Raw genomic sequence first — 56693 nt, 5'->3', positions numbered from 1 at the left:
TCCAGAATCTGTTCGTCTCGATTTTGTCGTCCTACATGACGACCGAGCAGGAGATGGATTTCGTCAAGGGCTACAATTTCCTCGTCATCGCGATGATGTGGCTGGTCACGCTGGCACTCTATGCGCTGCGCGAGCGCAAGCATTCGCTGGAGATCGACCGGATCATGAAATGGGGGTTAGTTACCCTCGCGGTCGTGACGGCGTATTTCCTGCTCGGCGCCGTGCAGGACTCGCATGCGGCACTGGTCTATCTGCGCAACATCGCGCTGCCGCTGTTTCTGTTTCAGCTGTCGCTGCTCACGGCAGCAACGTTCGAGATCCGCATCACGCCGTTCCTGGTGACTGTCGCCACGCTGCTGATCGCCTGCGGATATGTCGAACTGCTGTTCCGCGACTTCTGGCTCCATATCACCAACGGCTACACGTTCTGGCACTTCGACGAGTTGAAGGCGAGCCGCTCCGGATCCTGGGAAGCCCAGATGCGCGCAACCGGCAATGTCCCGGTGGATCTGATCGACCGCTTCCGCTTCAGCTTTCTCAACAGTCCGCTGTTCGAGGATCTCGGGCTCTCATCGTTGCTGCGCATCTTCGGGCCGAACATGAGCCCGATCAGCTTCGGCTACGGGATCGCCTTCTCCATCCTGTTCCTGTTCGCAGTAGGATATCGCTGGCTGGCGCTGGCCGCGATCCCGCTGCTGATCTGCTGCAGCGTGAAGGGCGCGCTCATCCTGGTCATCTTCGTAGGCCTGGCCTGGACGGCAACCTGGCTGCTCGGCGCCGCCATCACCCTGGCCGTCGCGCTCGTTGGGCTCGTGCTGTACGCCATCGCGGCCATCCGTATTGGGCTCGAGATCGGCGATTTCCACGTGATCGGCTTCATGGGCGGATGGGATGGTTTTCTGCAGAACCCGATCGGCCGCGGGCTTGGCGTCGGCGGCAATCTCTCCGAGGGTTACTTCTCGATCGACTGGAACGCCGCGCAGGCGGCCGGCACGATGGACGGCGCGGTGGAGAGCGCCGTCGGCGTGCTGCTTTACCAGATGGGCATCGGCGCCGTGGTGCCGCTCGGCTTCTTCTTCGCGATGGCGCTGAAGGCCTGGCGCCTCTACGCGTCCTCCGGAATTCTCATCCAGGGGCTCGCCGCGTTCGGCACGATGGTCGTGCTGGTCAACAGCATCTTCCAGGAAGAAGCCCTGTTTGCGCCGCCGGCGCTCGGGCTGTTGCTGTGCCTGACCGGGCTCGTGCTCGGCCATCATTTGCGCACGCAAGGCGAGGCCGGGAACGCCTCCGCGCGATAGCGCACGGCACGCAAGCAAAAGCCCGGCCGCACGGCGGCCGGGCTTCTCTCGACTTTTGCGCCGTCAGAGCGCCTTGATCTGCACCTTGCGGAACTTGACCACGCCCGAACCATATTGGAGCGCGACATAGCCGTTGGCGTGCTTGGCGTCCTGGGCGTCGACAGTCTTCTGGCCGTTCAGCGTCACCACGAAATGCGGCCCGTGTGCCGTGATCTCGTAGACGTTCCACTTGCCCGCCGCCTTCGGCATCGGATCGACCTTGCCGACATCGACGATCGCGCCGGTGCCGTAGGTCGGGTCCGGCCGTTTGTCGAAGATGTTGACCTCGTAGCAGACCTTGGAATCGATCACCTTGTTGCCTTCGCAGCGGATGAAGATGCCGCTGTTGGCGTCCTCGTCGGTCCAGAACTCGGCCCGGATCTGGAAGTCCTTGTACTGCGTCTTGCTGACGAGATAGGAGAGATCCTTGCCGTCGAGCTTGTCGGCGACCAGCGCGCCGTCCTTCATTTCCCAATTGGCCTTGCCGACCTCGTCCCAATCGCCCTTCCTGGAGCTGTCGAGCAGCGTGACCCAGCCGTCATCGCCCGATGCGGTGGTGGAAAATTGCAGTGCGGCCGCACCGATCACAAGTCCCGCCGCAAGTATCGACAGATGCTTCTTCAAGGTCATCCTCCCGTTTTGGTCGGCGCGCAACCTATCATCGTCTGCAGCGGCGTAAATGGCGTTTTTCATGTTGCAGCTGCGTTGTGTCACGGCCCGATGTCGCAATCTTGAGATCAGACATGCGCGGACGCGTCTTGTCCGGCGCAAGTGAGAGCGACTAGCATCGTGCGATATACGGGCACGGTAGTTGCCCGACGGGCGAGAGAAACTGATCTGGGAGAATGCAATGACGGCGTCGAACCGGGCCTGGCGATACCTGATGATGCCGCTGGCTCTTGTAGTCCCGCTGGCGCTTGCCGGCACGCTGAGCGTCAGCTCCGCGGCCGAGCTCAATCCGGCCGCCGTCACCTACAAGCTGCCGGACCAGATTCCCTGGAGCCCGACCGATGCGCGCGGCGCGCAGAATGCCGTCGTGGTCGGCGATCCCTCGAAGCCCGGTTTCTACATGGTCTACACCAAATGGACCAAGGGCAATCATTTCAGCCATCCGCATTTCCATCCCAACGATCGCTACATCGTCGTGCTCAAGGGCACCTGGTGGGTGGGCTCGGGCCCGAAATTCGATCCCGATCACGGCACCGTGGCGATGCCGGCCGGAAGCTTCGTCACCCATTTCGGCAAGCAGGTGCATTGGGACGGCGCCAAGGACGAGGACGCCGTGCTGCTGATCATGGGCGAAGGCCCGGCCACCTCGACCGAGGTGGAACAGAAGTAGCCGCGTTGCGCGCGGTGGCGGCGGTGCTATCATCGCGGCCCGAGGAAGGGCTTTTGATGCATCCCGCCGCCAAGCTGCAATTCGCCCGCATTGTCGACGAGTTCGCGCGCTGGCGGGCGATTCCCGAACCGGACCGGCCACCGGCGCCGGCTTGGTGGTGGGGGCCGGCGTTCGAGATGCGCGATGCCGCCGAACCGCTGCCGGACGCGTGGTGCCGCCGGTTCCGCCTGGCGGACGGTGCGAGCTTTGCGGAGGCCTCAGTGGCACTGCGCCAGACGCTGGCCGGTCAGGCGACGCCGTCCTGGCCGTATGATTTCTCGCGCATGATCGCTTCGACCGATTCCGACGTCCGCGACCTGCCGGTGCAGCCGTCAGACGACAGCGCGTTTCCGCCCTAGATCCGGCTCGGCCTCGCTCATCGCCGCGTCGTCCAATGCGGGCTGCAACGGCGGCGATACCAGCGCCGGCGACGTCTTCAAGAGCTCGGCGAGATCGCGCGGCGGCAGCGGCCGGCTGAACAGGAAGCCCTGCATCTCGTCGCAGGCGTGCGCGCGCAGAAACTCCTGCTGCTCGGAGGTCTCGACGCCCTCGGCGACGATGGTCATGCCGAGCGCCTTGCCCATGCTGATGATCGCCTGCGCGATCGCGACGTCCTCGGAGTCATTGGGCAGATCGCGCACGAAGGAACGGTCGATCTTGATGGTGTCGATCGGGAACTGCTTCATCAACGACATCGACGAATAGCCGGTGCCGAAATCGTCGATCGCCAGCCGGATGCCGCGATTCTGGATCGCGTCGAGCACGCGCACCGCGCGCGTCACGTTGCGCATCACCATGCTCTCGGTGACCTCGAGCTGGAGCAGCGACGGCGGCATGCCGCTCGCCGCCAATGCCTGGTCGATGTCGTCGAGCAGATGCGGGTCGCCGAACTGCCGCGGCGAGAGGTTGACCGCCATGGTCACCGCCTTGAGACCGCGGTGCTGCCACGCCATGTTCTGCGCGCAGGCCTCCTTCAGCACCCAGCGGCCGATCGGCACGATCAGCCCGACTTCCTCGGCGAGCGGAATGAATTGCCCCGGCGAGACCTTGCCGAGCTCGGGATGGGTCCAGCGCAGCAGCGCCTCGACGCCGCTGATCTGCCCGCTCGCCATGTCGATCTTCGGCTGATATTCGAGCGAGAACTGGTCGCGCTCCAGCGCGCGGCGCAGCGCGCTCTCCATCGTGAGGCGTTCGATCGACTGCGCCCTGACCTCGTTGGAGAAGAAGCGGAAGCCGTTCTTGCCGTCCTCCTTGGCGAGATACATCGCCATGTCGGCATTCTTGGTCAGCGTCTGCACGTCGGAGCCGTCGGCGGGATACATCGCGATCCCGATCGAGGCCGTGGTGTGGCACTCATGCCCGCTGAGCTGCAGCGGCTGGCTGAGCGAGACCAGGAGATCGCCGGCAACGCGCTCGACGTCGCCGCGTTCGGTGGTCTCCTCGAGGATGACCACGAACTCGTCACCGCCGAGCCGCGCCACCACGTCGCTCGTCCGAAGCGATTCACGCAGCCGCTCGGCGATTGCGACCAGCAGCATGTCGCCGGCGTCATGACCGAGCGAATCGTTGATGATCTTGAAGCGGTCGAGATCGATGAACAGCACCGCAAGCTGCCGGCGATGACGGTCCGCCGCCGAGATCGCGTGACGCAGCATCTCGTTGAACGTCTCGCGGTTCGGCAGATTGGTCAGGCTGTCGTGCGAGGCGAGATATTCGATGCGCTCGTCGGCCTTGTGCTTCTCGTCGGCGCGATCGAAGCTTTCGAGCGCGAACGCCAGATTGTCGGCGAGGCGCTGCAGCAGTTCGGCGAACTCCGGCGTGAACGTGTCCTTCTCGATCGCGACGAAGATCATGACGCCGACCACCCGCCCGCTGACGATCAGCGGGAACGAGGCGCCGGACTGCGTTCCGTCGAGGCGAGCCCGCTCATGGAAAGCGGCGGTCTCGCTATCGGCAAAATAATCGTTGATGATGCAGGCCTTGCCGGAGCGGAACGCCCGGCCGCAGGCGCCGCGCCCCTCGGGATGTGCCTCGCTGGTCGAGAGCGTCACCTGGCGCGCGCCTTCCGCCGCAGGCCCTGCGATCGCGACCATCCGGAGATAGTCGCTTCCGGGCTGCGCCAGCACGATGGTGGTCGAGGTGAACTTGCCGCCGGTCGCCGCCGCCTCGCAGACCAGCTGATAGAGCTCGGCGCGGGACTTCGCCCGCATGATCGCTTCATTGGTCGCGCTCAGCGCCGCGAACATCCGCGACAGCCGTTCCTTCTGCTCGTCGGCCCGCGCCTTCTCGTCGGCGCGGTCGAAATTGGCCAGCGCAAACGACACGTTTTCGGCGAGCCGCTGCAACAGCGCCATCATCTCGGGGCTGAACGTGCCGAATTCGCTCGACAGGAACACCAGCGCGCCGATCGCCTCGCCGTTCTTGAGCAGCGGCAACGCCGCGCCGGACTTGCTGCCGCTGTCGCGGACGACGGGATAGACGTGCGATTCAGGGCCGAAGTCGCTGAGATAATCGTTGCTGATGCAGGGCCTGCGGGTCCGGATCGGAACGCCGGTCAGCGTCTGTCCTTCCGGACGGGTCGCGTCCGCCGACAGCAGAACCTCGCGCGCTCGCACCCGGTCGGGGCCGGAGGCCGCCACATTGTCCAGGAAGGCTTCGCCCGGGCGCACCAGCCTGATGGTGGCCGAGATGAATTGTCCGCCGACCGCCGCAGCATCGCAGACCAGATCGAACAGCTCGCTGCGGGATTTCGCCCGCATGATCGCTTCGTTGGTCGCGCTCAGCGCCGCGAACATCCGCCGCAGCCGCTCCTTCTGCTCCTCGGTTCGCGCCTTCTCGTCGGCGCGCTCGAAACTGCCCAGCGCATAGGAGACGTTGTCGGCGAGCCGCTGCAACAGCTCGCCGAATTCGGAACTGAAGGTGTTGCGCTTGGCGGAGATGAACAGCATCACGCCGACCGGCTCATCGTCGACGATTAACGGAAATGCCGCGCCGGATCGCGCATCCTCGCGGTCGATGACGTCGCGGAACGGGTTGTTGGCGACGTCGCCCAGGAAATCATTGTTGATGCAGGCGCGCCGGGAACGGTACGCCCTGCCGCAGACGCCGCGCCCTTCGGGCTGCGCCTCGCTGCGCGAGACGTTGAGGCGACGCGCATTCTCCGCGGTCGGTCCCGCGACCGCCATCATCTCCAGGTAATCGTCGCCGGGTTTCGCGATCAGGATGCTGGTGGAATTGAACCCGCCGCCATGCGCCGCCGCCGCGCAGACCAGCTCGAACATCTCGAGTCGCGACCTCGCACGCATGATCGCCTCGTTGGTCGCGCTCAGCGCCGCGAACATCCGCGACAGCCGCTCGCGCTCGGCATCGGCCCTGGCCTTCTCGGTGGCGCGGCCGAAATTGTCGAGCGCGACCGAGACGTTCTCGGCGATCCCGGCCAGCAGCGTGATGATCTCCGGGTCGCGCGCCCAGGAATTGCCGGTAAAGAAGATCAGGACGCCGACGCTCTTGCCGAACCGGGTGAGCGGCAGCGCGACGCAGGCCATCAGGCCGCTGCCGCGGGTTGGCGGCGCGCTCGCCGAGATCGGAATGTCGTGCTCGACGCACGGCCGGTGGGTGCGGAACGCCTCGCCACAGATGCCTTTGCCGTAGACATTGTCGGGATCGGACGAAAAGCGCGTCTGCGTGATCAGCTCGAGCGCCTCGCCGGTGCCGGCGACGGGCTCGAGCCAGTGCGTGTCGGGTTCGGCCAGCAGCACCACCGTGGCGAAGGATTTTCCGCTGAACACCGCGGCATCGCAGACCCGCTGATAGAGATCGTGCTCGGTCTTGGCGCGAAGGATGGCCTCGTTGGTCGCGCTGATGGCGCCGAACATGCGGTTCAGCCGGCGCATCGCCCGCTCGCCGCTCTTGCGCGAGGCCTCATGGTCGAAATTGTCGAGCGCGTAGGACACGTTCGCGGCCATGCGCTCCAGCAGCGAGACGATCTCCTCGCTGAGCGAATTGATCTCCCGCCGCGTCACCATGAAGACGCCGACGCTGCGTCCATTGCAGACCAGCGGCATTGCCGCCGCCGCCCCGACGCCGGCCGCCGCGGCGCCGCTGCGCCAGGCCACTGAGCGGGCATCGTTGACATAGTCGTTGCTGACGCAGGCGCTCTGATCGCGGAATGCCCGCCCGGCGACGCCTTCCCCTTCCGGCGCGTTGGCGAGCGTGGAAATCGTGATGCTGCGCAGACGCGCGACATCGTCGCCGTAGCCCGCCGCGAAGCTCAGCAGGCCGGTATCCGGCTCCAGCAAAAACACGGTCGCAGCCAGGAAGCCCCCGCTCGTGAACGCGGCTTCGCAGACCTGTCCGTACAATTGTTCTGGTGATTTCGCGTACAGGATCGCTTCGTTGGTGGCGCTCAACGCCGCGAATGTACGCCCGATGCTCGACTGCACGTTCCCTGAAGGCCCCGGGGCCAACCCCTCCAATCCGGCGAGGAACATTGCCCGCGAGAGGCCTAAGTGGTGGTTAGCGTATCCGGCAAGTTGCGCGACAAAGTAAACGGCTGACGAACGCGCCAAGCCGTTTTCAGGGATAATACGGACCTCTGTGTACCAGGCTGAGGCGGAGGGCCGCGAGGCGCGGATGGCTGCCCGGCCCGGGCCGTCGGAGCCGTCAAATTCCGCATCGCGACCGCGCCCGTTCCATTCGGTGAAATCACGCCTGCGAGCACCCTGCTCCCGGTATGGCGGACCGGATTTTCTGGCCTTGCTCGGTAAGCCGCGCTTTGACAGCATGACGGCGACAACAGCAAGCAAGACCCGCGCATCACGCGGGCAGACCGCGAGGAAAGCCCCATGCCGATCGTCCAGGCCGACCGTCTCACGCGCATCGGCGCGGCGCTGCTCAGGGGCGCCGGCGCATCGGAGGAGGAGGCCAGCGCGGTCGCCTCCGGCTGCGTCAACGCCAATCTGGCCGGCCACGATTCCCACGGCGTGATCGCGATCCCGACCTATATCGACCGCATCAAGGCCGGCCACATCGTCCCCGGCGCCAAATGGACCGTCGTGCAGGAGACGCCGACCACGACCGTGATCGACGGCCATTGGGGGTTCGGCTTCCACGTCAACGCCAAGGCGATGGAGATGACCATCAACAAGGCGAAGACCGCCAATGTCGCGGCCTGCACCGTGTTCCGGCAGAGCCATGTCGGACGGCTCGCGCATTATCCGCTGATGGCGATGCGCGAAGGCATGATCGGGATCGCCGCCGCCGATTCCGGCCGCTCGCCGAAGCATGTCGCCCCGTTCGGCGGCCGCGAGGCCCGGCTCGGCACCAACCCGCTGTCGATCGCGGTGCCGTCCGATCTCGAGGCGCCGTTCTATCTGGATATGGCGACCTCGGCGGTCGCCGCCGGCAAGATCCAGCTCGCGGTGGCGCGCGGCGAGACCATCCCGAAGGGGTGGATTATCGACGCCGACGGCCGCGACACCACTGATCCCAAGGATTACCGCAAGGGCGGCGCGCTGCTGCCGCTCGGCGGCACCGAGGGCTACAAGGGCTCGGGCCTCGCCGCGATGGTCGAGGTGCTGTGCGGCCTGCTGACCGGCCTCGGCTTCGGCGTCGAACCGACCGGCCGGCACAATGACGGCTGCTTCATGGCGGTGTTCAACGTCGCCGCGTTCCGCCCGCTCAAGGACTTCAGGAAAGAAGTCGCCGACTTCGCCCGCTATCTGAAATCGACCCCGCCGTCGGAAGGAAGCCGCGGCGTGTTCTATCCGGGCGAGATCGAGCACCTGCGCGAATTGGAGCGGCGCAAGAACGGCATCGAGATCGAGGACGCGACCTGGGAGAAGCTGAAGGCGCTCGCCACCGATTACAAACTCACCGAAGAACTCGACCTGCGCTGACACGTCGGGCCACAGGAGAACGACATGACACGGCAAATGGCGCTGGTTGGCTTCCTGCAGGCGCAGAACTGCACCAATCTGCCGGGCTCCTGGCGCCACCCGGAGTCGCGCGACGATTCGATGTCGGCGGATTACTATCAGGAGATCGCGCGCATCCTGGAGCGCGGCAAGTTCCACATGGCGTTCTTCGACGATCGCCTGGCGATGCCCGACCGCTACAACAATGATCACGCCCACACCGTCGAATACGGCATCCGCTGCGTGAAGATGGACCCGATCGTGGTGCTGACCACGATGGGCATGGTCACGACCAAGCTCGGCCTCGCCTCGACCGCCTCCACCACCTATTTCGAGCCGTTCGACGTCGCCCGCCGCTTCGCCACGCTCGATCTGATGACGAACGGCCGCGCTGCCTGGAACGTGGTGACCTCGGTCAATGACGGCGAAGCGCTCAACATGGGCAAGGCGCAGCATCTCGAGCACGATCACCGCTACGATCGCGCCGACGAATTCATGGAGGTGGTGCTCGGCCACTGGGATTCCTGGGAAGACGGTGCGCTGGTCATCGACAAGACAAGCGGCCGCTTTGCCGATCCGACCAAGGTGAAGCGGCTCGACCACAAGGGCGCGTTCTTCGCCTCGCGCGGTCCGTTCACGGTGCCGCGCTCGCCGCAGGGCCACCCCGTCGTGATCCAGGCGGGCGCCTCCGGCCGCGGCCAGCGCTTTGCCGGGCGCTGGGGCGAGGTGATCTTCACCGCATCGCGCAACCTCGCCAGCGCCAAGCAGGGCTACGATGCAATCAGGGGCGAGGCCGTCAAGGCCGGGCGCGATCCGGACCAGATGTTCCTCTGCAATTTGATCACGCCGATCGCCGGCGCCACCAAGGCCGAAGCCGAGGATCGCATGGCCGTGATCCAGAAGCTGCCGCTCGAGATCGACGCGCTGTCGCTGCTCGCCGAAGCGCTCAATTTCGATTTTGGCGCCAAGCCGATCGACGAGCCGCTGACGACAGAAGAGCTGCAGGGCATGCAAGGCATGATCGGCATGCGCGACGGCGTGCTGCGCGCCTCCGGCAAGAGCAATCCCTCAACCCGCGACTTCATCACCTTCTCCGGCCGCGCCCAGGTGCAGGATGCCATCGTCGGCGGTCCGAAGGAGATCGCCGACCGGCTGGAAGAAATGTTCGTCGGCCGCGGCTGCGACGGCTTCGTGGTCGCGGCGAGCTATGTGCCGGGCTCCTATGCCGACTTCGTCGACCACGTTGTGCCCGAGCTGCAGAAGCGCGGCCTGTTCCACAAGGATTACGCCGGCACGACGCTGCGCGAGAATCTCGGGCTCAAGCGCCCCGCCGCCGGCGCCTGGAAGATGCGCGCGCAAGCCGCCGCAGAATAGAAGGACATCATCATGCGTTGGCTGAAGTTCACCGCCGCAGGCACCACCCCGGGTACTACGTCTTGGGGCCTCGTCGAAGGCGACACCGTCATCACCGTCAACGGCGATCCGTTCGGTGAATGGAGCAGGACGTCGAAGACCCACGCTTTGAAGGACGTCAAGATCGAGCTGCCGCTGATCCCGCGCACCTTCTACTGCGTCGGGCTGAACTATCTGAAGCACCTCAAGGAAGCCGCCGACAAGGCCGGCACGGTGCCGAACGTGCCTGATCGTCCCGAGATCGGCTATCGCGCGCAGAACGCGCTGATCGCCCATGACGAGAATGTCGTGATCCCCGCAAGTGCGACCGAGAAGATCCACTACGAGGGCGAGCTCGTGGTCGTGATCGGTAAGAAAGCCAAGCATCTGACCGAAGCCAATGCGATGGACTGCGTGTTCGGCTACACCATCGGCAACGACGTCTCCGAGCGCAGCTGGCAGAAGGCCGATCGCGGGCTGTGGCGGTCCAAGAACGCCGACACCTTCAAGCCGATGGGCCCTTGGATCGAGACCGACGTCGATCTCGACCGCATGGAGACCATAATCCGCGTCAACGGCAAGGAGACCGGCCGCTTCCACACCAACGACATGATCTTCGGCATCGTCCCCTTCCTGGTCGAACTGACGAAATACTTTACGCTGTCGCCCGGCGACGTGATCTGGATGGGCACCGACGGCGCCTCGCCGGACCTCAGGGACGGTGACGTGGTCGAGATCGACATCACCGGGATCGGGACATTGCGCAACAGGTTCGTGAAGGAGAAGGTGTGAGGCACCGGCCTTGCTCTCAAGCACCGTCGTTGCGCAGCTATCAGTCCCGTCATCCTGAGGTGCTCGCGAAGCGAGCCTCGAAGGATGCACGGCCCCGCTGGTGGCCGTCGACCCTTCGAGACGGCCGCTTCGCGGCCTCCTCAGGGTGACGGTGGTAGAGCCCAAGTGCGCGCCTCCCTCCATCTCGTCGTCCCGGCGAAAGCCGGGACCCATAACCACAGGGTCGCGTTGTTGAAGCGAGCTGCGGCCCCAGCATCGCGCAACGATGACCATCGGTGGTTATGGGTCCCGGGTCGCGCTTCGCTTGCCCGGGACGACACTGTGTGTGGTCGCTTGTGAGTCACACGTCCACATTCTCGACAGCCTTTGCCGAGTTGCCCGTCGGGCCATCGTGACGTAGTCACATAGCCGCTTTTCGTGATGTGACAGACGCAGGACAACCGCAATACGGTGCGGCCACCCGTTCTCTGCACAGGACAGGCAACCATGCCACTTTCACGCCGAACGTTGCTTCAGGGCTCGTTACTCTCCGCCGCGGGGATCGCGTACGGCCCGTCGCCGGCGCTTGCCGAGCAGCCCGCCGAACTTCCGACATCGGAGCAGCGCCAGCAGATGGCTGGCCTGGCCACCGGCTTCATGAAGGAGTACGACGTCCCCGGTCTTTCCATCGCTGTCGCAATCAAGGGAAAGCCCGTCTATGTGGAGGCGTTCGGCGTTGCGAATCGGGAGACCGGTGAAGCATTGACGCCGCAACACCGCTTCCGGATCGCGAGCATCTCGAAGCCGGTGACCTCGACCGGGATCTTCACCCTGGTCGAAGCCGGCAAATTGCGGCTCGGCGATTTTGTGTTCGGCGCAGACTCCATTCTCGGCAAGGACTACCCGACGACGCCCACCCTGCAAAGCTTGATGCCGTCAGGCTCGTCTCGCTCGCTTGTCGAGCAGATCACGATCGAGCATCTCTTGACCCACACCACCGGGACCTGGGGAAACCAGTTTCGCGACCCGATGTTCATGAACCAGGACATGAAACATCGCGAGCTGATCAACTGGACGCTGGAGCATATGCCGCTCACCAACCCTCCAGGCGAGTCCTATGCCTATTCGAACTTCGGCTATTGCATCCTCGGACGCGTGATCGAGAAGCTGAGCGACCAGAGCTACGAGCAATACATCAAGGACTCCGTGCTGAAGCGATGCGGCATCGCCGAGATGCAGATTGCCGGCAATACGCTGAGTGAGCGGGCAAGCAACGAGGTCAGATATTACAGCCAGACCGGCGGCGATCCCTACCGGATGAACGTCGCCCGGATGGATTCTCACGGTGGCTGGATTGCGACGCCGGGCGATTTGACGACTCTGTTCGTCCATATCGACGGCTTCAAGGACACCGAGCAGTTGCTGACCGACGACAGCCTCCGCGTCATGAGCACCCCCAGCGCCATCAACCCGCGCTATGCCAAGGGCCTGTTCATCACAGCGAACAACAATTGGTGGCACAGTGGCCTGCTGGACGGAACGACGACGATCTCGGTGCGAACCAGCGGCGATTTCTGCTGGTCGGCGTTCACCAACACCAGGTCGCGAGAGGGCATGACCCGCGCTCTCGACCTGCTGGTCTGGCACATGATCAAGACGGTGCCCGACTGGCATCCTCAGAAGCGCGCGTAGGCTTGTCGCCATTCCAGCGGCGTAGGACGGGTCGAGCGACTTGTCCGCCGTAGCTCGAAGAACGAAGGCGGAAGCGAACCCATCAATTTCGAATCCGCGGCACGATGATGGGTATCGCTGCGCTCCACCCTTCCTACATTTGGGCTAGCGCGTAGCCCTTGGCCGGCTCTTCACGTGATCGATAAAGGCCCGCAGCTTCGGCATGATCTGGCGGTGGCCGGGATAGTAGAGGAACACGCCCGGCGTTGTCGGCGCGAACGGCTCCAGCACGCGGACCAGCTTCTTCGCCTTGACGGCGGCGGTGACCAGCGGTGCCGGCACTTGCGCCAGCCCCACACCTTCGATGGCTGCGCCGACCAGCGTCGGGAAATCATGGCCGATGAAGGATCCCGATACGGCCAGCTCGATCGAACGCCCCTGGTCGTTCAGCGACCATGGCGCCAGCCCGCCGTTCGATCGCCGCAGCCGCAGGCAGGTGTGCTCGCGCAAATCGTCCGGACGCCTGGGCCGGCCGCGGCGCGCGAGATAGTCCGGACTGCCGACGATGGCAAAAGGGAACGGCTTGGTCAGCCGCACCGCGACCATGTCCGGGTTGATGAACTGGCCCATCCGGATGCCGGCATCGAACCCTCCGGCGGCGAGATCGACCAGTTCCTCGCTGGCGGCGAGCTCGACCTCGATTTCGGGATACGCCTTGCAGAATGAGGCGATCAGCGGCTCCAGCAGGATTGGCACCACCGAGCGCGGCACGGTGAGACGCAACAGCCCGGCCGGCTTCTGCCCAAGCTCACGCGCGGCCCCGCTCGCGGCGACCAGCTCCTCGAAGGCAGGCCGCGCGCGCGTCAGAAATCGTTCGCCGGCTTCGGTCAGGCCGACGCTGCGGGTGGTGCGGATGAAGAGCACGGCGCCGACCCGCGCCTCGAGCGCGCGCACCGCCTGACTGATCGCCGACGGCGTCACCCCGAGCTCGGCGGCGGCGCGACGAAAGCTGCGGTGCTGCGCGACGGCCAGGAACGCCTCGACCCCGTCGAGAGCACCGTGCCGGACTGTGAAGTTCTGCTTCATGGCCCGTCAACATTATCGCGAATAGTCGCACACGGAAAGCGGTCGTACATCGGAGCCACAAGCAGCCGCACCGCGACGCGCGCTGCTCCATTCCACATCACGACTCCGTCGTGAACGGAGACATGCGACCGATGAAAGCATTCCGTCACACCCTCCTCGCCCTCACCCTCACTTTGACAGGCTTAACCTCCATGACCGCTCCTTCCCTTGCCCAGGCACAGGCCACCTCCACCATCACCACCGGCGTGATGGTCATCCTCACCGTCAAGCCGGGCGTCACCCGCGAACAGGTGATGGCCGTGATGCCCGACGAAATCCGCCAGACCGTGCAGCTCTATCTCAATGGCAAGGTCCGCGAATGGTATGCGAAATCCGACGGGCGCGGCGTCGTCTTCTTGCTCGATGCCAAGGATGCCGCCGAGGCGCACGCGATCATGGAGGGCCTGCCGCTCGCCAAGCAGGATCTGATGGACCACGACTACATCGCGGTCGGCCCGCTGCTGCCGCTCCGCCTGCTGTTGGCCAAGCCTTGAACGTCAAGGTCTCGAACGCAAGCCAACCGAACCGGATCGACAATCACCCAGGAACCGACCGTGCCCCCCAGCTTCAACCTGCCATTCGTCCTCAGCGTCGCCGGCGCCTTCCTGACCAGTGCTGTGGTCGCCATCATTTATGTCTGGCCTGCGCTCCGCGCGATGCCGCGTTATGACGCGTTGAGACTTCTCGCGGCTTTCCATGCGTTCAGGTTTTTAGGCATGAACTTCATGGTAACAGGCTTCGTGTCGCCGCAGTTGAGTGCGGATTTCGCCGGCCAGGTCGGCTGGGGCGATCTCATCGCTGCCGCGCTCGCGCTGCTTGCCATGGCCGCACTGTCCTGGCGCTGGTCGATTGCCATTCCGATGGTCTGGATCTTCAACGTCTGGGGCACGCTGGATCTTCTCAACGCCTACTTATATGGGCGTGAAGATCGGCGATCCCGGCCTGTTCGGCGCCGGCATCTATATTCCGGCGCTCTACGTGCCGCTGCTGCTGGTCAGCCACGTCATGGTTTTCATGATCTTGGCGAGGGGTGCATCGGAAATGGCGCGGGATGGATCGAGCGATGCGACACCCGTCAACTCATCCGCGGCACGATGATGGGTTTCGCTTCCGCCTTCGCTCTTCGAGCTACGGCGGACAAGTCGCTCTACCTGGACCGTCATCCTGAGGAGCGGCGTCAGCCGCGTCTCGAAGGATGCACGGCCCGGCTGGTGGCCGTTCGCCCTTCGAGACGGCCGCTACGCGGCCTCCTCAGGGTGACGGAACGAAAAGTTAAGCCTGCGGCTCGGTCGTCGTCACGACGGCTCTTCCATCAAAACGGCAACGCGACGCCGGTCTTGATCTCCTTCAGGATCACGTTGGTGCGGACGTGGCGGATGCCGGGGATGCGGAACATGAACTCGTCCAGGAATCTATTGTAGGCGTCCATGTCGCGCACGACGACGCGCAAATGATAGTCGGCATCGCCCGTGGTCGCGAAGCATTCCAGCACCTCGCGGCGCTGCATCACCCGCGCGACGAACTCGTCGACGAATTTGACGTCGTGCCGCTCCAGCGACACGTGCAGGATCGCCGAGGTCGCAAAGCCCGCCTGCTGGCGCGCGACCAGCGCGGAGTAGCCGGAGATGACGCCGGACTCCTCAAGCGCGCGGACCCGGCGCCAGCACGCCGAGGTCGACATGCCGACGGTCTCCGCAAGCTGCTGGTTGGTGGCGCGGCCGTCCTTTTGCAGCTCGGCGAGGATTTTTTCGTCTTGCTCTTCAACCATGCGCCCTTCTCATTTCGGTATATACTACCATAATTAAATCTATATTGGATTAATCTACCATAATGAAGCTTCGTGGAGAATAGATAGGTAAGACCTACCAGGCATCCGGGCATAGCGTTGTCGGATCAGACATTGCGATTCCAGGAGGCTCAGTCATGGGCCAGATGCCGCTGCTCGACGCCTACCAGCTCTCCGAGCGCTACAGCCGTGAACGCGGCCGCGTCTTCCTCACCGGCACGCAGGCGATCGTCCGCATCGCGCTCGACCAGATCAGGCGCGACCGCGCCGCAGGCCTCAACACCGCGGGCTTCATCTCCGGCTATCGCGGCTCGCCGCTCGGCGGCGTCGATCTCGAATTGTGGAAGATCGGCGAGCGGCTGAAGCAGAGCCGCATCGAATTCCTGCCCGCGGTCAACGAGGACCTCGCGGCCACCGCCGTGCTCGGCTCGCAGCAGGTCGAAACGCAACGGGATCGCGAGGTCGATGGCGTGTTCGGGCTGTGGTACGGCAAGGGCCCCGGCGTCGATCGCTCCGGCGATGCGCTGAAGCACGGCAATGCCTACGGCTCGTCGCCGCATGGCGGCGTGCTTGTTATCGCCGGCGACGATCATGGCTGCGTGTCGTCCTCGATGCCGCATCAATCCGACGTCGCCTTCATGAGCTGGTTCATGCCGACGCTGCATCCGGCCGATGTGAGCGAATATCTCGCGTTCGGCGAATATGGCTACGCGCTGAGCCGGTTCTCCGGGATGTGGGTCGGCTTCAAGGCGATCTCGGAGATCGTGGAATCCGGTGCCTCGGTGGAGCTTGCGCCGCCGCGCGTCTTCGCGCAGCCGGAGTTCGTGCCGCCGCCCGGCGGCCTGCATTATCGCTGGCCCGATCTGCCGGGCCCGCAGATCGAGGAGAGGCTGGAAGCGAAGAAGCACGCAGTCTACGCCTTCGCAAAAGCCAATCCGATCGACCGCCGCATCTACGACATCAAGGACGCGACCTACGGCATCGTCACGACCGGCAAGGCGCATCTCGATCTGATGGAGGCGCTGCGGCTGGTGGGACTGGACGAGCCCGCTTGCCGCCGCTTCGGCATCGACATCTACAAGGTCGGCATGGTGTGGCCGCTGGCGCTGCATGACGCGATGGAGTTCGTGAAGGGCAAGCGCGAGATACTCGTGGTCGAGGAGAAGCGCGGCATTATCGAGAGCCAGTTCAAGGAATATTTCTATGACTATCCAGGCTCCAAGCCGGAGCGCATGGTCGGCAAGCATGACGAAAACGGCGCGCGGCTGATCTCCTGGATCGGCGAGTTGTCGCCGCTGATGCTGGCCGACGTACTGGCGCGGCGGCTCGATCCGATATTCCCGGAGCTGCAACTCGCCCGCCGCGTCGCCGCGCTCGCACCCGAACGGGAGCGCACGATCGCAGTCCCGGGCGCGACGCGCACACCGTATTTCTGCTCGGGCTGCCCGCACAATACGTCGACCAAGGTGCCCGAAGGATCGAAGGCCTTGGCCGGCATCGGCTGCCATTTCATGGCTAGCTGGATGGACCGCGAGACCTCGTCGCTGATTCAGATGGGCGGCGAAGGCGTCAACTGGACGGCATCGTCGAGATTCACCGGCAACAGCCATGTATTCCAGAATCTCGGCGAAGGCACCTACTATCACTCGGGCTCGATGGCGATCCGGCAGGCGATCGCGGCCAACGCCAACATCACCTACAAGATCCTGTTCAACGACGCGGTGGCGATGACCGGCGGCCAGCCGGTCGACGGTCCGGTCAGCGTGCACGCCATCGCGCACAGCGTCCGCGCCGAAGGCGTTGCGCGGATCGCGCTGGTGTCCGACAACCCCACGCAGTTCTCGCTGGCGGATTTGCCCTCAGGCGTCACCATCCATCCGCGCGAGGAGATGGACGCCGTGCAGCGCGAGCTGCGTGCGATCAAAGGCGTCACCGTGCTGATCTATCAGCAGACCTGCGCCACCGAGAAGCGGCGGCGACGCAAGCGCGGGACGATCACGGATCCCGCGCGTTTCGCCGTCATCAACGACCTCGTCTGCGAGGGCTGCGGCGACTGCTCGGTGGAATCCAACTGCCTCAGCGTCGAACCCAAGCAGACGCCGTTCGGCCGCAAGCGCAAGATCAACCTCTCGACCTGCAACAAGGACTTTTCCTGTCTCAACGGCTTCTGCCCGAGCTTTGTCACCATCGAAGGCGGCAAGCGGCGCGCGAAGGGCGCAAGCGCGATCGATCCGCTGGCGCGCGCCGCGGCGCTGGCGGCGCCGGAGCTTGCGCCGCTCGACAAGCCCTACGATCTGCTGGTCACCGGCGTCGGCGGCACCGGCGTCATCACGGTCGGCGCGCTGATCGCGATGGCCGCGCATCTCGAGGGCCGCGGCGTCTCGGTGCTCGACTTCACCGGCTTCGCGCAGAAGTTCGGCCCCGTGCTGAGCTATCTGCGGCTTGCCGCGGCGCCCGAGGCGCTGCACCAGGTGCGGATCGACCAGGGCGCGGCGGACGCGCTGATCGGCTGCGACCTCGTGGTCAGCTCATCCGCAAAAGCCTCCGGCACCTATCGCAGGGGCATGCGCGCGGCGGTCAATCTGGCCGAGATGCCGACCGGCGATGTGGTGCGCTTTCGCGACGCCGACCTCGCCTCGCCGGTGCGGCTACGCGCCATCGAACGGGTGATCGGCGCCGGAAACCTCACCGCGATCGACGCCAATGCGCTGGCCGAGCGGCTGCTCGGCGACAGCGTCTACGCCAACATCATGATGCTCGGCTTTGCCTGGCAGCAAGGCCTGGTGCCGGTCTCGCTCGACGCACTGACGCGCGCGATCGAGCTCAACGGCGTCACGGTCGAGCGCAACAAGCAGGCGCTGGCCTGGGGCCGGCTCGCCTTTGCCGACCCGGATTTCTTGCCGAAGGCCGAGAATGCCGACGCCAACGCGCCCGAGACGCTCGACCAGATGATCGCACGGCGCGCCGATTTCCTGCGCGATTACCAGGACGAGGCGTACGCCGCGCGCTATCGCGCGACGATCGATCGCGTCCGTCGCGCCGAGGCGGCGCTGAACAGCGAGAGCCTCACCGACGCCGTGGCCCGCTCGCTGTTCAAGCTGATGGCGTACAAGGACGAGTACGAGGTGGCGCGGCTGCATATGCAGACGGGCTTCCTCGACGAGCTCAAGCGCGAATTCGATGGCGACTATCGCGTGCAGTACCATCTGGCGCCGCCATTCCTCGCCTCCGGGCACGATGCGCGCGGACGGCCGCGCAAGCGTGCGTTTGGGCAATGGATACAGACGCCGCTGCGGTTGCTGGCGCGGCTCAAGGGGCTGCGCGGCACGGCGTTCGACGTGTTCGGCTACACCGCCGAGCGCCACGCCGAGCGCGCGCTGATCGGCTGGTATGAGACGCTGATCGATACGGTGCTCGGCAATCTCGACAACACCCGCCTGCCCGATCTCGTCGCAATTGCAAAGGCGCCGATGGAGATCCGCGGCTATGGACCGGTGAAGGACGCCGCGATCGACAAGACCAAGGCGGAAGTCGCGCGGCTGACCGCGCGACTTGTCGCCATCTCACCAGATGCCGGCGACGGCTCAGGCGGCCGCGCTGCGCTTGGCGGGTGATATCAGGCCGACCACGATGGTCGCGAGCACGGCGACCATGATTTTGAGCAAGAGCGCGCCGAGCCCGACGTCTTGAACAAGGCCGGCACTGCGTCGGTCGGCGACGCGCGATGATGTTGTGGCGGCGATGCGCGTATCGACATCTCGCCTGTGGCCACCCCTCACCCCTCCCCCACAAGGGGGCTGGCCTATTCGGCCTTGATGCCGGCGTCCTGGATCACCTTGCGCCAGCGCGCCTCTTCGCCGGCAAAATAGCGGTCGAGTTCGGCCGGAGGCTGGGCCACCATTACGAGGCCCTCATTGACGCTGAGCTTCGTGAAGGCCTCCGCCTGCACGGCCTTGGCCGCGGACTTGTTGAGGCGGTCGATGATCTCAGGCGGCGTGTTTGCAGGTGCGTAAAGGCCGTACCAGGATTCCGCGGCGTAGCCGGATACGCCGGCTTCCGAGACCGTCGGCAGTTGCGGGAACGAGGCCGAACGCTCGGCCGAAGTGACTCCGATCGCACGCAGCTGCCCGGCCTCGACCAGCGACGCGCAGCTTGCGACCGTGGTGAACATCACCTGGATCTGGCCGCCCATCAAATCGGTGATGGCAGGCGCCGCGCCCTTGTAGGGGACGGTGGTGAGATTGACGGACGCCATGTGCTTGAACAATTCACCGGCGAGATGCGCCGAGGTGCCGGTGCCATAAGTCCCGTAGGACAGCTTTTCCGGATCGGCCTTTGCGGCCGCGATCAGGTCAGCGATCGATTTGATCGGCGAAGCCGGATTGACCACCACGACGTTGAACGAGCGCGCCACGAGCGCAACGGGCGCAAAGTCCTTGTGCGCGTCATAGGGCAGCTTGCGGTAAAGGCTCGGATTGACGGCGTTGGCGAAGGTCGCCATCAGCAGCGTGTAGCCATCGGCCGGGCTCGCCGCGACGCTCTGGGTGCCGATGATGGTGCCCGCCCCCGGCTTGTTCTCGATGATCACGGTAACGCCGAGATCATTCTGCATCTCCTGCGCCAGCGTGCGCGCCACGACATCGGTGCCGCCGCCCGGCGCGAACGGCACCACGATTTTGATGATGTGATCGGGATAGGCGGCGAGTGCCGGCGCTTGCAACAATGCATTTGCTGCGATCGCGAACAGAATCGATGTGAGGAAACGAAGCGGCATGGCAGGCCCCGGCAGCAGGCGGTGTTCTCTTCATACACGCGAACGCCATGCGTGGAGTGCCGGGCGGTCATGACGAGCGGAAGAGCGCTGCCAGTCCCGTCACCCTGAGGAGCGCGCCCTTGCGCGCGTCTCGAAGGGTCGACGGCCACCAGCCGGGCCGTGCATCCTTCGAGACGCCGCTACGCGGCTCCTCAGGATGACGGTGAAAAAGCGCGCAAGCCTGTCTACCATCGCGCTCACGAATACGGATTGATCAGCTTCTGCTGCTCGGTGGCGTGGTGCACCAGGAGGTCGATGAAGGTGCGGACCTTGGCCGAGAGGTGATGGCGGTGCGGATAGACTGCGTTCATGGTCAGCTCGACCGGCCGGTACTCCGGCAACAGCCGCACCAACTCGCCCGACTCCAGCTCGTCGCGCACCAGGAAGCCGGCCGCGAGGAACACGCCGACGCCGGCCAGCGCCGCAAGCTTCAGCGTCTCGCCGCTGTTGGAGATCAGATTGCCGGAAACCCGCACCTCGGCCGGCGTGCCTTTGCGGTCGGTGAAGTGCCAATCATCGCCGTAGGGATAGTTGGCGTGGCGCATGCAGTTGCGCGCGGAGAGATCGGTGAGCTGCTCGGGCTTGCCGTGCTGTTCGATATAGCTGTGCGAACAGCACAGCACGTGGCGCCAGGTCGCGATGGTGCGCACGATCAGGCTGGAGTCCGGCGGCTGGATCATCTGCACCGCGAGATCGTAATTCTCGTCGATCAGATCGGCGTTGCGCTCGCCGATCGTGAGGTCGACCTTGACCTCGGGATAGCTCGCGAGGAACTCGGCCACCGCCGGCGACAGGAACTGCACCAGATGGGTGTTGGTGAAGATGCGCAGCGTGCCGCGCGGGATCGATTGCTGCGCACTGGCGACTTCATCGGCCTGCTCGATATCGGCGAGGATCTGGACGCAGCGGTCATAATAGGCCTGGCCGATTTCGGTGAGGCTGACCTTGCGCGTGGTGCGGTTGAGCAGCCGTGCGCCGAGCCGGTCCTCCAGCGACTGCACGTGGTTGCTCACCATGGTGGTGGACATGTTGAGCTTGCGGCCGGCCGCGGAAAAGCCGCCGGAATCCACGACCCGGACGAAGGCGGTCAGGCTGGTCAGGCGATCCATGAGAGGTCCGGATTATCAGCGATGGCTTGATAATGCTTCCAGTTTTATCGGGATTATCACAGCCGGGAGGATATTGCATCTAAGGGGCCTAGCAGGCGCCCTTTCTGGAAGGACGCAGATTTCGACCAGGAGGACGCCATGTCGACCACGACCTATATCCCTGACGAATCAGCTAAAATTGGTCTTCGCCCGTCCCGCAAGGCGATCAAGCGGGTGGCGCTCGGCCTCGCCGCGGGACTGGGCATCATCGCCGCCGCCGACTTCGGCTACGACTACCTCACCACCGGCCGCTACCTCCAATCGACCGACGACGCCTATGTGAAGGCGGACTCCACCATCATCGCGCCGAAAGTGTCGGGCTACATCGCCCGCGTGCTGGTCACCGACAACCAGCCGGTGAAGGCCGGCCAACTGCTGGCCCAGATCGATGATCGCGACTACCGCACGGCGCTCGGCCAGGCCAAGGCCGATGTCGACGCCGCGGAGGCCTCGGTGCGTAACCTCGATGCCCAGCTCGAACTGCAGCAGCCGGTCATCGACCAGAGCACCGCCGATGTCGAAGCTGCCGAGGCCAATCTGAAATTCGCGCAGGAAGAACAGACCCGCTACGACGGGCTGATGAAGTCCGGCTCCGGCACCATTCAGCGTGCGCAGCAGACCGACGCGGCGCTGCGCGCCAACACCGCGCAGTTGCAGCACGCCAAGTCGGGGCTGTCGGCGGCGCAGCGCAAGGTCGACGTGTTGACCACGCAGCGGGCCCAGGCTGTTGCGCAGGCCGACCGCGCCCGTGCCGTCGAGCAGCAGGCCGAGCTCAACCTGTCCTACACGAAAATCACCGCGCCGGTCGACGGCACGGTCGGTGCCCGCACGCTCCGGGTCGGGCAATATGTCCAGGCCGGCACCCAGCTGATGGCGGTGGTGCCGCTCGATGCGGTCTATGTGGTCGCCAATTTCAAGGAGACGCAGCTCACCAATGTGCGCAGCGGCCAGCCGGTCGAGCTCACCGTCGATAGCTTCCACGGCACCACGCTGAAGGGCCATGTCGACAGCCTGTCGCCGGCCAGCGGTCTCGAATTCGCGCTGTTGCCGCCCGATAACGCCACCGGCAATTTCACCAAGATCGTGCAGCGCGTCCCGGTCAAGATCGTGCTCGACGACCGCAGCCTCACCGGCCTGCTGCGCCCCGGCATGTCGGCGATCCCGACCGTCAACACCAAGGCGACCGTGCTGGCCGAGCGCGAGGAGAAGCGGCGACTGGCATCAGTGACGCGGCCGAGTGGCGGGTAGGAATTATCGCTTCTTCGAAAGTCAACACGCGATCGATCCATTGGATCGATCGCGCTTTGCTGTCCGCGAACGCTCTTCGCCTCTCCCGCTTGCGGGGGAGGCCGCATTGCATCGCAGATGCGATGCGGGTGGGGGCTCTCTCCGCGGCGTGACTCGCGGAGAGAGCCCCCACCCCCAACCCTCCCCCGCAAGCGACAGGGCTATCGCATATGGGCCAGGGCTTTGAGGAGGTAGTCGTCGTTCCATGCGCATTTTTTGATGCGGTGGCTGATAGGGACCTTCGGCGGGTCGGTCATCTGCAGGATATTTTTTGCGATTCGCTTGAGGATGGCGATGTTGGCAGGTGCGTGGTCCTTGCGAGCTCGGTTCATATCCTCGGCGAGATGAACATCAAGCATCCAGTGCAGGCCGTTCTCGACCTGCCAATGGGCTCGCGTGATGTCGAGGGCCTGCTGCGGCGAGAACACGCGCGAGGTCATGAACAAGCGCGTCAGCGGCTCGGACCGATCACGCCGGGAAGTGATCCGGATGATGGCGGCATGGCCGGGCATCAGCGCGGTCTCGACCGGCACCACCTCAGCTTTCCGCCATTCGTCGCGGCCATGACCGCGTTCCGTCTGCTCGACAACCGGTGGCGAGGGCGCTCGTGCCAGCAGGCTCTCGGCTTCCTTGTGCCAGTGACCACGGTTGCCTTTCAGCGCCAGCACATAGTCCGCATTCTGTTCGACGACCGCCTCGGCCATCCGGCGATGGCAATGCAGCGCGTCGGCCGTGACGATCTTGTCAGTCAGATCAATCAGCGCGATCACCTTCAGGGCGGCCTCAATCTCGTTCTCGGCCGCCGTCGGCGACGCGGCCGCAAGGCAAAGCCGGGTTTGCGTGGCGAAGGCCGAGACCGTCAGCGGCGGATAGGCCTGCTGGCCTTGTTCATAGGCGCGCCGCAAGGCCTTGCCGTCGAGCGCGACCACCTCGTCTGGCGTGGCCACAGTCGTGCCGCTGGATTCGCCGAGCGCCCGGGCAAAACCCGCGGCAAACGACGCAAAAGCCTGCTCGAACGCCCGCGGATCCAGCAGCCGCAAAAGCCGCGAGAAAGTATCGTGGCTGGGGGCCACGTCGTAATCGATCAGGCGAGACAGCACAGCCCTGCGGGTCTCCGCGAACAACGCAAATTCGGTTGCTGTCGCGGCCCCGCACAGGCTCGCGGCGACCATCATCACGATCAGGTCGCCCAACCGATGCGTCGCGTTTCCGGCTCGGGGGTCGGGAACCGATCCAAAACAGGTTTCCAGGCAGATGGCCGTTTCTCCTTCGAAAAACTGCCTCCCTCAAGAATCCCTATTCAGCCTCAACACAAGAAAAATCCATATGCGATTCCCCTGCCCGCAAGCGGGAGAGGGAGCCTGACAGGCCGTGTTCACCTTACATCAGCACCTCGCAGACGACCCGCAACGTCGCGTCGCAGCAAACAGCACTCGATTATCAACTTCGGCCGGACAATCCTTCCAGTCTTTCCCGGATTATCGAAACCGGCCGCCTAATACATCTTGCGTGGGCAAGCAGGAAAGACTCCGATGACCGCGCTCCAGCCCACCGCCAATGCAGCCGACGCTGCTACCCTCACCGCCCCCGCAACGCCGGCTGTGCCATCGATCCCCACGAAAACCTGGATCGCGGTGATCGGCGCCACGCTCGGGGCGTTCATGGCGGTGCTCAACATCCAGATCGTCAACGCCTCGCTCGCCGACGTGCAGGGCGCGATCGGCGCCGGGATCGACGACGGCGGCTGGATCTCGACCTCGTACCTGATCGCCGAGATCGTGGTGATCCCGCTCTCCGGCTGGCTCGCGCAGGTGTTTTCGGTGCGCATCTATCTGCTCACCAACGCGTTCCTGTTCCTGGTGTTCTCGGCGGCGTGCGCGCTGGCGCAGGACCTGCCGCAGATGATCGCGCTGCGCGCCATCCAGGGCTTTACCGGCGGCGTGCTGATCCCGATGGCGTTCACGCTGATCATCACGCTGCTGCCGAAGGCCAAGCAGCCGATCGGGCTGGCGCTGTTCGCGCTGTCGGCGACGTTTGCGCCGGCGATCGGCCCGACCATCGGCGGCTATCTGACCGAGAACTGGGGCTGGCAGTACATCTTCTATGTCAATCTGGTGCCTGGCGCCGTGATGATCGGGATGCTGTACGTCTCGCTCGATCCGAGCCCGATGAAGCTGTCGCTGATCCGCCAGGGCGACTGGCTCGGCATCATCACCATGGCGATCGGCCTTGCCGCGCTGCAGACCGTGCTGGAAGAAGGCAACAAGGACGACTGGTTCGGCTCGCCCTTCATCGTCCGCCTGTCGGTGATCGCCGCGGTCGCGCTGGTCGCGTTCCTGATCGTCGAATTCACCGTCGAGAAGCCGCTGCTCAATCTGCGCCTGCTCGCTCGCCGCAATTTCGGCTTCGGCATGCTGGCCAACTTCCTGCTCGGCATCGCGCTGTACGGCTCGGTGTTCATCCTGCCGCAGTATCTGGCGCGCATCCAGGGCTACAACGCCGAGCAGATCGGCATGGTGCTGGCCTGGACCGGCCTGCCGCAACTGCTGCTGATCCCGCTGGTGCCGCGGCTGATGCAGCGCTTCGACCCCCGCATCATCATCGGCATCGGCTTTGCGGTCTTCGCCGGCTCCAACTTCATGAACATCTTCATGACCAACGATTACGCGACCGATCAGCTGTTCTGGCCCAACGTGGTCCGCGCCATCGGCCAGGCCCTGGTGATGGCTCCACTGTCGGCGGTTGCGACCGCGGGCATCGAGATGGAGAACGCCGGTTCCGCCTCCGCTCTGTTCAACATGATGCGGAACCTCGGCGGCGCCGTCGGCATCGCGGTGCTGCAGACGCTCTTGACCAAGCGCGAGCAGTATCACTCCAATGTGCTGATGCAGTCCGTCTCGGTGCTGGAGCAGGCCACCCGCACCCGGATCGAGCAGATGACGCAGTATTTCATGAATCACGGCGTCGCCGATCAGGCCGCCGCCGCCCACCGCGCCATCGCCGCGATCGGCAACGTCGTGCAGAAGCAGGCCTACATCCTCGCCTTCAGCGACACCTTCTATCTGCTCGGCGTGGCGCTGATCATAGCGCTGGCTGCGACACTCTTCCTGAAGAAGCCGGGCCAGCTTGCTGGCGGCGGTGCACACTAGATTCTTGTTTGACGCGTTTTCTTCACGCGAACCGGTACCCTTCGCTCGAAAACGCTCTGGCCTTTACCCCCAACCCCAACCAAGGAGAACGACCATGAAGCCCCGCATGAATTTCTACCAGGCCGCACCCGAGACGATCAAAGCGCTGGTCGCGGTAGAGACCCAGATCACCGCGAGCGGTCTCGAGCAATCGCTGATCGAACTGGTCAAGACCCGCGCATCGCAGATCAACGGCTGCGCCTACTGCATCAACATGCACACCGAGGACGCCCGCAAGCACGGCGAGACCGAGCAGCGGCTCTATCTGCTCAACGCCTGGCGCGAATCCCCGCTCTACTCCGAGCGCGAGCGCGCGGCGCTGGCCTGGACCGAAGCGCTGACGCTGGTATCGGAAACGCACGCGCCCGACGCCGACTATGAAGCGGTGCGCGCGCAGTTCTCGGACAGCGAGCTCGTCAACCTGACCACGCTGATCGGCGCCATCAACGCCTGGAACCGGATCGCGATCGGCTTCCGCGCGGTGCACCCGGTGAAGGTGAAGGTCGCGGCGTAAGGGGCGGCCGCAACCCTTCTGCGTCATCCCCGCGCAACGGCGTCGCCGTTGTCGCTGGAGGTGCGAGCTCTTGCGAGCCTCGAAGGATGCACGGCCCCGCCGGTGGCCGTCGACCCTTCGAGGGCCGCTGAAGAAGCGGCCACCTCAGGGTGACGGGTTTGGCCTTTGCGCTAGCAGCAAGCCATCACTCGAAGCGCGATGGATTGCCGGGTTCAAGCCCGGCAATGACGGATCAAACCGCCGTCGCCCTGGCGAAGTCGACATAGATCTCGCGCAGGCGGTCGGTGATCGGGCCGACCTTGCCGGTGCCGACCTTCTTGCCGTCGATCGCGACCACGCCTTGCACGAACACCGAAGCGCTGGTGATGAAGGCTTCCTTGGCGGCGAGCGCTTCCTCGACCGTGAAGGCACGTTCCTCGATGCGGAGCTGGCGCTCCTCGGCGAGTTTGACCACCGCCTTGCGGGTGCAGCCAGGCAGGATCTCGTTGCCGTTCTGCCGGGTCACGATGACGTCGTCCTGGGTGACGATGAAGGACGAGGATGAGCCGCCCTCGGTGACCTTGCCGTCCTCGATCATCCAGGCCTCGCCGGCGCCGGCCGCAGCCGCTGCCTGCTTGGCCAGCACCTGCGCCAGCAGCGCCACGCTCTTGATGTCGCGCCGCTCCCAGCGGATGTCAGGCACCGTGATGACGTTGATGCCGGCCCTGGCCGAAGGCGCGTTGATGATGTCCTTTTCCGAGGTGAACATCACCAGCGTCGGCTTGACGTCGGCCTTTGGGAACGGGAAGTCGCGTCCCTTGTCTGCGCCGCGGGTGACCTCGAGATAGACCATGCCGTTGACGAGGTTGTTGCGCGCAACGAGCTCCTTCTGGATCGCCTCGATCCGCTCCAGCGTCTCCGGCAGCGCGAGCTGGATCTCGCCGACCGAACGCTTGAGCCGCGCCAGATGCGAGGCGTTGTCGATCAGCTTGCCCTCGAGCACCGCGGCCACCTCGTAGATGCCGTCGGCAAACAGGAATCCGCGGTCGAACACCGAGACCTTGGCCTCGGAATGCGGCACGAACGAGCCGTTGACGTAAGCGATCTTTTCCACGCGAGTTCTCCTGCGGACGACGGACTAGGTTTCAGGCCTTCGTATACGCAAATTGTTAACGGGGATAAACCCTCTCTCCGTCATTCCGGGATGCGCCCGCCAGGGCGCAGGCCCGGAATCCGTAACCACGATCGTGAGTATGGCTTCCGGGCTCGCGCCAACAGGTGCGCAATTGCACACCGGGGAATGACGGAGTGGAAAGGGCCGGCGCCTCAACCCTAATGCTGCAAGATCTTCGACAAGAACTTCTGCGCGCGGTCGCTGCGGGGCTTGCCGAAGAAGTCGACCTTCTTGGCATCCTCGACGATCTCGCCGCGGTCCATGAAGATGACGCGGTCGGCGACCTTGTTGGCAAACCCCATTTCGTGGGTCACGACCATCATGGTCATGCCCTCGCGGGCGAGGTCGACCATCACGTCGAGCACTTCGCTGATCATCTCCGGATCGAGCGCCGAGGTCGGCTCGTCGAACAGCATGGCGATCGGGTTCATCGCAAGCGCGCGCGCGATCGCGACGCGCTGCTGCTGGCCGCCGGACAATTCGGCGGGGAATTTCTTGGCGTGATCCTTCAGCCCGACGCGATCGAGCAGCTTCATGCCGGTGACCACGGCATCGTCATGCTTGCGGCCCAGCACCTTCTCCTGCGCGAGGCAGAGATTGTCGAGGATCCGCAAATGCGGAAACAGCTCGAAGTGCTGGAACACCATGCCGACGCGCGAGCGCAGCTTCGGCAAATCGGTCTTGGGGTCGTTGACCTTGATGCCGTCGAGGATGATGTCGCCGCCCTGGATCGGCTCCAGCGCGTTGACGCATTTGATCAGGGTCGACTTGCCCGAACCGGACGGGCCGCAGACCACCACCACCTCGCCCTTGGCGACGCTGGTGGTGCAGTCCTTCAGCGCCTGGAAGCTCGGCCCGTACCATTTGTTGACGTGATTGATCTCGATCATGATGGCTCAACTTGTTTGTTCAGCGAACAATGGCAATACGCGCCTGCAGGCGGCGGACGAAGAAGGACGCGACACAGGAAACGACGAAGTAGACCAGCGCGGCGAACAGGTACATTTCGACCAGACGGCCGTCGCGCTGCGCAACCTTGCTGGCGGCGCCGAGGAAATCCGGGATCGACAGCACGTAGACCAGCGAGGTGTCCTGGAACAGCACGATGGTCTGCGTCAGCAGCACCGGCAGCATGTTGCGGAACGCCTGCGGCAGCACGACGTAGCGCATGGTCTGGCTGTAGGTCAGGCCGAGCGCGTTGGCGGCGGCCGGCTGGCCGCGCGAGATCGACTGGATGCCGGCGCGCATGATCTCGGAGAAATAGGCTGCCTCGAAGATGATGAAGGTGATCAGCGACGAGGCGAACGCGCCGACCGTGATAGGCCGCGACGCACCGGTCACCCACTGCCCGATATAGGGGACCAGGAAGTAGAACCAGAAGATCACCAGCACCAGCGGCAGCGAGCGAATGAAGTCGACATAGAAGCCGGCGATGCGCCCGAGCACCTTGTAGCCTGACAATCGCATCAGGGCGATCAGGGTGCCGAACACGAGGCCGCCGAACGCGGCAAGCGCCGTCAGGGTCAGCGTGAAGCGCATTCCCTCGAGGAACAGATAGGGCAATGATCGGCGGATGACGTCGAAATCGAAACTGCCGAGCATCGTCATTTCCCCGCGATGTAGCCGGGGATCGCGACGTAGCGCTCGAGGTAGCGCATCGCGGTCACCACGACGAAATTGAGGAGAAGATAGAGCACGGTGGCCGCCGTGAAGGCCTCGAATACCTGGAAGGAAAATTCCTGCATCGAACGGGCCTGGCCGGTCAGCTCGATCAGGCCGATGGTGATGGCGACCGCGCTGTTCTTGATGGTGTTGAGGAATTCGGAGGTCAGCGGCGGCAGGATGATGCGGAACGCCATCGGCAGCAGCACGTAGCGATAGGTCTGCAGCGTGGTGAGACCCAGCGCGGTTGCAGCCTGCTTCTGGCCACGCGGCAGCGAGCCGATGCCGGCCTGCAATTGCACTGCAACGCGCGCCGACATGAAGAAGCCGACGCCGATCGCGGCGGTCCAGAACGGCGCATTCGGCAGCTGCTTCATCCAGAGCCCGGCAGCCCTCGGCAAAAGTTCAGGCAGCACGAAGAACCACAGGAACAGCTGCACCAGCAGCGGCATGTTGCGGAAGAACTCGACCCAGCAGAAGCCGATCCACGACGCCGTCTTCGACGGCAACGTGCGCAGCACGCCGACCACGGAGCCGAACACCAGCGCGATGATCCAGGCGAGCACCGATACCTTGATGGTGACCACCAGTCCCGCCAGCAACATGTCGAGATAGGTGCCGGTCCCCATCGGGTTCGGCTCGAGAAAGATGTGCCAGTTCCAATTGTAGTTCACAGGTCCCCCGCGCTCCCGCGCCAATCACGCATTACGCCGACGTCACGCGCGGCGTCTACGTCGCGCTTGGCGACTATGCAAATGTCCGGCCATTCTCCTCCAAAAAATGGCCGGACATACTTAACTCTCAGGACCCGCCGCCGAGAGGCGACGGGTCAAACGCAGCGTATGATCAGTTGACCAGATACGCATCCGGATCGGGTGAGTCCGACGGCTTGGTGAACTGCTTCTTCAGCTCCGGCCCGAGCGGCACGTTGAGGTTCAGGCCCTTCGGCGGGATCTTCTGGTTGAACCACTTGGCGTAGATCTTCTCACCCTCGGCGCTGGTGTAGAGCGCGGCGGTGGCGGCATCGACGACCTTCTTGAACGGCGCGTCATCCTTGCGCAGCATGATGCCGTAGGGCTCCGGCTTGGAGAACGCGTCCCTGGAGATGACGTAGTCGTCCGGCGACTTCGAGCCGGCGACCAGGCTCGCGAGCAGGATGTCGTCCATCACGAAGGCCGCGGCGCGATCGGTCTCGACCATCAGGAAGGCCTCGGCATGATCCTTGGCCGGGATGATGTTGACGCTCAGCCCGCGCGCGAGGTTGGCCTCGGTGAGCTGCTTGATGTTGGTGGTGCCGGCGGTCGAGACCACCGTCTTGCCCTTGAGGTCGTCGATCGAATTAATCTTGCTCGCCTTCTTGGTGACGTAGCGGCTCGCGGTCAGGAAGTGCGAGTTGGTGAAGGAGACCTGCTTCTGCCGCTCGGCATTGTTGGTGGTCGAGCCGCATTCGAGGTCGACGGTGCCGTTGGCCATCAGCGGAATGCGCGTCGCCGAGGTCACCGGGTTGAGCTTGACCTCGAGCTTGTCGAGCTTCAGCTCCTTCTTCACCGCATCGACGATCTTGTAGCAGATGTCCATGGCGTAGCCGACCGGCTTCTGGTTGTCGTCGAGATAGGAGAACGGGATCGAGGAATCGCGGTAGCCGAGCGTGATCGCGCCGGTGTCCTTGATGTTCTTCAGCGTTCCGGTCAGCTCCTGGGCCTGCGCCTGGCTCGCGCCAAGCGCGGCGGCGAGCGCGAAGCCGATGAGATATTTGGATGTCATACGTCTACTCCTTGCGTGGAAACGATCGATTTACTGCATGAGAATGTCGGCGAGGACGGGTGCGATATAGCGGCGAAACTGTTCGGGATTCTCGCTCATCGGAAAATGACCGAGCTTCTCCATGATCGTAACGCTGGCGCCCCCTATTGCCGCTGCCGTCCGCCTCGTGTCCTCAGGCGTGCAGGAGAAATCATACTCGCCCGTGAGCAGGTACAGGTTGCATACTTTAGTATCGATTGACGCGACCCGACCGCGCAGGTCGCCATCGACACGGTAGAAATACAGGTCGCCCTTGAACACGCCGGGGCCGCCCTGCTTGTAGGCCCACAGCGTTTCCATCCGCGCAGGCTGCGGGCTCTGCGGGGCAATCAGCCCCGACACCAGCGCGGCGCAGACTTCGCCGCCGTGAACGTCCGGGCGGTTGAGCCAGTTCGTATCATACCACGGCGCCTGGAAATCGGCGGCCTCGAGCCCGATCAGGGCGCGGAATTCGGCGGCATGCTCGATCGCGAGGTTGAGCACGATGCGGCCGCCGATCGAGCAGCCCATCACGACGGGCTTCTCCAGCCGCAGCGCACGGCAGAAGGCGCGGATGGTCTCGGTGTAGCGCGCCGTGGTGAGCTGGTATTCATCATCGCCGGTCCAGCTCATCGGCGGATTCGACTTGCCATGCCAGGGCATATCGAAGGCAATGATGCGGAAATTTTCGGCAAATTGCGCGTCCGCGAGCAGATGCCGCCACTGCCGCGCGTCGGCGCCCGCGGTGTGCAGGCAGACCAGCGGAATGCCCTTGCCGTTCTCCTCGAAATAGATCCGGTGCAGTTCGCCGCCGATCTCGACGTGAACGTAGCGGCCGACCATCGGCTCGATATGACCGTTCATGAGGCGGCCGCCGCAAAATGCTGCCGCGGCAGCGCCAGCAGGTCCTTGAAATATTGCAGATGCGCGATGAAGGGATGCAGATCGCCTTCCAGCACCGCCTCGCCGCGCTTGGTCAGCGCCAGCAGATCGTGCCAGCCGGGTTTCGGCTCGGCCTGCCAATGCGCAGCCCAGGCCTGCGGCGTCGCACGATAGGAGAAGCGCCACGAGCGCATCAGGAGCGGCGACGGCGTGAGCTCGACGATGCGGCCGCCGCGGATCGCAGCATGAAACGGCCGCGCCATCGGCCCGATCAGGCAATCGCAATCGAGCAGCCGGCCGCGCGAGACCAGCGAAGGTGCATTGGCGTCAGGCGATAGCGTCATCTGTCGGGCGGCGTTCCTGCAGCGGGGCGCCGCCATGATGACGGCAAGCGCGCGATCCCGCAAGGCACCGATGCCCTTGGGTTCCCTGGATTATTCGCTTGACCAAACGCGGCTTGCGAGTCCATGGCGCGGACCTCCGCGCCCTCCCCGCACGCCTTGTTCGCCGTGACCTGAGCAGCGTAGGATGGCTGTGCCCCGCACGGCCCCACAAAATGATCCTGTATCAGCATCCGCTTTCGCCGCTCGCACAGACGATCAGGATCGCTCTCCGCGAGAAGGGCGCGCACTTCGCCCAGGCCGCAACCAGGCCGAAAGAGAGCAGGTCATGACGGCCGATCAAAACGCACTGATTCTTCACCAATACGACATCTCGCCGTACTCCGAAAAAATCCGCGGCGCGCTCGGCCTCAAGGGCCTCACCTGGTGGGCCTGCAACCAGCCGTCGATCATGCCCAAGCCGGAACTGATCGCGCTGACTGGAGGATACCGCCGCATCCCGGTGCTGCAGATCGGCAGCGACGTCTATTGCGACAGCGAACTCATTCTGGACGAGATCGAGCGCCGCTTTCCCGCTCCGTCGATCTTTGCATGCGGCCGAGCCACCGCGGAGACCTATCGTCTGTGGGCGGACGAGAAGCTGTTTCCGACCGTCGTGGGCCTGCTGTTCTCAGGAGATTGGGATGTCAGCGAGGCCTTCATCGCCGACCGCTCGGCCCTGCGGGGCCGGCCGTTCGATCCCGAAGCGTTCCGCGCGGCAATACCCGGCTTGACCGACGCGCTGCATCGGCACTTGCGGCTGCTGGAGATGCAGCTGGAGAACGGCAATGCCTTTCTGGCGGGCGAGCAGCCGAGTGCAGCCGATCTTGAAGTCTTCCACAATGTCGCGTTCATCCGCTGGGGCAAGGGACGGACGACAGCGTTGCTGGACCAGCATCCGGGCCTGCGCGCCTGGGAGGCGAGAATGCGCGCGATCGGACACGGCATACGCCATGACATCGGCAAGGACGACGCGCTCAGAATAGCCCGCGAAGCTCCGGTCTCCGCGGCCGTTGGCGGCGCACCCGTGAGCTACCAGATCAACGACGCCAATTCGCCGCCGATCGCGGGCAGACTGGTCGCGCAGGACCCGCAGCGGGTGTCGATCCAGCTGGAAAATCCGCTGGTCGGCGCCGTCGTGGTCCACCTGCCGACGACCGGCGGCCGGCTGCATCGCCTCGACTGAACCGCTTGTGTTCCTGAGAGGATGTGAAGTTTTGTCCTCATCCACTGCTGTCGTCGCCCGGCTCGACCGGGCGACCCAGTACGCCGCGGCCTATCGGCTCAAGCACGACCGTCTCTGGAATACTGGATCACCCGCATGCGCGGGTGATGACACTGAGCAAGCTGAGTAAACCAATTCCGTCATCCTTAGAGGGCGCGACGCCGACCGTGCGCGGGTTTGCTTGACGCGCGGGCAGAGGCGAAGCAGAGCGGCGGCGCCAGCTTAACCCGCCTTCACCACACGCCCGTTCTTCGGCGCCTGGGCCATCGCGCGGGCCAGCACTTGGGCTTCCTTCTTCAGCATGTCGGCGAGTTCGCCCTCGCGGCGGCGGATGCGGTCGGATGCGGCGCCAATCGAGAGCGCGGCGACCACCTCGCCGGCATCGTCGCGGACGGGGACGCCGACGCCGCCCATGCCCGGGAATGCGGCGTCGATCAGCACGGTGTGGCCGGCCTTGCGCGCCACGGCGATCCGCTCGCGCAGGAACTTTGGGGTAATGCGCGGCGATTTCGCCAGCCGCGGCACGATCACCTCGATCACGGCCTCGATCTCGGCGTCCGGCAGCCAGACCAGCAGCGCGAGCGCGCCGGCACCGACGCCGAGCGAACGGCGGCTGCCGATCTGCAGATAATTCGGCTGCAGCGGATGGCTGCCGACCGAGCGCGCCAGATAAAGCGCCTCGACGCCGGAGCGCACCGACAACAGCGCCGTGTCGGCGGAGCGCTCGGACAGCCGCAACAGGCTCGGCTGCGCCAGCTCGGCGATGTCGACCGAACGGCGCGCGCCGACCGCCATCACCCGCGCCTCCTGACCGAGCTCATAGGTCTTGGCGCCGGCGACCCTGGAGACAAAACCTTCCTCGATCAGCGAGTTGAGGATGCGTAGCGCGGTCGCCTTGTTCAGCGAGGTGGTGTCGGCGATATCAGTGAGCCGCAGCGGCGAGCGCTGCGCCAGCACGCGCAGGATCGCGCAGACCTTCTGGATCGCGTTGAACTTGTCGGGTTGGCCCGGCTCCGGCGGTGGCCTCTTGCGGCTGGTCCGTGCGGTCGCAGTCGTGGAGGCGTTCATGCCCTGGCCTTCCTTGCCCTCAATCCGAATTCTGAACCGGACACGACCAATGGAACGCGTCCGGCGAAGCGTCATCCTAAAACGGATGACGCTCGCCGGACATCGTATACTTTCGTCAGATGAAACTTTGATTTCGACTATCTACGCTGCTGTGCAGCATCAGCGACAATTGAATTTCGTGGCACGAAATCTGCGTCATCCCCGCGCAAAGGCTTCGCCTTTGTCGCTGGAGGTGCGAGCTCTTGCGAGCCTCAAAGGATGCACGGCCCCGCTGGTGGCCGTCGATCCTTCGAGACGCGGCTGACGCCGCTCCTCAGGATGACGGGGAAAATGCGCGCCGCCCATCAACCCTTGCGCGGCGTCTCGCCGAGATCCCAGAACAGGCCGGCCATGATGGTCAGCGCCTCCTCGGTCACCGGCAGCAGGATGTGCTCGTCGGGGGCATGCTGCGAGCAGCCCGGATAGGAATGCGGCACCCAGATCGTCGGCAGGCCGAGACCTTCGGAGAACACGTCGTTCGGCAGCGAGCCGCCGAAGTTCGGCAGCACCGCCGGCGCCTTGCCGGTGGTGGTGCGGATCGAGTTGGCCGCCCAGTCGATCCACGGGCTGTCCATGTCGGTGCGCGAGGCGCCAAAGCGCTGCGCGCCGGAGACCTCGACCATCGGGAAACCGTTGTTGTGCAGATAGTCGCGCACCCCATCGATCACTTCGAGATATCTCGTGCCGACCACGAAACGGAGCTGCAGCACCGCGTTCGCCTTGCCGGGAATGGCATTGGCCGGTTTGTCGATATTGCCCGACGACATCGCCAGCACTTCCAGCGTGTTCCAGGCATAGAGCCGCTCGGCCGCGGTCAGGCCCTCCTCGCCCCAATCCTCCGCGAGCTGAGGTTCGTCCGCCGTCGGCTCGACCTTGACGTCGGCGAGCGCGGCGCGGACGCGGTTGGAGATCGGCGGGGGTTTGAGGATCTCGAGCTTCATGCGGCCCTTGCCGTCGACCAGGCTCGCGATCGCATTGACCAGGATCGTGGCGGGATTGGCCAGCACGCCGCCCCAATTGCCGGAATGATTGCCGCCATCGCGTAAGTTAACGTCGAGATGGATGCGGTTGCCGCCGCGGCAGCCGAGGAAGATGGTCGGCCGCTCCGCCGACAGCCGCGGCCCGTCGGAGGCAATGAACAGATCGGCCTTCAGCTCCTCGCGATGCGCCTCGCAGACCTCGCGCAGATCGGGCGAGCCGATCTCCTCGCCGGTCTCGATGATGAATTTGGCGTTGAAGCCGAGCTTGCCGCCGCGCGCCTGCTTCACCGCGCGCAGCGCGGCCATGTTGATCGAGTGCTGACCCTTGTTGTCGGCAGTGCCGCGGCCATAGACACGATCGCCCTTGACCGTGGTCTGCCAGGGATTGAGCCCGTCGCGCCATTCGCCGACCATGCCGTCGACGACGTCGCCGTGACCATAGGTCAGCACAGTCGGCCGCGCCGCATCTTCCTGGTAGTCGGCGATCAGATAGGGCCCGCGGCCGGTCGGCGATTCGATCAGCCGGGTCTTGAAATCGAGCTCGGCGAAGGCCGGCTGAAGATTCTCGACCAGATAGGCGCGCAGCGCATCGGCCTTGTCGGCATTCAGGCTCTCGGTCTGGTAGCCGACCCTGCGGTCGAGCTCCTGCACGAACTGTCCCGATTGAAAATGCTCTCGCACCGTTGCGATTGCGTCGGCCCGTGTCGCCATGATTGTTCCTTCGTCCGGTCGCCTCTTGGCATGATCCCGCCGGACAGCCGTGTTGCACATCCGGATCATGCTCTGGAGAGGCGCAACCTATCGGGATCGGATCACGACCGGAAGGGCACCAAATGCGAATGGGCCTTGCCAAAACGAGGGAAGTCGCAACAAGTTGATGCAGGGACGCCCGCATCTGACCGGGCAGCAATCGAAGCGGCGCTCAAGGTTTCGACAATGACAAAGCAAATCCGGCTCAACGCCTTTGCCATGAATTGCGTGGCGCATCAGTCGCCGGGGCTGTGGACCCATCCGCGCGACCGCACCAAGGATTACAACAGACTGTCCTACTGGACCGATCTGGCGAAGACGCTGGAGCGCGGCCGGTTCGACGGGCTGTTCCTCGCCGACGTGCTCGGCGTCTATGACGTCTATGCGGGCAATCCGGATGCGGCGCTGCGCAACGCGGCGCAGACCCCGGCCAACGAACCGCTGATGCTGATCCCGGCGATGGCCGCGGTGACCGAAAATCTCGGCTTCGGCGTCACCAGCAATCTCTCCTTCGAGCCGCCCTACCCGTTCGCGCGGCGGATGTCGACGCTCGACCATCTGACCGGCGGCCGGGTCGGCTGGAACGTGGTGACCGGCTATCTCGATTCCGCCGCGCGCGGCGCCGGCAAGGACAAGCAGACCGCACACGACGACCGCTACGAGCTCGCCGACGAATATATGGAGCTGGTCTACAAGCTCTGGGAAGGCAGCTGGGAGGACGACGCCGCGATCCGCGACGTCGCGCGCGGCATCTTCACCGACCCTGCGAAGGTGCATCGCGTCCAGCACGAAGGCAGCAACTACCGGCTCAACGCGATCCATCTGTCGGAGCCGTCGCCGCAGCGCACGCCGGTGCTCTACCAGGCCGGCACCTCGCCGCGCGGCCGGCAATTCGCCGCCGAGCACGCCGAATGCGTGTTCATGTCGGGACCATCCGCCAAGGTGATCGGCCCGCGGGTCTCGGCGATCCGCGAGCTCGCCGCCGAGAAGGGCCGCAACCCGGCCGAGATCCTGATGTTCTCGATGATGTGCGTCGTGGTCGCGCCGACCGAGGCCGAAGCCAAGGCGAAGTATGCCGAGTATCGCAGCCATATCAGCCATGAGGGCGCGCTGGCGCTGATGTCGGGCTGGACCGGCGTCGACTTCTCGACCTATTCGCTCGACCAGGAGGTGCGGCATGTGCAGAACGACGCCGGCCGCTCCGCGATGGACAATGTCACCCGCGCCGATCCTGATCGGGTCTGGACTGTGCGCGAGGTTGCCGAGCACGTCGGCATCGGCGGCGCCGGCCCGGTGGTGGTCGGCTCGCCGGAGCAGGTCGCCGACAAGATCGAGCAGTGGTTCGAGGACACCGATGTCGACGGCCTCAACGTCGCCTTCGCGATCTCGCCCGGCGATTTCGAGGATATTGCCGACATGCTGGTGCCGGAGCTGACGAAGCGCGGCCGCTACAAGCGCGAGTATGCGAAAGGCACGCTGCGCGAGAAGCTGTTCGGCGCGGGGCGTGCAAGGCTCGACGCGACGCATCCGGCGAGCCGGTACCGCGTGAAGCGGAGTGCTGCCGCGGAGTGATCGTCTCCGTCATTGCGAGCGAAGCGAAGCAACCCATCGCTCCGCGTCGTATGCAGCACTCTGGATCGCTTCGTCGCTTCGCTCCTCGCAATAACGGGTCACGCACATCTGCCCAGCCCGTCATCCTGAGGTGCGAGCTCTTGCGAGCCTCGAAGGATGCACGGCCACCGGCGGGGCCGTCGACCCTTCGAGACGCGCTACGCGCTCCTCAGGGTGACGGTGATAAATTGAGCGCGCGGCAAAAACTTAATTCACCGAATTGCTCACCACCACCTCGATCAACTTCGCGCCGGGCCTGCTGCACGCCGACTTCATCACGCCGTTCAGCTCCTGCGGGTCGGTGACCTTGATCGCCTCGAGCCCGAGCGAGCGCGCGACGCCGGTGAAATCGACCGGCGGATCGATGAAATCCATACCGACATAATTGTCGTCGCCATGGAAGGCGAGCAGGCGCTGCTTGATGATGCGGTAGCCGCCATTATTCACGATCACGAAGTTCAGCGGCAGCTTGTGGTTAGCCGCGGTCCACAGCGACTGGATTGAATACATCGACGAGCCGTCGCCGGAATAGCACACCACCGGGCGCTGCGGATTGGCGAGGCTGACGCCGACCGCGGCCGGCAGGCCCCAGCCGATGCCGCCGGAGGCGAGCGCGTGATAGCCGTAGCGGTCGCGATGCGGCCGCAAGCCGATGATCTGCCGCGATGAGGTCAGGCCCTCGTCGACCAGGATCGCATTGTCGGGCATCGCTTCCACGACCTGCAGCGCCAGCCAGTCCGGATCGATCGGCGATTTCTGGCTCGCCTTCGAGATCTGCTCGACCAGCGCCTTGCGCTTCGCCGCCCAGTTCTTAGGTGCGAGCGCCGCGAGGCCCTGCTTCGCGCGCGTCTCCAGCGCGCCGCCGCCAAGCTCCTTCAACGCCGGCACCAGCGCGCGCAGCGTTTCCTTGACGTCGGCCTTGACCGCGATCTCGGCGCCGTAATTCCGCGCAAGATCGTTGTCGACCAGGCCGACCTGCACGATCGAGAGCCCGTCCGGCAGCGGATCGACCTCGCTATAGACCGACATCCGCAGGGGATCGCCGCCGAGCGCGATCAAGAGATCGTGCGGCGCCAGCACATCGCGGGCGACCTTCTGCAGCCGCGCGATCGCGCCCATGAAGCTCGGGCTTTCGGAGAGGAAATGCGAACCGTAGGGCGTCGGCGATTGCCAGGCCGGACAGCCCAGCGTCTCGGCCAGATCGGCAGCCTCACGCAGCGCATCGCTCTTCACGATCTCGTCGCCGACGACGATCACCGGACGCTCCGCTTTCAGGATTCGCGCAGCGAGCGCGTTGAGCGAGTCCTCCGACGGCCTGACGCGCGTGTCGATGCGGGTGGAGGGGCCGAGCTCGATGCCGGCCTCGGCATTGAGAATGTCGCCGGGCAGCGAGATGAACACCGGCCCGGTGGGCGGCGTGGTCGCGATCTTTGCGGCGCGGCGCACGATGCGCGGCAGGTCTTCCAGCCGCGTCACCTCGACCGCCCATTTCACCAGCGGCGTCGCCATCTGCACCAGCGGGCCATAGAGCACCGGTTCGGTCAGGCCGTGGCCCTGCTCCTGCTGGCCGGCGGTGAGGATCAGCGGCGTGCCGGTGAAGCTTGCATTGTAGAGCGAGCCCATCGCATTGCCGAGGCCCGGCGCGACATGGACGTTACAGGCGACGAGCTTGCCGGAGGCGCGGCTGAAACCGTCGGCCATCGCGACCACCAGGCTCTCCTGCATCGCCATCACATAGGTGAGGTCAGGATGGTCCTTCAGCGCGTGCATGATCGGCAGTTCGGTGGTGCCGGGATTGCCGAACAGATGGGTGACGCCTTCATCCTTCAGCAGCGCCAGAAATGCCGAACGGCCGGTGATGCGATTCTTCATGTTCCCTCCGAGCCCATCAGCGCGTTGGCCGACGGGACCAGAGGAGATGACCAAACTTGCGTGACGGGAGCAATCGAGCAGCCGGTCATGGCCGCATTCCGCAGGCGCGCGCCTCATGAAGGCGATCGTTCGCGTTGCGGTCAGACGGGCGCAAAATCCCGCACCAGCGATCGCGATCCATTCAACGAAGCTTGATCGGTATTAAACCTGCGTAATGCGCCGAACCGGCTCGCGGCTCATCGCCTCCAACGGATGTTGAAGGAGGTGATATTGATGAAACTCGTTTCTGCATTTGCTGGCATCGCCGCACTCGGTGGTGTTGCACTCTCCGGCGCGCCGGCGTCTGCGACGCCAATCGAAGTCCCTGCGGCGGGAGCCGTCGTCCCCGCCGGTTACGTCTGCAACGAATGGGGCCATTGCTGGCACCGTCATTCCTACGGCGGTGGCTACTACCATCCGCAGTATTGGGGTGGTTACGGCTATGGCGGCTGGCATCGTCCCTGGGGCTACTGGCACCATCGGCACTGGGGTCACGGCTACCGCTGGCGTCACTGGCACCATCGGCATCACTGGCACCGCTGGTAAGCACTGAGAGAGGGGCTTCGGCCCCTCTCTTTGTTCGACGGCTTCAGAGCCTAGAACATCCCCTCGCGCTCGCTGCGCTTCTTCTTTTTAGAGCGCTGCCAGACCACGCCGGGATAGCCCTTCAGCGGCACCAGCGGCTCGCCGGCATAGGCCCATTCCTGCAGCTCCTCGATCGCGATGTGATAGAGCGGCTGCCGGCCGGTGCGGCCCGAAAACAGCGCGCGCGGGATGTTGACCATGTGCGGCGAACGCGCGCGTTCATAGGAAATCGGCGTGCCGCAATTGGCGCAGAAGCTGCGCGCCGTCTTGCTGGCGTCATCTTCGTAACGCGAGAGCTCGCTCTCGCCCTGGGTGATGCGGAAGCGCTTCTTCCAGCTGCCGACATAGGTCGCATAGGCCGCGCCATGGGCGCGGCGGCTGGCGGCGGTGTGATCGTGCCAGGCCCAGCGCGCCGGCACGTCGATCTCGAACCGCACCTTGCCGCACAGACATTGCCCTGCCGCGGGCTTTGCGAGTGCGACGGGTTTCGGCTTCTTGCTCGACGCGAACTCGTCGTCTTCCGGAAACATCGGGATGCGCTCCATTTGCTCACCGTCATTGCGCGGAGCGAAGCGACGAAGCAATCCATCTCTCCGCGCTCCGAGAGATATGGATTGCTTCGCTTCGCTCGCAATGACGAAGATGGAACCATTGTAGCCCGGATGCAGCGAAGCGTAATCCGGGAACGGTCGATCCGCTGATGCAAGGCCCCGGATTGCGCTGCGCTCCATCCGGGCTACGAGGCTGCGAATTCAGGCCTGCGCCATCTCATCGTGGACGGGATAATCCGTGTAGCCCTTCTCCTCGCCGGCGTAGAAGGTCGGGCGATGATACGGGGTCAGCGGATAGCCGCGCTGCAGGCGGCGCGGCAGGTCCGGGTTGGAGATGAAGTAGCGGCCGAAGGCGATCGCGTCGGCATGACCTTCGGCGAGCGCGCGCTCCGCGCTGTCACCGACAACGTTGCCGGCCGATATCAGCACACCGCTCCACATCGGGCGGTACAGCACCATCGCCGACGGCACGTTCTGCCAGTCGACGTCGGCGCGGCCGGTGCCCGAGGCGCGCGGCTCGATGAAATGCAGATAGGCGAGCCCGAGCTTGTCGAGCGCCTTGATGGCGTGGCTGTAGAGCGGCATCGGATCGGCCTCGCCGCTGCCATTGGCGATGCCGTAGGGCGACAGCCGCACGCCGACGCGGTTGGCGCCCCACACCTCGGTCACCACCTGCGTCACCTCCATCAGGAAGCGGACGCGGTTCTCGATCGATCCGCCATATTGGTCGGTGCGCAGATTGCTGCGCGACTGCAGGAACTGCTCGATCAGATAGCCATTGGCGCCGTGGATCTCGACGCCGTCGAAGCCGGCGGCGAGCGCGTTCTTCGCGCCCTCGCGGTAGGCCTCGACCATCAGCGCGACCTCGCCAGTCTCGAGCGCGCGCGGCGTCTCGTAGTCGACCACCTTGCCGTCAGCCGTCATCGCCCTGAACTCGGGCGGGATCGCAACCGCCGACGGCGCCACCGGCAGCGCACCATCGGGCTGGAACGAGGAGTGCGAGACGCGGCCGACGTGCCAGAGCTGCAGGAAGATCAGGCCGCCCTTGGCGTGCACGGCGTCCACCACCTCGCGCCAACCGGCGGTCTGGGCCTCGCTATAGATGCCGGGGACGCCAGGATTGCCGAAGCCGGTGGCGACCACGGGCGAGGCTTCCGCGATGAGCAGGCCGCCCGGCGTGGCGCGTTGCGCATAATATTCCGCGTTCAGCGGCCGCGGCGCGAGACTCGGCCGCGCCGCCCGCATCCGCGTCAAAGGCGCCATCACGACACGGTGCTTCAGCTCATAGGGCCCGACCTTGAGCGGCGAAAACAGCGACGGAGAACTCATGCCTACCCCGATTATTCTTTGTGATGTCCATTAAATCTTGGGCATGATCTGTTCGGAAAACCGGCTTTCCACTTTTCCGGATCATGCCCGTTATCTCACGGGTTCATCTTGTTCGCAAAAGCGGGTAGTGGCAATCTACCGAACAGACTAGCAGGCTTGCCATGTCGAAACAGAGCGCCACATTGCTCCCCTCGTTGAGCGTCCGCATCGACCTCGATGCCGAGGACCGGATCGGGCCGGGCAAGATTCTGCTCCTCGAACGGATCAAGGAGTGCGGCTCGATCTCGGCTGCCGGCCGCGCCATGGACATGAGCTACAAGCGCGCCTGGGACCTGGTCGACGAGATCAACCGCATCTGCCGGCAGGCGGCGGTGGAACGGCAGACCGGCGGCAAGAATGGCGGCGGCGCGGTGCTAACCCCGTTCGGACTCTCCCTGGTGGCACGCTACCGCAAGATCGAGCGCGACGCCGCGACCGCCGTGCGCAAGGACCTCGAGGCGCTGCGCAGCGACATCGGCAAGCCGAAGAAGGCCGCCGGGCGGTAAACGCAAGAACCGGCGGCCGTCGCAAGGGCGCGCTGCGAAAATATCGAAAACAACCCCATGCAAAGTAGCCGGCGGCGGCCGGCTCTCGACAAGGCAACTTGACACGTCGGGCAAATCAGGGATATTTTTCTAGTATTCCGAAATCGTGCAGGCATTGGGTGAGGGGCTTCCCTCCGCGAGCGCGCCGATTGTTGAGACCTGTACCCCCTCACCCGCCGCGCAAGAGCGCGGCGACCTCTCCCCGCAGGCGGGGAGAGGCAAGCAAGATGCAGTCGAATCGAACTGCCTAACCCGTCTTGATCCAGACCGCCTTGACGTTGAGATATTCCTCGACGTGCTGCTTGCCGGACTCGCGGCCGTAGCCGCTCATCTTGTAGCCGCCGAACGGCACCGCGGGATCCATCGCCTGGTAGCAATTGACCCAGACCGAGCCGGCGCGCAGCGCCTTGGCGACCTGGTGCGCCTTGCTGACATTGGTGGTCCAGACACCGGAGCCGAGGCCGAAGGTGGTGGCATTGGCGCGCTTGATCAGCTCGTCCGGATCCTTGAACGAGATCGCCGAGATCACCGGGCCGAAGATCTCCTCCTGCGCGATGCGCATGTTGTCCTGCACATTGGCGAACACGGTCGGCTGCACGAAATAGCCCTTCGACAGCGCGCCCTCGGTGAGGCGGCCGCCGCCGGCAAGCGCCTTGGCGCCTTCCTTCTGGCCGATGTCGAGATAGCCGGACACCCGCTCCATCTGCTGCTGCGACACCAGCGGGCCGATCTGGGTGTTGGGATCGAGGCCGTTGCCGACCTGCAGCTTCTTGCCGAACTCGGCGACGCGGCCAACGAACTCGTCATAGACCTTCTGCTCGACGAACAGCCGCGTGCCCGCGCTGCAGATCTGGCCGGAATTGGCGAACACCGCCATCGCCGCCCCCGGCACCGCCGCGTCGAGATCGGCGTCGGCGAACACGATGTCCGGCGACTTGCCGCCGAGCTCGAGCGAGACGCGCTTGAGGTTACCGGCCGAGGCGCGGATGATCGACTGGCCCGTGATGTGCGAGCCGGTGAAGGCGACCTTGTCGACATCGGGATGCGAAGCAAGCGCCGCGCCCGCGGTCTCGCCATAGCCCGGCACGACGTTGACGACGCCGGGCGGAATGCCGGCCTCCATGCAGAGCTCGCCGATGCGCAGCGAGGTCAGCGGCGATTCCTCCGCCGGCTTCAGCACCACGGTGCAGCCGGTCGCGATCGCAGGGCCGATCTTCCAGATCGAGGCGGTCAGCGGCCCGTTCCACGGGATGATGGCGCCGACCACGCCGATCGGCTCCTTCAGCGTGTAGGAGAAAATCTCGCCGGGCAGCGAGTTCTCGATGGTCTCGCCGTGGATCGCGGTGGCCTGGCCCGCGTAGTAGCGCAGCATGCCGAGCGCGCGCAGCTTGTTGCCGCGGGTACGGCTGATCGGCGCGCCCATGTCGAGCGTGTCGAGCTGTGACAATTCCTCGAAATTGGCCTCGACCAGCTCGGCGAGCTTGAGCAGCAGGTTTTGCCGTTCGAACGGCTTGACCTTGCTCCAGGGACCTTCGAAGGCGCGGCGCGCCGCCGCGACTGCGCGGTTGATATCCTCGGCATCGCCTTCGGCAACGGTCGCGAGCAACTCGCCGGTCGCGGGATTGTGTGTTTCGAATGTCTTGCCGGAGGCGGCGTCGACCCATTTGCCGTCGATCAGCATCTTCTTGGTGGAGCCATCGGCATAAGGATGGCGCGTGATCGGAATAGCTTGCGAAACAGCCATGTTTGCACTCCCTGTAAAATGTCGGCTGAAGTCTTTTGGAAGCGTTATATCGGCGATTCTACAGCGCAGGCGCGAAACCGTAAAGCCGAGCCGGCGTTATCGAGGGCGGCGCGCATGAAAACCTCCCATGCGCCAGCGCATATGGTTCGCGCGCTATGATAGGTTGGAGTTTGGTTCTGATCGATATCAGAACCAAACTCCAGTTTACTTGTTTGACGCGTTTTCTTCACGCGAACCGGGAACCACTTCGCTTGAAAACGCTATAGAACGTCAGCCACAATGTGTCCGGAGATCGCCGATGCCCCACCCCGTGATATCAGCCAATCATGTTGCCGTGATCACCGGCGGCGCGTCCGGCATCGGGCTTGCCGCCGCGTTGCGGTTCGCCGAAGCCGGCATGAAGGTCTGCATCGCCGATCTCGGCGATGACAGGCTGAAGGCGACTGCGACAAAACTGTCATCTGCGGCGCCCGGCGGCGCGGCCGATATCATGACGGCTGCCGTCGACGTCAGCCGCGCGGACGCGGTCGCGGAGCTCGAGGCCAGTGTCGCAAGGAAATTCGGCGGCACCGACATCCTGATGAACAATGCCGGCATCCAGCCCGGCAGCGCGATGTTCGGGCCCGCGGACAATTGGCAGCGCATCCTTGGCGTCAATCTCTGGGGCGTGATCAACGGCACGCAGGCGTTTGCGCCCAACATGATCAAGCGCGGCCGGCCGGGGCTGATCATCAACACCGGCTCCAAGCAGGGCATCACCACGCCGCCGGGCGATCCCGCCTACAACGTCTCCAAGGCCGGCGTGAAGGCGTTCACCGAGGCGCTCCAACATGAATTACGCAACACCGACGGCTGCAGGATATCAGCGCATCTCTTGATCCCGGGTTTCGTCTTCACCGGGTTGACCGCGCGCGGCCGCACCGAGAAGCCGGCCGGCGCCTGGACATCGGAGCAGACCGTCGACTTCATGATCGGGCGCCTCGAGGCGAACGATTTCTATATCCTCTGCCCGGACAACGACGTGCCACGCGCGCTCGACGAACGCCGCATCCTGTGGGCAGCCGGCGATATCGTAGAGAACCGCCCGCCGCTGTCGCGCTGGCATCCGGATTATGGCGATGCGTTCGCCGCCTTCGTGAAGGGGAAATAGACGCGGCCATTCGGCTCAAGATCGAGCGTAAGCGCTGGAATAATTTCGAGAACGGTTACCCGCTCTCGAAAGAGATCGCGCTACTGATCGTCCGCACTGCTGCACGCCGAACTCGACACTTCGAGAAAGCTCGACGAGCTGAATGCGCGGCTCGATCACATCGAGTCTCCCTTCACATGCGCACGCTTAGCTGAGATCGCGTCGCCGGTGCTGCTGTTGCCGGCATTGCGCGCGAGGGGCCGCAGCGGGGTCAGATCCTGTCCGCTGGCGGCCCTTCAGGTCTGGTGAAGCCGAGTTCGCGAGGCGGCCCCCCTGCCAATAGAACGCGCGGGAAAGTACCCAAGATCGTTTCAATGCGAGCGGCGGCCGCACGTGTGGCTGATGTCTCTTCCAGCCGGAGCGATAGAGCGCGTCCCGGGTTAGTAGGTCATGTTTACCACAGCGGACACGTGAACATCACCCGCGACGCTCCGCTCACAGCCGAGGGCGCGGCGCAGGCGCGGGATAGGTGGGCCGGCGCGTCGCGGACCGCTAAAACGCCAACCGCTGTAGCACGGAAGCCACGAACAGGATGCCGCCTTCGTTCGGCTGTCCCTGAGCGGCGCCGTTGACGGGCGCCAAGGAATTGATGTTTTTGTCCGCGTCGGAGACGGCCAGTGTGCCGGTGAGAACCTCAGCGCGGTCGCCAGGCTTGAGCGCCACACCGGCGAGGCAGCCGAGAATATCGTTGAGGGAAACCTCGTTCGAGAACTTCAGGGCTCCGACCTGGATGCAGTTGACTGGCGTACCCAAGGTATTCGTAAACTTCACAGGTTTAGAAGTGAGAAAGTTTTCGCTGTTGCCGTCGGGATCGGTCAGCTCCAGCCTGAAGCTAAATATGCTATCCGCATTCGTCTGTAGTTTGAGGCTGAACTTCCAGACGCGGTCCGTCGGTTTGGGCGCGGGCGGCGGAGGCGTCGGACGGGGAGGCGTCGGAGGGGGAGGCGTCGGAGGAGGAGGCGTCGGAGGAGGAGGCGTCGGACCGGGAGGCGTCGGACCGGGATTCGGGCCTTTTCCGGCCATTGCCTTGTCGAGTGCGGCGATGGTCTGGATGCCGACGACACGGTCCGGAACTGTCTGGCCAGGGCCGAGGATCGGCTTGGGACGATGAGCGCTCTTGAAAGCGAACACCGCCTTCGCCGTCGACTCTCCGTAAACGCCGGCCGCATCGGAGATGGTGAAACCCAGCGACCGCAGCGCGGTCTGGATTCGCCCGACCGCGTCCTCCGTACCGGGAAAATTCGGCGTCTTGTCCTTGAAGATATTAAACTGATGATTGACGGCGCAGTCGGCTAGACGCTTTTTGCCCGGACCTTCCTTTGTGAACAGTTCCGATGAGAGCGGCATGATGCTGTCCTCCGGCATCGCGAGCGGATGCAAGGTCGCCGATCGTCGCCTGTAACACACCTCTGGCTTCCTGTCCTTGCGGTATGGTTGCGCACAGTCTGGCGTTCGCCCGGCGCGGCCGAGGTCTGGCTATGGTCGTGCGGCTTCTATCCCGGCTCGAACCCTCGCGAGCATCGCAGCGGCTGGTGCGATCACGAGCGGACATATAGACCGAGCTTGGCGTCGCGGGCATGGCTCGCGGCCACGAACCGGCACACGTCGCGATGACATTGCGGCAACGTGGGCATCCGGCAGCGTCTCCAAACCGATGCCCCATGCATCGTGGTTCGTGATGCGCCGTTGGTCGTGCGAGGCGGCGAGCTAATTCGCCCGCACCCGGACCTTGATCGCGGGCGGCGCCACCAGGGCCTCGCCGAGCTCGTTCTGCTGGGCGCGTGGGATCGAGAAGCAGACGCTGAAGCCATCTGATGTCTTGAGCGTCATCATGCCCTGGGTCGGATCGGTCGACTGCTCGATCACCCATGAATCCAGCGGATAGGCGTAGCGCAGGCTCTGGTCGCCGAAGCGGGTCTGCAGCGCCTTGCTGATCAGCCCGGGCAGCGTCATGACCAGCGCGCCGACCTGGTTGATCGACAGGCGGATGGTTGCGGGCTCGCCCTTGCCGTCCACGAATCCCAGCGAAATGGCGCAGCCGTCGGGCGCGACTTCGCAGGTGGTGAGCTGCTGGGTTTCGATCTGCATGCCGGCACTCCGGATCATCGTTATATTGCATTAAATATATCGCTGAGACGGCCAGCGTCCAGCCCCAATGTATCCCGCGGCCCATCCGGCGCAGTCGCGCGCGGCGTTAGAATAGATTGAAGCTCGCGGCTGCCCCGTTGACGCTGGGCCGGCAACCGCGAATAAATCATCGCGAAGATCAGGCTGATTTTTTTCTTCGTCATTTTCCAGAGAATTGACTCGGTTCGGCAGTGCGGGGCGGGCCGTGGATGGCCGTGGCTTCCTTCCTGCGACCGTGATATACACATGGATATAGCGAGGCCTATCAAGGGCCCGTTCGACCAGGGAGAGCAAAGCCTATGAGTGATTACAAGCTTCTCATCGACGGCAAGATGGTACCCGGCGACCAGACCATGCCGGTGCTCAATCCGGCGACCGAAGAGGTGGTGGCGCTGTGCCCGCGCGCCTCCAAGGACCAGCTCGACAAGGCTGTCGCCGCCGCGAAGGCCGCCTACCCGGCATGGGCCGCGACCCCGATGGAGGAGCGCCGCAAGCTGATCATCAAGATGGCCGAGGCGATCGAGGCCAATACCAACGAGCTCGCCCACATCCTGACCAGCGAGCAGGGCAAGCCGCTCGCGGACGCCACCGGCGAAGTGATGGGCATGGCCGGCTTCTTCCGCTATCTCGGCTCGCTCGATCTGCCGATGCGCGTGGTCGAGAATTCCGGCGACCGCAAGGTCGAGGCCTATCGCCGCCCGCTCGGCGTGGTCGGCGCGATCATTCCCTGGAACTATCCGCTGCTGATCCTCGCGTTCAAGCTGCCGTCGGCGCTGCTGGCCGGCAACACGCTGGTGGTGAAGCCTGCGCCGACCACGCCGCTGGCCTCGCTGCGCTTTGCCGAGCTGGTCAAGGACATCCTGCCGAAGGGCGTGCTCAACTTCATCGCCGACGCCAATGATCTCGGCGATCACATGACCAAGCACCCTGACATCCGCAAGATCTCCTTCACCGGCTCGACCGCGACCGGCCAGAAGGTGATGGCGAGCGCATCGCAGACGCTGAAGCGGATCACGCTCGAGCTCGGCGGCAACGATGCCGGCATCGTGCTCGACGACGTCGATCCGAAGAAGGTCGCGCCCGGCATCTTCGAGGGCGCGTTCCAGAACTCCGGCCAGGTTTGCCTCGCCATCAAGCGTCTCTATGTCCACGAGTCGGTCTATGACGAAATCTGCAACGAGCTGGTCGCGATCGCCAAGAACACCGTGGTCGATGACGGCTCCAAGCAGGGCACCAAGCTGGGTCCGCTGCAGAACAAGATGCAATACGAGAAGGTGAAGGCGTTCCTCGACGATGCCCGCAAGAACGGCAACGTGATCGCCGGCGGCGCCGCGATGGACCGTCCCGGCTATTTCATCGAGCCGACCATCGTGCGCGACATCAAGGAAGGCTCCAAGCTGGTCGACGAGGAGCAGTTCGGTCCGGTGCTGCCGGTGATCAAATATTCCGACAAGGATGACGTGATCCGCCGCGCCAACGCCACCACTTACGGCCTCGGCGCGTCGGTGTGGTCGTCGAACATCAAGCGCGCGCATGAGATCGCGACCCAGATCGAGGCCGGCACGGTGTGGATCAACAAGCACCTCGACATGGCCCCGAACATTCCGTTCGGCGGCGCCAAGCAGTCCGGCATCGGCACCGAATTCGCCGAGGAAGGCCTCGCCGAATTCACCCAGCTGCAGATCATCAACGGCCCGCCGGCCGCCTGATCCGACAACACGCGGCCGCGACGCCCTGGCGCCGCGGTCGCCTCCCCCGTCTACAACGAACAGAGCCCATCATGTTCGACGCCCAATGCGATCTTGCTGCCCTGGTCTATGACGAGCACGACGATCCCAAGCCATCCTGCGCGACTTCGCCTGTCATCTGAAGGCGCAGGGCGCGCGCGTGGTCGGCATGGTGCAATCAGGCCAATGCGCGGATTCGAGCCTGTCGGCCGTGCTGGTGCATAGCGGCGAGACGCTGCTGCTGGCGCAGCCGCCAAGCCCAAGTACCACGAGCCCGGGTGCGAGCGGTTGCAAGCTCGATCTGTCGCGGCTGCAGGACGCCGGCGTCCGGGTCGCCGACGCGCTCGCGGCCGGCGCCGATCTCGTCATCATCAATCGCTTCGGCAAGCGCGAACGCGACGGCAAGGGCCTTGGCTATTTGATCGAGCGTGCGCTCGATGCCGATATTCCCGTCGTGATCGCGGAGTCACATCAGAGCTTTGCCGACTGGGTCAAGTTCGCCGGCGGGATGAGCGTGAAGCTCGCCTGCGACCGCCACGCGCTCGACGCCTGGTGGCGCACCGTGTCGCTGCGGACCGCGGCCAGGATCGCGCCGGATCACACCACGGTGTGCGAAGTGTTCAAGTAACTTCGGGTGGGTTAGCTAACCATCCGATCATTCTATTTGTCCCGTCATCCTGAGGAGCGCGTAGCGCGTCTCGAAGGATGCACGGCCCCTTCTCTGGCCGATTCATCCTTCGAGGCTCGCTCCGCTCGCACCTCCAGCGACAAAGGCGAAGCCTTTGCGCGGGGATGACGGTACAAGCAGACCCACCCTACGGGATCTCTCGCGCGCTTACAGCGTCTCCTGCTTGTGGCCGCACTCCTTGCAGGCGAACTTGACGCGGGACTGGCCCTTTTCCGCCTGCACCCGGTTCGGCGCGCCGCATTTGCCGCAAACGGCCTCGATCCGGGTCGTACCCTGCTTGATGACGAGGTTCCGCTTTTCCATGGTCTCGCGGATCAGGCGCTCGGCCTCCTCGCGCAGCGATTGCTTCGACATCATACCCACCGGTCATTGGTTAGCGGGCGGCGTCATAGCACGACCCGATGAAGCTTTGACAGCGGGTATCGCAGCTAATTTTCGGCAATGCTAGACGATGAGACGGTCGACCGGCAGGCGGAAATGCCGGGGTTTCAGCGGTTTCGGCGGCCGGCCGACGCGGAACACATTGACGAGGCGCAGATCGCCGCCAACCTTGCCGAGTTTTCGCAGCCGATCGTTGAAGTCAGGATGGTCTGATAGCGCCGAGATCGGGCACGCCGCGAACCCGGCGCGATCGATCTCCAGCCAGATCCGGTAGAAATGCCGTCCCGTCGTGAGTGGATCCTCACCGACCGGACGGCAGAACAGCACAATCGCCGAGGCCGACGCCGTCTTGGCGCTGTCGGCGAGCAGCGATGCGGCGATGCCGAGACGATCAAGCGGCCTGAACAGGCCGCCGAGCACGAAGCGGGCCGCGCTGGCCTCGACCGCATTCATGGCGAGCGCGTCGCGGTTGAGACCGTCCTGCAGATAATGCGGATGGCTCGGCGACAGCCGCATCCATGCGAGCAGTTCCTGCCGGTAATCGTCGTCCCGGACAAAGGAGAACTCGGCCTGATCGGCCCAATCAGCGATTTCAGCAATCGCCTGGCGATCCCCAATGCAAATCACGTCGTCGCGCGCGGCGGCAAGCTGTGCCAGCGCCGCCGCATCATCAGGCGACGCCGCGAACTTGCCGGGCCACGACATGCGGCGCGCCACATGGCCGGCCAGCGGATCGGGCGCAACGCCCTGCCGGACCGCAAAGCTGCAGAGCGCGGTAAATTGCGGCGACAGCGGCTGCTCGATCGTCGTCATACCGGTGATGGCAAGGCCGCGGCGGTTGAGCGCGAGGCTCATGCCCTCCAGCGCCGCGCCGTGCGAGACCAGCACGTCGTGCCCCGCGGGGTCGGCGACCGGCGCGCGTACGCTGACGTCGTCGACCAGCGCCAGCCGCCCGTCGGCAAGCAGCCGCCAGCGCGTCGGCTGGATGTTGTGGACGCTCGGCGCCAGCCGCGCCTCTGCGACCAGCTCGCGCAACAGATCCGGCGTCAACTCGCTCATGCCGCCGCCAGCCGCTTGGAGAACAGATGCAGCCGGTGCAGCGGCTGGGCGCCGACCTTCTCGACCTGGCGCAACGACGGACCGTTGATATCGGCGATCCAGGTGCCGCCGAGCGTGCGGTAGCCGGCCTCCTGCAACGCCAGCGCCGTGCGATAGAGCATCGCGCCGTTGAGGCCGCGATTGTGCAGGTCCCGGCAGACCGACTGATAGATCAGCACGGCGCGCGTGTTCATGATGCGGTGCTGCACGAACCTGAACGGCGCTGATAGCCCGATCCGGCCGCCGATCGCCTTGATCAACGGATTGAGGTCGGGGATCGCGATGATCGCCCCGGCTGGCCGGCCGCGGTGATAGACCACGGTCGAAATCCGCTTGTCGATGATCCACATCATGTCGCCGGCCTGGAACAGATATTCGGCCGCGGTCGGCGGCACGAACATCGGGTTGTCGGCAAAACCGTCATTGAGGATCAGCCGCGCATCCTCCAGCCGCACCTTGAAGGCGGAACGCTTGATCGGCTGCCAGACGAAGTCCTTGTCGGCCAACACCGCGCGCTGCTTGTCGCCGAGCAATTGCTCCGGCTTGCCGCCGTCGAGCGCGATCTCGAACGTCGTCATCGGGAAGGTCGCGGTATAGCCGGCGCGTTCGAGGTGGCGCGCGATATGCGGCGGCGACCACATCATGTCGGTGAATGGCGCATGGTCGAACCCGTCGGTCATCACGCCGATCTGCTGCATCGCCGTGAGATTGAAATTGCCGGCGACGCGGCTCATGCCGCGCGCGGACAGCCATTGCTCGGCGGCGCCCAGCAGCCCGTCGGCCACCTCGGGCTCGTCGATGCAATCGAAGAAGCCGAATGCGCCGTGGCGGGTGCCGTGCTTGCGGTTGGAGGCGTCGTGGATCGAGGCGGCGATGCGGCCGACCGGTCGTCCGTCGCGATGCGCGGAGAACAGCGCGTAGCGGCCGTGGCCCTCGGTGATGAACGGATTCTTCGCGGAATCGAACATCCGCTCGAAATCGCTCCACAGCGGCGGCACATAGAGACTGTCGGGCCCATAGGCATTGAGCGCCGCGTCGAATGCCGCTTTGCGGTCACCCTCCCTGATCTCGAGCGTCATTTGGCCTCCGGGGTCAACGCCAACAGCCGCCGCACCAGCGCCAGCGCGGTTTCGGTGGCGGGATCGGCCGCGGTCACGGGCACGGCGAGCACGATCAGATCGAGCGGATCATGCGCGAGCACGATGACATGGGAGGCGCTGTTGGCCGTCATCAGCGAGACCATGCGCTCGGCCGCAGGGTCAATCGGCGACAGCGCCCACGGCGCATCGGACCGGCGCAGCACACGCCGCGCCGACAGGAAGTCGCGGAGCAGCGGCGGATCGTACGACGCCAGCTCGCTCTCGCGAAACCGCTGCGCGCTTTCGAAGATCGGATGCCGCGCGAGTTCGGCGATCAACTGCTCCCTTGTCTGCGCCGGCGACGCCGCCACCGAATTGAGCACGCCGGGCTCCTGGGATTCGAACAGCGCGCGCAGCGCATCCGTCATCAACCCGATCGTCAGCACGCCGGCGATCGCGACCGCGACGAACCGGACGACCTGCGCGGCGTCGACGTCGGGCGCCATGAAGGCGGCGGCGAGCCCCAGCAGGCCCGAAGAGATCAGCCGCAGTGCCATCATCGCCAGTCCGTGGCGGCGGGTCTCGGCGCCGCCGCCGGCGATCAGCATCACGGTCACGGTCAGCAGTGCACCCAGCGCGCCGAGCCGGACCGGAATGTCCGGGAATAACGTGCGGAAGTCGGTCAGGATGAACGGGATCACGACCAGCGCGCCGACCGCCATGCGGCCGATGCTGCGGTTTTCCGAGGCCATCAGCGAGGAGCGGTCGCGCGTCGCCAGCAGCAGCGCGCAGGTGGCGAAAGCAAGCAGCTGAAACAGCGCCAGCGTGATCGCGTAAGGCATCACGAAGCGTTGCAGCCCGAACAGGCCGCCGAGGCCGAGCAGGATGCCGCCCGCGAGCGCTGCGATCTTGACCGCGCGCGGCGCGTGGCGCCGCAAGATGCCTTCGGTGACGATCAGGGCGCCGAGCGGGATCAGTGCGGCCGGGATCACCGAGAGGCGGTCGAGCAGGCGGCTTCCGGTCCACCACGCAAGGCCGCGGTCGAGGAACAGGATCGCGATCACGCCGAGCGCAAGCAGCAGGCGACGGGTCAGCGGGCTCCTTGGATCGCGCCGGTAGAACGTCAGCATCGCCACCGCAAGGCCGATGGCGCCGCAGAGATTGACGATGGAATCGGCAATCGCCCCCGAGGTCATGTGCTGCCCGTCAATTGCTCGATCGCCCGGCGCACCAGCGGGCGCATCAGGGCGGCAACCAGCGCATTGCGCGGCCGCTCGATCGCGGGCCGGTGCGGATTGAGGAACCAGCCGCGGCAATCGGTGCCGGAGGTGCGGCCCAGGATCAGCGCGACCGCCTCATAGGCCATCAGCATCCCCGTCGAGATCACCATCGGCGCGAACGACATCCGGCTGCGGCGGCCGGCCGCGACTTCGCCGGCAATCGCGAGATCGACATAGTTGCGCGACGAGGAGTGCAGCATCACGTGCTCGATCTCGGCACGCATCGCGGCGCGGCGGTCGTCCTCGGTGATAGCAGTCCAGTCCTTGCCCATCGTCGGAAAGCCGAGGCGCTCCTCGGGCCTTGGATCGTACGGGCGCACCACAATCACCGACGGCAGCGGCGACATATAGGCGTCGATCACAGTTGCATCCGCGGCTTTCGCAGTCCGGTACAAATGCACACCGGCCGCGATGTCGTCCATGCCGTTGACGATGACAGGGCAACGCGCGGCGATCCCGGCGAGCTCATCGGTCCAGTTCTCGCCGAGCACCTCGATCTCGATGGTCGGGTTGATGCGCTTGGCTGCCTCGGCGGCGACCGCCGCCTTCTCGCGGCCGACCTCGTCGGCAAAGGCGAACACCTGGCGGTTGAGGTTGGAGACCTCGAAGCGGTCGATGTCGGCGATCACGAACTTGCCGACGCCGGCGCGCGCCAGCGCCATGAAGGCCGCGCCACCCATGCCGCCGACGCCGCAGACGAACACCCGCGCCTGGCGCAGCAGCTGCTGTTCGTGCTCGTCGATGAAGCCGATGTTGCGGCCGGTGAAGGAGTAATAGTCGAAATTCATCGCGCCCCCCCGCTCTCGTGTCTGCGCGGCCGCAGCGTGCCGAAGGCGCGGCTGTCGTCCAGCCAGTAGATCACCGGCAGCACCAGGCGCTGCAGCGCCAGCATCGCCGACGCCGCGAGCAGCGCCGGCAGCGAGCCCGACGGCACCTCGCTCATCAGGTAACGGCGCGCACCGGCAAGATCGACGCGGCCGAGCTGCAGCACATCGTCGCCGCGGCCGTAGTCCAGCTCGCGTTCGCAGAATTCGTTGTAGACGGCGTCGCGATGTTTCGGCGCGATCTCGAAGGTCTTCTTCAGCGCGTCCGAGCCGCCGGTATAGGCATTGGTGATGACCGAGCGCGCCTCATCGAAGCCGGCCTCCTCGCCGACGCCGAACACCGCGCGATGCCGTGCCATGATGCCGCGCGCCAGCTGCAGATGCGCAAAGCTCTGCCGCGCGCCGGGCTGCGGCGACGGGAACACGTCCGAGAACGTGTCGCTGACCATGCCGACCACCGCCGGCACCTGGGTGACGTTGGAAATCCATTTCGGCCGCAGCCCGTCGCGGGCGAACAGCACCAGCGCGGTCAGGCCGTAAAGCACCCAGGACAGCCCCTGCCCGCGCACATCGGGATCGACCATGACGAGGCCGAGATGGGTCACTTCAGCGGGCTCGCCGTCGAGCGGCACGTCCATCACCGACAGCGCGTTGAAGGCGATCGGCCGCCCGGTGTCTTCCTCGGAGATCAGGGTGACGACGGCGCGCGACAGCCGCTCCGGCTCGCCGGAAAAGATGCCGTAGGTCAGGCTTTCCTCGGGCAGCGTCTTGGCGGCAACGATGCGGAGCTGCGCGACCAGCGCGTCGAGCTCGGCCTTCGGCAGCGACACGCCGGGCGATTCGACGATACGGGTGCGCTGGCCGGCCTGGGTGCGCAAGGTGAGATCGATGGTCGGCTGCGACAGCGCCTTCAGCCAAAAGCCGGCATGGCCGCGCAGGCCGTCAAAGGCCGCGCGCGCCTTCGCAAAACCCCTGCCGCCGCGCGAGGCCGGGGTCGGATCATCCGTGGGCGCCATTTCTCTTCTCTGTCCCTCGGGCGCGATCTCTGCACTCAGGCCTGTTAAAGAGCCATGAGCGCAACCTGCCGCTGTTGGCCGCAGGGTAAACAAGCCGTTCCGGAAACGGAACAAGTTGCCCCCAACGACGAAAGCGGCGGGTGCGAAACACCCGCCGCTTCGCATTGGCTCCGACTCACCCTGCCTTGGAGACTTCCATCAGCAGGCGCTCGGCCTTGGCGTCCTCGATGCGGTTGACGAACTTGCCGCTCTCGTAATTGTCGCGCACCGTCTTGGTCATCGTGATGCAGGTCTGGACCAGCATCACGATGCCCATCGTCAGATAGCCCTGCATCCAGAGGCTGATCGGCAGAAAGAACACGCCGATGGCGACGAGAAAGGCGGAGGCTGCGAAGGACGCGTAGGTGAAGGTAACCCAGGCGCCGCTGTGGGGTTGGATGGTCTGGTTCATGGTCGTCTCCTTGATGATATGGTTGAAGTTGACTTGTTTCAGGCTTGCGGTTTCAGGCTTGCGGCGGGCGCTTGGCTTTCAGCCGCGCCAGCACGTCGTCGGCAGTCGATTTCATGCGCGGGCCGAAGCCCTGCTCGGCGAGCCTCTCGGCGACGACAAGCGGTCCCGAGGCCGTATCGATTTCGAACAGCGCGTCGTCGGCCGCCTGGATCTCGATCTGCCGCTCGCGCAGCCGCTTCAGCGTGGCCTCCGCTTCCGGCAGCGTCGATTCG

At 64.9% G+C, this 56693-nt stretch carries 51 protein-coding genes (2 of these 51 running past the window's edge); 20 read left to right on the top strand and 31 right to left on the bottom strand.

Going from position 1 to position 56693, the window contains the following annotated elements:
- Window positions 1-1298, top strand: partial view of a hypothetical protein gene (locus tag HAP48_RS21695; RefSeq protein WP_224496537.1) — the 3' portion only. 205 nt of this gene lie to the left of the window's left edge; 1298 of the gene's 1503 nt are visible here — the last part of the coding sequence; the start codon falls outside the window, past its left edge; it ends in the stop codon at window positions 1296-1298.
- 63 nt (window positions 1299-1361) lie between these two features.
- Here HAP48_RS21695 and HAP48_RS21690 read toward each other — a convergent pair whose 3' ends face one another.
- Window positions 1362-1967, bottom strand: a complete 606-nt coding sequence (locus tag HAP48_RS21690; protein WP_166210172.1) for a 3-keto-disaccharide hydrolase — start codon at window positions 1965-1967, stop codon at window positions 1362-1364.
- A gap of 220 nt (window positions 1968-2187) precedes the next feature.
- Here HAP48_RS21690 and HAP48_RS21685 point away from each other — a divergent pair, with 220 nt between their 5' ends.
- Together HAP48_RS21685 and HAP48_RS21680 are read left to right on the top strand one after the other, a co-directional pair.
- Window positions 2188-2676 carry a cupin domain-containing protein gene (locus HAP48_RS21685; RefSeq protein ID WP_224496536.1) on the top strand — a complete coding sequence of 163 codons (489 nt, stop codon included), beginning with the start codon at window positions 2188-2190 and terminating at the stop codon, window positions 2674-2676.
- Window positions 2677-2732: 56 nt separating this feature from the next.
- Window positions 2733-3074 (top strand): hypothetical protein, encoded by a 342-nt coding sequence (locus HAP48_RS21680; RefSeq protein WP_166216139.1) that lies wholly within the window; start codon window positions 2733-2735, stop codon window positions 3072-3074.
- Here HAP48_RS21680 and HAP48_RS21675 read toward each other — a convergent pair.
- A complete protein-coding gene (locus tag HAP48_RS21675) occupies window positions 3048-7157 on the bottom strand; it encodes a bifunctional diguanylate cyclase/phosphodiesterase (protein ID WP_166210176.1) in 4110 nt (1369 codons plus the stop codon). The genes HAP48_RS21680 and HAP48_RS21675 overlap by 27 nt on opposite strands.
- A 402-nt stretch (window positions 7158-7559) precedes the next feature.
- On the opposite strand from HAP48_RS21675, the gene HAP48_RS21670 reads away from it, so the two are divergent.
- The 4 genes from HAP48_RS21670 (at window position 7560) to HAP48_RS21655 (ending at window position 12485) form a co-directional block, all read left to right on the top strand.
- On the top strand, window positions 7560-8612 hold the full coding sequence (locus HAP48_RS21670) for an Ldh family oxidoreductase (protein ID WP_166210179.1): 1053 nt from the start codon (window positions 7560-7562) through the stop codon (window positions 8610-8612).
- Window positions 8613-8636: 24 nt separating this feature from the next.
- The gene (locus tag HAP48_RS21665) at window positions 8637-10004 is read left to right on the top strand and encodes an LLM class flavin-dependent oxidoreductase (RefSeq protein ID WP_166210182.1); all 1368 of its coding nucleotides are present in this window, start codon (window positions 8637-8639) and stop codon (window positions 10002-10004) included.
- Window positions 10005-10016: 12 nt separating this feature from the next.
- Complete coding sequence (locus HAP48_RS21660) at window positions 10017-10814, top strand: fumarylacetoacetate hydrolase family protein (protein WP_166210185.1); 798 nt, start codon at window positions 10017-10019, stop codon at window positions 10812-10814.
- Window positions 10815-11300: 486 nt separating this feature from the next.
- A complete protein-coding gene (locus HAP48_RS21655) occupies window positions 11301-12485 on the top strand; it encodes a serine hydrolase domain-containing protein (protein ID WP_166210188.1) in 1185 nt (394 codons plus the stop codon).
- Window positions 12486-12629: 144 nt separating this feature from the next.
- Here the strand turns inward: HAP48_RS21655 and HAP48_RS21650 are convergent, their stop codons facing one another.
- On the bottom strand, window positions 12630-13550 hold the full coding sequence (locus HAP48_RS21650) for a LysR substrate-binding domain-containing protein (protein WP_166210191.1): 921 nt from the start codon (window positions 13548-13550) through the stop codon (window positions 12630-12632).
- 131 nt (window positions 13551-13681) lie between these two features.
- Between HAP48_RS21650 and HAP48_RS21645 the strand changes: the two genes are divergently transcribed.
- A complete protein-coding gene (locus tag HAP48_RS21645) occupies window positions 13682-14083 on the top strand; it encodes a muconolactone Delta-isomerase family protein (RefSeq protein ID WP_224496534.1) in 402 nt (133 codons plus the stop codon).
- Between the two features lie 60 nt (window positions 14084-14143).
- Window positions 14144-15010 carry a hypothetical protein gene (locus tag HAP48_RS21640; protein WP_224496533.1) on the top strand — a complete coding sequence of 289 codons (867 nt, stop codon included), beginning with the start codon at window positions 14144-14146 and terminating at the stop codon, window positions 15008-15010.
- On the opposite strand, the gene HAP48_RS21635 is transcribed toward HAP48_RS21640, so the two are convergent.
- A complete protein-coding gene (locus tag HAP48_RS21635; RefSeq protein WP_029079294.1) occupies window positions 14902-15357 on the bottom strand; it encodes an Lrp/AsnC family transcriptional regulator in 456 nt (151 codons plus the stop codon). The genes HAP48_RS21640 and HAP48_RS21635 overlap by 109 nt on opposite strands.
- A gap of 155 nt (window positions 15358-15512) precedes the next feature.
- Here HAP48_RS21635 and HAP48_RS21630 point away from each other — a divergent pair, with 155 nt between their 5' ends.
- Window positions 15513-18989 (top strand): indolepyruvate ferredoxin oxidoreductase family protein, encoded by a 3477-nt coding sequence (locus HAP48_RS21630; RefSeq protein ID WP_166210194.1) that lies wholly within the window; start codon window positions 15513-15515, stop codon window positions 18987-18989.
- Here the strand turns inward: HAP48_RS21630 and HAP48_RS21625 are convergent.
- The 3 genes from HAP48_RS21625 to HAP48_RS21615 all read right to left on the bottom strand — a co-directional run bounded on the left by HAP48_RS21625 (window position 18960) and on the right by HAP48_RS21615 (window position 21297).
- Window positions 18960-19154, bottom strand: coding sequence for a hypothetical protein (locus HAP48_RS21625; RefSeq protein ID WP_166202890.1), 195 nt, complete (start codon window positions 19152-19154; stop codon window positions 18960-18962). The genes HAP48_RS21630 and HAP48_RS21625 overlap by 30 nt on opposite strands.
- 23 nt (window positions 19155-19177) lie before the next feature.
- Window positions 19178-20149 (bottom strand): tripartite tricarboxylate transporter substrate binding protein, encoded by a 972-nt coding sequence (locus HAP48_RS21620; RefSeq protein WP_166210197.1) that lies wholly within the window; start codon window positions 20147-20149, stop codon window positions 19178-19180.
- Between the two features lie 236 nt (window positions 20150-20385).
- Window positions 20386-21297 (bottom strand): LysR family transcriptional regulator, encoded by a 912-nt coding sequence (locus HAP48_RS21615; protein WP_166210200.1) that lies wholly within the window; start codon window positions 21295-21297, stop codon window positions 20386-20388.
- Between the two features lie 138 nt (window positions 21298-21435).
- On the opposite strand from HAP48_RS21615, the gene HAP48_RS21610 reads away from it, so the two are divergent.
- Window positions 21436-22584 carry an HlyD family secretion protein gene (locus tag HAP48_RS21610; protein ID WP_166210203.1) on the top strand — a complete coding sequence of 383 codons (1149 nt, stop codon included), beginning with the start codon at window positions 21436-21438 and terminating at the stop codon, window positions 22582-22584.
- A 200-nt stretch (window positions 22585-22784) separates the two neighbouring features.
- Here the strand turns inward: HAP48_RS21610 and HAP48_RS21605 are convergent, their stop codons facing one another.
- The gene (locus HAP48_RS21605; RefSeq protein ID WP_210292854.1) at window positions 22785-23873 is read right to left on the bottom strand and encodes an ISAs1 family transposase; all 1089 of its coding nucleotides are present in this window, start codon (window positions 23871-23873) and stop codon (window positions 22785-22787) included.
- Between the two features lie 282 nt (window positions 23874-24155).
- Between HAP48_RS21605 and HAP48_RS21600 the strand changes: the two genes are divergently transcribed.
- Both HAP48_RS21600 and HAP48_RS21595 read left to right on the top strand, forming a co-directional pair.
- Window positions 24156-25772 carry an MDR family MFS transporter gene (locus HAP48_RS21600; RefSeq protein ID WP_166210206.1) on the top strand — a complete coding sequence of 539 codons (1617 nt, stop codon included), beginning with the start codon at window positions 24156-24158 and terminating at the stop codon, window positions 25770-25772.
- 94 nt (window positions 25773-25866) lie between these two features.
- On the top strand, window positions 25867-26325 hold the full coding sequence (locus HAP48_RS21595; RefSeq protein ID WP_029079321.1) for a carboxymuconolactone decarboxylase family protein: 459 nt from the start codon (window positions 25867-25869) through the stop codon (window positions 26323-26325).
- 232 nt (window positions 26326-26557) lie between these two features.
- On the opposite strand, the gene HAP48_RS21590 is transcribed toward HAP48_RS21595, so the two are convergent.
- The 7 genes from HAP48_RS21590 to HAP48_RS21560 form a co-directional block, all read right to left on the bottom strand.
- Complete coding sequence (locus HAP48_RS21590; protein WP_166210209.1) at window positions 26558-27418, bottom strand: D-amino-acid transaminase; 861 nt, start codon at window positions 27416-27418, stop codon at window positions 26558-26560.
- Window positions 27419-27636: 218 nt separating this feature from the next.
- Complete coding sequence (locus tag HAP48_RS21585; protein WP_166210212.1) at window positions 27637-28368, bottom strand: amino acid ABC transporter ATP-binding protein; 732 nt, start codon at window positions 28366-28368, stop codon at window positions 27637-27639.
- 19 nt (window positions 28369-28387) lie between these two features.
- Window positions 28388-29080, bottom strand: coding sequence for an amino acid ABC transporter permease (locus HAP48_RS21580; RefSeq protein ID WP_166210215.1), 693 nt, complete (start codon window positions 29078-29080; stop codon window positions 28388-28390).
- A 2-nt stretch (window positions 29081-29082) separates the two neighbouring features.
- On the bottom strand, window positions 29083-29814 hold the full coding sequence (locus tag HAP48_RS21575; RefSeq protein WP_166210218.1) for an amino acid ABC transporter permease: 732 nt from the start codon (window positions 29812-29814) through the stop codon (window positions 29083-29085).
- A gap of 172 nt (window positions 29815-29986) precedes the next feature.
- Window positions 29987-30904, bottom strand: a complete 918-nt coding sequence (locus tag HAP48_RS21570; protein WP_166210221.1) for an amino acid ABC transporter substrate-binding protein — start codon at window positions 30902-30904, stop codon at window positions 29987-29989.
- A gap of 30 nt (window positions 30905-30934) precedes the next feature.
- Complete coding sequence (locus HAP48_RS21565; RefSeq protein WP_166210224.1) at window positions 30935-31786, bottom strand: alpha/beta fold hydrolase; 852 nt, start codon at window positions 31784-31786, stop codon at window positions 30935-30937.
- Complete coding sequence (locus HAP48_RS21560) at window positions 31783-32148, bottom strand: hypothetical protein (protein WP_166210227.1); 366 nt, start codon at window positions 32146-32148, stop codon at window positions 31783-31785. Before HAP48_RS21560 ends, HAP48_RS21565 begins: the two co-directional genes overlap by 4 nt.
- Window positions 32149-32473: 325 nt before the next feature.
- On the opposite strand from HAP48_RS21560, the gene HAP48_RS21555 reads away from it, so the two are divergent.
- Window positions 32474-33370: a glutathione S-transferase family protein gene (locus tag HAP48_RS21555; RefSeq protein ID WP_166210230.1), complete on the top strand. Its 897-nt coding sequence runs from the start codon at window positions 32474-32476 to the stop codon at window positions 33368-33370.
- A 261-nt stretch (window positions 33371-33631) separates the two neighbouring features.
- On the opposite strand, the gene HAP48_RS21550 is transcribed toward HAP48_RS21555, so the two are convergent.
- Both HAP48_RS21550 and HAP48_RS21545 read right to left on the bottom strand, forming a co-directional pair.
- Window positions 33632-34477, bottom strand: coding sequence for an IclR family transcriptional regulator (locus tag HAP48_RS21550; protein WP_166210233.1), 846 nt, complete (start codon window positions 34475-34477; stop codon window positions 33632-33634).
- Window positions 34478-34821: 344 nt separating this feature from the next.
- Complete coding sequence (locus HAP48_RS21545) at window positions 34822-36207, bottom strand: M20 family metallopeptidase (protein WP_166210236.1); 1386 nt, start codon at window positions 36205-36207, stop codon at window positions 34822-34824.
- 225 nt (window positions 36208-36432) lie between these two features.
- Here HAP48_RS21545 and HAP48_RS21540 point away from each other — a divergent pair, with 225 nt between their 5' ends.
- Entirely contained in the window at window positions 36433-37818 is a 1386-nt protein-coding gene (locus HAP48_RS21540) for an LLM class flavin-dependent oxidoreductase (protein WP_166210239.1), read from the top strand.
- A gap of 246 nt (window positions 37819-38064) precedes the next feature.
- Here the strand turns inward: HAP48_RS21540 and HAP48_RS21535 are convergent, their stop codons facing one another.
- Window positions 38065-39729 (bottom strand): thiamine pyrophosphate-binding protein, encoded by a 1665-nt coding sequence (locus HAP48_RS21535; RefSeq protein ID WP_166210242.1) that lies wholly within the window; start codon window positions 39727-39729, stop codon window positions 38065-38067.
- A gap of 273 nt (window positions 39730-40002) precedes the next feature.
- Here HAP48_RS21535 and HAP48_RS21530 point away from each other — a divergent pair, with 273 nt between their 5' ends.
- Complete coding sequence (locus HAP48_RS21530; protein WP_166210245.1) at window positions 40003-40314, top strand: hypothetical protein; 312 nt, start codon at window positions 40003-40005, stop codon at window positions 40312-40314.
- A gap of 50 nt (window positions 40315-40364) precedes the next feature.
- On the opposite strand, the gene HAP48_RS21525 is transcribed toward HAP48_RS21530, so the two are convergent.
- Both HAP48_RS21525 and HAP48_RS21520 read right to left on the bottom strand, forming a co-directional pair.
- Window positions 40365-40883, bottom strand: a complete 519-nt coding sequence (locus tag HAP48_RS21525) for a GFA family protein (protein ID WP_224497068.1) — start codon at window positions 40881-40883, stop codon at window positions 40365-40367.
- Between the two features lie 222 nt (window positions 40884-41105).
- A complete protein-coding gene (locus HAP48_RS21520) occupies window positions 41106-42233 on the bottom strand; it encodes an alkene reductase (protein ID WP_166210248.1) in 1128 nt (375 codons plus the stop codon).
- A gap of 161 nt (window positions 42234-42394) precedes the next feature.
- On the opposite strand from HAP48_RS21520, the gene HAP48_RS21515 reads away from it, so the two are divergent.
- Window positions 42395-42778 carry a winged helix-turn-helix domain-containing protein gene (locus HAP48_RS21515; RefSeq protein ID WP_166210251.1) on the top strand — a complete coding sequence of 128 codons (384 nt, stop codon included), beginning with the start codon at window positions 42395-42397 and terminating at the stop codon, window positions 42776-42778.
- Between the two features lie 286 nt (window positions 42779-43064).
- Here the strand turns inward: HAP48_RS21515 and HAP48_RS21510 are convergent, their stop codons facing one another.
- Window positions 43065-44561, bottom strand: coding sequence for an aldehyde dehydrogenase family protein (locus tag HAP48_RS21510; RefSeq protein WP_166210254.1), 1497 nt, complete (start codon window positions 44559-44561; stop codon window positions 43065-43067).
- A 298-nt stretch (window positions 44562-44859) separates the two neighbouring features.
- Between HAP48_RS21510 and HAP48_RS21505 the strand changes: the two genes are divergently transcribed.
- Window positions 44860-45711: an SDR family NAD(P)-dependent oxidoreductase gene (locus HAP48_RS21505; protein WP_166210257.1), complete on the top strand. Its 852-nt coding sequence runs from the start codon at window positions 44860-44862 to the stop codon at window positions 45709-45711.
- Window positions 45712-46242: 531 nt separating this feature from the next.
- On the opposite strand, the gene HAP48_RS21500 is transcribed toward HAP48_RS21505, so the two are convergent.
- Together HAP48_RS21500 and HAP48_RS21495 are read right to left on the bottom strand one after the other, a co-directional pair.
- Window positions 46243-47130, bottom strand: coding sequence for a peptidoglycan-binding domain-containing protein (locus HAP48_RS21500; RefSeq protein WP_175612306.1), 888 nt, complete (start codon window positions 47128-47130; stop codon window positions 46243-46245).
- A 327-nt stretch (window positions 47131-47457) separates the two neighbouring features.
- Window positions 47458-47838 carry a hypothetical protein gene (locus HAP48_RS21495; RefSeq protein ID WP_166210260.1) on the bottom strand — a complete coding sequence of 127 codons (381 nt, stop codon included), beginning with the start codon at window positions 47836-47838 and terminating at the stop codon, window positions 47458-47460.
- A gap of 338 nt (window positions 47839-48176) precedes the next feature.
- On the opposite strand from HAP48_RS21495, the gene HAP48_RS21490 reads away from it, so the two are divergent.
- Window positions 48177-49586 (top strand): aldehyde dehydrogenase family protein, encoded by a 1410-nt coding sequence (locus HAP48_RS21490; protein ID WP_166210263.1) that lies wholly within the window; start codon window positions 48177-48179, stop codon window positions 49584-49586.
- Between the two features lie 178 nt (window positions 49587-49764).
- Complete coding sequence (locus HAP48_RS21485; protein ID WP_338028991.1) at window positions 49765-50232, top strand: DUF2478 domain-containing protein; 468 nt, start codon at window positions 49765-49767, stop codon at window positions 50230-50232.
- Window positions 50233-50439: 207 nt separating this feature from the next.
- On the opposite strand, the gene HAP48_RS21480 is transcribed toward HAP48_RS21485, so the two are convergent.
- The 8 genes from HAP48_RS21480 to HAP48_RS21445 all read right to left on the bottom strand — a co-directional run.
- Window positions 50440-50646: a hypothetical protein gene (locus HAP48_RS21480; protein WP_029079341.1), complete on the bottom strand. Its 207-nt coding sequence runs from the start codon at window positions 50644-50646 to the stop codon at window positions 50440-50442.
- Window positions 50647-50736: 90 nt separating this feature from the next.
- The gene (locus tag HAP48_RS21475; RefSeq protein WP_166210266.1) at window positions 50737-51732 is read right to left on the bottom strand and encodes a nitroreductase family protein; all 996 of its coding nucleotides are present in this window, start codon (window positions 51730-51732) and stop codon (window positions 50737-50739) included.
- Window positions 51729-52850 carry a GNAT family N-acetyltransferase gene (locus HAP48_RS21470; RefSeq protein ID WP_166210269.1) on the bottom strand — a complete coding sequence of 374 codons (1122 nt, stop codon included), beginning with the start codon at window positions 52848-52850 and terminating at the stop codon, window positions 51729-51731. The genes HAP48_RS21475 and HAP48_RS21470 overlap by 4 nt, the downstream gene beginning before the upstream one ends.
- Entirely contained in the window at window positions 52847-54046 is a 1200-nt protein-coding gene (locus tag HAP48_RS21465) for a hypothetical protein (RefSeq protein ID WP_166210272.1), read from the bottom strand. The genes HAP48_RS21470 and HAP48_RS21465 overlap by 4 nt, the downstream gene beginning before the upstream one ends.
- Window positions 54043-54918, bottom strand: coding sequence for a HesA/MoeB/ThiF family protein (locus HAP48_RS21460; RefSeq protein WP_166210275.1), 876 nt, complete (start codon window positions 54916-54918; stop codon window positions 54043-54045). Before HAP48_RS21460 ends, HAP48_RS21465 begins: the two co-directional genes overlap by 4 nt.
- Complete coding sequence (locus HAP48_RS21455; protein ID WP_224496532.1) at window positions 54915-55970, bottom strand: hypothetical protein; 1056 nt, start codon at window positions 55968-55970, stop codon at window positions 54915-54917. The genes HAP48_RS21460 and HAP48_RS21455 overlap by 4 nt, the downstream gene beginning before the upstream one ends.
- 175 nt (window positions 55971-56145) lie before the next feature.
- Complete coding sequence (locus HAP48_RS21450; protein ID WP_166210278.1) at window positions 56146-56421, bottom strand: YiaA/YiaB family inner membrane protein; 276 nt, start codon at window positions 56419-56421, stop codon at window positions 56146-56148.
- Window positions 56422-56473: 52 nt separating this feature from the next.
- On the bottom strand, window positions 56474-56693 hold the end of the coding sequence (locus tag HAP48_RS21445) for a PspA/IM30 family protein (protein WP_166210281.1). 476 nt of this gene lie beyond the right edge of the window; only the last 220 of its 696 coding nucleotides appear in the window; its start codon lies off the right edge, out of view; its stop codon occupies window positions 56474-56476.

This window comes from Bradyrhizobium septentrionale (assembly GCF_011516645.4).
Classification (GTDB): Bacteria; Pseudomonadota; Alphaproteobacteria; order Rhizobiales; family Xanthobacteraceae; genus Bradyrhizobium; species Bradyrhizobium septentrionale.
This window is presented reverse-complemented; position numbering and strand designations above follow the sequence as displayed.

Excerpts from the sequence above, each read along its gene's own strand:
- HAP48_RS21585 (WP_166210212.1), bottom strand. The coding sequence starts at position 28,368 with ATGATCGAGATCAATCACGTCAACAAATGGTACGGGCCGAGCTTCCAG.
- HAP48_RS21635 (WP_029079294.1), bottom strand. The coding sequence starts at position 15,357 with ATGGTTGAAGAGCAAGACGAAAAAATCCTCGCCGAGCTGCAAAAGGAC.
- HAP48_RS21665 (WP_166210182.1), top strand. The coding sequence starts at position 8,637 with ATGACACGGCAAATGGCGCTGGTTGGCTTCCTGCAGGCGCAGAACTGC.
- HAP48_RS21615 (WP_166210200.1), bottom strand. The coding sequence starts at position 21,297 with ATGGATCGCCTGACCAGCCTGACCGCCTTCGTCCGGGTCGTGGATTCC.
- HAP48_RS21610 (WP_166210203.1), top strand. The coding sequence starts at position 21,436 with ATGTCGACCACGACCTATATCCCTGACGAATCAGCTAAAATTGGTCTT.
- HAP48_RS21455 (WP_224496532.1), bottom strand. The coding sequence starts at position 55,970 with ATGGCGCCCACGGATGATCCGACCCCGGCCTCGCGCGGCGGCAGGGGT.
- HAP48_RS21525 (WP_224497068.1), bottom strand. The coding sequence starts at position 40,883 with ATGTTTCCGGAAGACGACGAGTTCGCGTCGAGCAAGAAGCCGAAACCC.
- HAP48_RS21465 (WP_166210272.1), bottom strand. The coding sequence starts at position 54,046 with ATGACCTCGGGGGCGATTGCCGATTCCATCGTCAATCTCTGCGGCGCC.
- HAP48_RS21570 (WP_166210221.1), bottom strand. The coding sequence starts at position 30,904 with ATGACATCCAAATATCTCATCGGCTTCGCGCTCGCCGCCGCGCTTGGC.
- HAP48_RS21555 (WP_166210230.1), top strand. The coding sequence starts at position 32,474 with ATGACGGCCGATCAAAACGCACTGATTCTTCACCAATACGACATCTCG.
- HAP48_RS21460 (WP_166210275.1), bottom strand. The coding sequence starts at position 54,918 with ATGAATTTCGACTATTACTCCTTCACCGGCCGCAACATCGGCTTCATC.
- HAP48_RS21565 (WP_166210224.1), bottom strand. The coding sequence starts at position 31,786 with ATGAACGGTCATATCGAGCCGATGGTCGGCCGCTACGTTCACGTCGAG.
- HAP48_RS21520 (WP_166210248.1), bottom strand. The coding sequence starts at position 42,233 with ATGAGTTCTCCGTCGCTGTTTTCGCCGCTCAAGGTCGGGCCCTATGAG.
- HAP48_RS21490 (WP_166210263.1), top strand. The coding sequence starts at position 48,177 with ATGAGTGATTACAAGCTTCTCATCGACGGCAAGATGGTACCCGGCGAC.
- HAP48_RS21540 (WP_166210239.1), top strand. The coding sequence starts at position 36,433 with ATGACAAAGCAAATCCGGCTCAACGCCTTTGCCATGAATTGCGTGGCG.
- HAP48_RS21645 (WP_224496534.1), top strand. The coding sequence starts at position 13,682 with ATGAAAGCATTCCGTCACACCCTCCTCGCCCTCACCCTCACTTTGACA.
- HAP48_RS21450 (WP_166210278.1), bottom strand. The coding sequence starts at position 56,421 with ATGAACCAGACCATCCAACCCCACAGCGGCGCCTGGGTTACCTTCACC.
- HAP48_RS21690 (WP_166210172.1), bottom strand. The coding sequence starts at position 1,967 with ATGACCTTGAAGAAGCATCTGTCGATACTTGCGGCGGGACTTGTGATC.
- HAP48_RS21470 (WP_166210269.1), bottom strand. The coding sequence starts at position 52,850 with ATGACGCTCGAGATCAGGGAGGGTGACCGCAAAGCGGCATTCGACGCG.
- HAP48_RS21515 (WP_166210251.1), top strand. The coding sequence starts at position 42,395 with ATGTCGAAACAGAGCGCCACATTGCTCCCCTCGTTGAGCGTCCGCATC.
- HAP48_RS21580 (WP_166210215.1), bottom strand. The coding sequence starts at position 29,080 with ATGCTCGGCAGTTTCGATTTCGACGTCATCCGCCGATCATTGCCCTAT.
- HAP48_RS21600 (WP_166210206.1), top strand. The coding sequence starts at position 24,156 with ATGACCGCGCTCCAGCCCACCGCCAATGCAGCCGACGCTGCTACCCTC.
- HAP48_RS21550 (WP_166210233.1), bottom strand. The coding sequence starts at position 34,477 with ATGAACGCCTCCACGACTGCGACCGCACGGACCAGCCGCAAGAGGCCA.
- HAP48_RS21670 (WP_166210179.1), top strand. The coding sequence starts at position 7,560 with ATGCCGATCGTCCAGGCCGACCGTCTCACGCGCATCGGCGCGGCGCTG.
- HAP48_RS21480 (WP_029079341.1), bottom strand. The coding sequence starts at position 50,646 with ATGTCGAAGCAATCGCTGCGCGAGGAGGCCGAGCGCCTGATCCGCGAG.
- HAP48_RS21655 (WP_166210188.1), top strand. The coding sequence starts at position 11,301 with ATGCCACTTTCACGCCGAACGTTGCTTCAGGGCTCGTTACTCTCCGCC.
- HAP48_RS21620 (WP_166210197.1), bottom strand. The coding sequence starts at position 20,149 with ATGCCGCTTCGTTTCCTCACATCGATTCTGTTCGCGATCGCAGCAAAT.
- HAP48_RS21685 (WP_224496536.1), top strand. The coding sequence starts at position 2,188 with ATGACGGCGTCGAACCGGGCCTGGCGATACCTGATGATGCCGCTGGCT.
- HAP48_RS21530 (WP_166210245.1), top strand. The coding sequence starts at position 40,003 with ATGAAACTCGTTTCTGCATTTGCTGGCATCGCCGCACTCGGTGGTGTT.
- HAP48_RS21660 (WP_166210185.1), top strand. The coding sequence starts at position 10,017 with ATGCGTTGGCTGAAGTTCACCGCCGCAGGCACCACCCCGGGTACTACG.
- HAP48_RS21545 (WP_166210236.1), bottom strand. The coding sequence starts at position 36,207 with ATGGCGACACGGGCCGACGCAATCGCAACGGTGCGAGAGCATTTTCAA.
- HAP48_RS21535 (WP_166210242.1), bottom strand. The coding sequence starts at position 39,729 with ATGAAGAATCGCATCACCGGCCGTTCGGCATTTCTGGCGCTGCTGAAG.
- HAP48_RS21560 (WP_166210227.1), bottom strand. The coding sequence starts at position 32,148 with ATGACGCTATCGCCTGACGCCAATGCACCTTCGCTGGTCTCGCGCGGC.
- HAP48_RS21505 (WP_166210257.1), top strand. The coding sequence starts at position 44,860 with ATGCCCCACCCCGTGATATCAGCCAATCATGTTGCCGTGATCACCGGC.
- HAP48_RS21475 (WP_166210266.1), bottom strand. The coding sequence starts at position 51,732 with ATGAGCGAGTTGACGCCGGATCTGTTGCGCGAGCTGGTCGCAGAGGCG.
- HAP48_RS21650 (WP_166210191.1), bottom strand. The coding sequence starts at position 13,550 with ATGAAGCAGAACTTCACAGTCCGGCACGGTGCTCTCGACGGGGTCGAG.
- HAP48_RS21510 (WP_166210254.1), bottom strand. The coding sequence starts at position 44,561 with ATGGCTGTTTCGCAAGCTATTCCGATCACGCGCCATCCTTATGCCGAT.
- HAP48_RS21630 (WP_166210194.1), top strand. The coding sequence starts at position 15,513 with ATGGGCCAGATGCCGCTGCTCGACGCCTACCAGCTCTCCGAGCGCTAC.
- HAP48_RS21495 (WP_166210260.1), bottom strand. The coding sequence starts at position 47,838 with ATGCAGATCGAAACCCAGCAGCTCACCACCTGCGAAGTCGCGCCCGAC.
- HAP48_RS21680 (WP_166216139.1), top strand. The coding sequence starts at position 2,733 with ATGCATCCCGCCGCCAAGCTGCAATTCGCCCGCATTGTCGACGAGTTC.
- HAP48_RS21595 (WP_029079321.1), top strand. The coding sequence starts at position 25,867 with ATGAAGCCCCGCATGAATTTCTACCAGGCCGCACCCGAGACGATCAAA.